The sequence below is a fragment of the Bacteroidales bacterium genome, from assembly GCA_016707785.1.
Lineage (GTDB): Bacteria > Bacteroidota > Bacteroidia > Bacteroidales > UBA4417 > UBA4417.
Genome location: JADJGZ010000005.1, coordinates 115,344 through 173,014, shown reverse-complemented (window position 1 = coordinate 173,014; position 57,671 = coordinate 115,344). Strand labels below are relative to the sequence as shown.

Here is a 57,671-nt window from a genome sequence, read left to right as displayed (position 1 = left end):
ATTGTGGTTATTATCCTGTGAAATCCGGAGCCATTATGAGCTATCAATCCCTGGATGAAAAAGGAAAGATTACCGGAACATCCCGGATAACCATGCTGGATGTAATTCAAACGGGTGTGTCAGCTGTCTATAATGTAAAATCGGAATACTGGGATGACAAAAACAAACCTCAGCCTTCGAGGGAATATTCCATGAAATGCGATAATGGAGTGTTTTCCATTGATATGAAGAGCATGATAGATCCTAAATCCATGGAAAGTTTTAAAGACATGGAAGTTTCTTTTTCAGGATCAGATATGACTTTCCCATCAAGTTTATCGGTCGGACAAGTGCTGGAGGATGCCAGTATTACAATGGCAGCAAGTTCAGGTGGAATGACCCTGATGAAAATGACAATTAATATTACTAACCGAAAAGTTGTGAGCAGTGAATCAGTAACTGTTCCAGCCGGTACATTTGATTGTTATAAAATTACTTATGACTTAGAAACCAAGATGGGAATCAAGATTACATCAACAGCTGTTCAATGGATGAATAAAGGGGCTGGAAGTGTAAAATCAGAAACCTATGATAAAAAGGGTAAGTTATTGGGAAGTACAGTGTTAAGCGAATATAAACCTTAGGCAATCTCTTAGCATTAATATGATTTCCCTAAGCTGGCAAAGGTCGGAGTGAAAAAATTCCGACCTTTGCTATTATTATAATACTTCATAAACCGTGGCTTTCTCTTTAGTAACAGCTTACCCTTTCTGGTTTATCATATTCTGCATTGCTACAGGAGCATTGTATGCCTGGATTCTGTATAAATGGAAACCAAATGATGAATATAAGCGACAGGTTAACTGGCTGCTGTTTATTTTGAGGATGTCAGCAGTAACACTGATCGCCTTCCTTCTCCTTTCTCCTTTGATCAAAACAACCAGGAATCGAACTGAAAAACCAATGGTCATTCTTGCGATGGATAATACAGGTTCCATGGTTGTTGGCAAAGATTCTGCGCTAATCAGGAAGGATTTTATGTCAGAATACCAAAAACTTGCTGATGACCTCTCTGCAAAATTTGATGTAGTTAAATACACCTTTGGTGATAAAGTAGTAGCAGGCTGGCAATCTGATTTCAATGGAAAGCAAACAGATATGGGGGGCTTATTCAGTGAAGTCGCTACCCGATACACCAACAGGAATCTTGCAGCCATGGTTATTGCCGGAGATGGGATCACTACCAGGGGAACAGATCCAATATTCGCTGCGGAAAAAGAGAAATATAGTATTTATACCGTTGCCCTTGGTGACACCAATCAACAAAAGGATCTGCTGATAGCCAGGATAAATTATAACCGTATAGCATACCTTGGAAATTCATTTCCTCTTGAGGTCATCATCATGGCGCATAAATGTAGTGGCCAGCAAAGCCGCTTAACAGTTTTTTCCGGTGAAGAACAGGTGTTTTCGAAGGAAGTATTCATTGGATCTGATATTCAAAGCCTTACCGTTCCTATCACCCTTAATGCTTCAAAGATTGGTGTTCAGCGATTCCGAATCCATTTAACTCCGGTCATAAACGAGGTGACTATAAGCAACAATACCCGCGAAGTATTTATCGAAGTGATGGATGGTCGCCAAAAGATTTTAATTCTCTCTTCCTCCCCACATCCGGATATTGCTGCCCTGACCTCAGCGATGGAAAAGAACCTGAATTATACTGTTGAGCAGCAATTTGTTAATGAATTCAATGGGAACATTGAGCAGTATAATCTGGTGGTCCTCCATCAACTCCCTTCAATATCAGATGCAGCAAGCCAACTTATCACAAAATTAAAAGGGAGCAGTGTTCCAGTACTCTATCTCCTGGGTAATCAATCTAATCTTCAGGCATTCAATGCAATACAGGCAGGACTGATGATTCCTCCTTCTAATACTACTCCAACTTCTGCCTTCCCTATACTTAATGATGAGTTTAGTTTATTTACCGCAAACCGTGAAATAGAGGATATTATTACCGAATTTCCACCTCTCACTTCACCGTTTGGTCAGTATAAAACAAGTCCTTCGGTTCATGTTTTGTTCTACCAGAAAATAGGATCAATAAGCACCACACTACCACTCATTGCTTTTAACCAAACCCTGGATCAGAAATCTGCATTTGTTGCAGGGGAGGGAATATGGAGGTGGCGGTTGTCAAATTACCTTAAAACGGGTAATCATGAGGCTTTTGATGGACTTATTTCAAAAATTGTGCAGTATTTGGCCTTGAAAAGTGACAAAAGCCAATTCAGGGTTATTTTGGATAACTATTTTACAGAAAATGAAAACGTAGAGATTGATGCTGAACTGTATAACGACTCTTATGAACTGATCAATGAACCGAATGTAGCGGTAACTATTGTGAACAAGGAGGGGAAGCAGTATCCTTTTACATTTTCCAGGAGTGGTAAATCCTATTTTCTTAATGCCGGAAGTTTTCCTCCCGGGGATTATTCACTTAAAGCCAGTACCCAGTTCAATGGTAAAACTTTTGAAAAATCAGCTTCGTTTGTGATCACATCCATAAATGAGGAATTACTCAATACTGTTGCTGATCATACCCTAATGTTCAATCTGGCAAAACAGCATCAGGGTGAAATGTACCGACCGGGGGATTTAAGTAAACTGGAGCAAGCCTTAAATAGCAGGGAAGATTTCGTTACAGTCTCCTATACACAAAAGAAGTACACTGACCTGGTGAATATGTTTTGGGTTTTCTTTCTGATTACTGCGCTCATTTCCTCCGAATGGTTCATTAGGAAGTACATGGGTGGGTATTAAGCCTAGCTTTAAAGTAAAAGCCGTTTTCATTCACCTCTCCCTCTTGTTTTAAAGTTAAGTTTGATAAACTTTTACTATGAGTTCACAAGTGCTGTTCCAGGCTATTCTGGCGATTGTTATTGTTGCTTACCTGATTGATCTTTGGCTGGGCTATTTGAATACAACCCGGTGGAATGATCAATTACCCCACAGGCTTGAGAGTATTTACGATAAAGAAAGATATAAACTTCAGCAACTATTTGAAAGGACCCAATATAAATTCAATTTGATCTCCGGGTTCTTCTCATTTAGCCTTTTGCTTGGAATGCTACTGATAGGAGGATTTGCCATATTGGACGGGTGGATCCTTTCTGTTACTGATTCTCCTGTTATTCAGGCAGTGTTATTTTTTGGAATTATCGGATTGGTTTCTGACATTCTTTCGATACCGTTTGAACTGTATGATACTTTCAGGATCGAGCAGAAATATGGGTTCAATACCACTACATTAAAAACATATTGGCTCGATAAATTAAAATCATGGTTGCTGGCTGCATTGATAGGAGGGGGACTACTTGCTTTGATTGTTACGATTTATGTTGCAACAGGATCATGGTTCTGGATTATAGGATGGGGTGTAGTTACCATCTTTACGATTTTTGTAAATTATTTTTATACCTCTTTAATCGTTCCTATCTTCAATAAACTTTCTCCTCTACCTGATGGAGAACTTAAGACCGCAATTGAAACTTATGCGAAAAAGGTTGACTTCAAAATTGTAAGTATTTACATTTTGGATGGTTCAAAAAGAACTAAAAGAGGTAACGCGTATTTTAGTGGATTTGGCAGAAAAAAGAAGGTTGTTCTGTATGATACATTACTTAAAGAACATTCAACTGAAGAGTTAGTGGCTATACTGGCGCATGAAATAGGACATTATAAGCATCATCATGTGCTCAAAGGTTTGATCCTGGGGATTATACAAACCGGATTGCTTTTTTGGGTATTATCCATTTTTATTGGCAATCCTATTTTGGCACAGGCCCTGGGTGCAACACCCGGATTCCATATCAGCTTAATTGCTTTTGGTTTTCTTTTTAGCCCGGTTTCAACGATTCTTGGAATCTTTTTTAACCATTTTTCCCGAAAACATGAATATCAAGCGGACAATTTTGCTGCTTCTACGCTGAATAATGAATTTCTTTCTGCTGCTCTAATAAGGCTTTCAGTTAGTAATCTGAGTAATCTGACTCCTCATCCCTGGTATGTATTTATTAAATATTCCCATCCAACACTAATGCAAAGGTTAACAGCCCTTGAAATATTATCACAAAAAGAGAAATGAAATTCAGCTTATTATTAGAAAGGTTAAAATCTCCGATTCATTACCTCCTTTGTTTTTCGTGGAAATGGTATATTTGCAGGAAACTGAGCCTAAAATTCGTGAATCCAACGCATGACTGATACGAAAAAAAGAAATATTGCAGGCCGATTTATGGAACTCATGCTAAGATGGTTCTATAAACTTAAGTATCTGATTAAAACCTGGATTAGGATTCCCAGGGAGGCTCCTTTCTGGATGAAAGGGTTGCTATTTTCTATTTATTCACTGGCTTTCTTATTAATAATTATTCTTGCTGTTGATGTAAATTTCCTTTGGCTTTTTGGGAATTCCCCTAGAATAAAGGAGATTAAGGATCCTGAGATCAATCTTACCTCCGAATTGTTGTCAGCAGATGGGAAACTCATTGGCTCATTGTTTATTGAGAACAGAACTCCTATAGAGTATAAGGATCTGCCCAAAAACCTTATCGATGCCCTTATTGCGACCGAAGATGTAAGGTTTTACCAGCATCATGGAGTAGATGTCAAGGCTACATTTGCTGCCATTTGGTCTACCCTTCAAGGAGATAAACGAGGAGGCAGTACCATTACCCAGCAGCTGGTTAAGAACCTGTTTAAAACCAGGGCAGATTATTCTACAGGTTTGTTGGGGAATGTACCAGGCGTTTCTACCATGATTAGTAAAACAAAGGAATGGATCAATGCACTGAAGATCGAACTCAATTATTCGAAAGAAGATATAATTACAATGTATTTGAATACAGTCGATTTCGGGAGTCATTCTTTCGGGATCAATTCAGCAGCATCTACTTTTTTTGGATGTGCACCTATTCAACTGCAGCCTCAGCAATCAGCAGTACTTATTGGGCTACTTAAGGCACCATCTTTTTATAGCCCTGTATCCCGGCCCGATAATTCCAGAAATCGACGAAATCAGGTACTCAGGCAAATGGTGAAGTATAATTACCTGTCAGAATCAAAAGGGGATTCATTAATGCAAACTCCCCTCGGTATTAAGTATAAGCGAAAGGGTAAGATTACTGGTGAAGCTTCATATCTAAGGGATGCAGTCGTCAGGTCACTTCAGAAATGGAGCAAGGAAACGGATCATGATATCTGGACTGAAGGACTCAAAATATATACAACCATTGACTCCAGGATGCAAAAACATGCCGAAGATGCTATGGCTGAACATATGAAACGTCTTCAGCAACTCTTCAATTCAAATAACGGCAATGTTGTAGTTCCATGGAAAGACAATGATGGGGCTATAATAGAAGGCTATTTTGAGAAGCTTGCCTCTGAACTGCCTGGATATAAAGGTTTTATCAGTAAGTATGGCATTGAAAGTGATACCGTTTTATCAGTGCTCAATAAAGAGCATAAAATGCGTGTCTTTACCTGGAATGGCGAGAGGGACACAGTATTGAATACATTGGATTCATTAAAACATTATAAAAAATTTTTCCAGAATGGTTTAGTGGCTATTGAACCAACAACGGGCTACATTAAAGCTTGGGTAGGTGGAATAAATTATAACTTTTTTAAGTATGACCATGTGAACCAATCGCGCCGGCAACCAGGTTCACTTTTCAAGGCGTTTGTTTATGCTGCCGCAATTGATGATGGCTTTGGCCCCTGTGACCAGATGACTGACCAACCTGTTTCTATTAAGTATATGGAAAAAGGGGAGGAGAAAGTGTGGCAACCGCATAATGTGGATTGGACCCATTCAGGCGCTATGACCTTGAAACATGCTTTTGCAAGGAGCGTAAACTCCGTGGCGGTCCAACTTACACAAAAGATCGGTTGGCAAAAGGTGATACAATATGCCAAATTAATGGGAATCAGATCGCCACTTGATTCTGTACCATCTATCTGTCTGGGTTCCAGTGATGTTACACTGCTGGAAATTGTGAATGCTTATTGCTCTTTTGTTAATGATGGATTTCTCAATGAACCAGTACTGGTTACCCGAATTGAGGATCGGAATGGAAAGATCATCTTTGACCTGGAATCCCAAAAGAAAAGAGTGCTTTCGGAAGAAACTGCTTTCCTTATGAGTGTAATGCTACGATCAGGATTGACAGAACCCGGCGGAACAACTCAAGGTCTTTATGAATATGATCTGTTCAGGTACAACACAGATTTTGGAGGAAAAACTGGTACTTCCTCAGATTATACCGATGGGTGGTTCATTGGTGTTACCCCTGGTTTGGTAGCTGGCTCATGGGTGGGAAATGACGACCGGTCCATACATTTTAAATCTTCTCATATCGGTGAAGGACTCAGAACAGCTTTGCCGGTTTATGGAAAATTTATGGAAAAAGTGTTGAAAGACCCTGCTTTAAAACAATACCAGAGGAAATTTGATAAGCCTACAATAAAAATCAATAAAAACTACTCATGCCAGACAGTACTGCCTAAAGCAGATTCACTTGAAATTCTAAATGATACGTTAATAATCGAGTAAAGACTTCATTAGTAAAAATCAGGTGAAATGACTGGCGCAAGGGGCAAGTGAACAACCCCAATTTTGAATTGTTCCTGTTACTAATAAATGCTAATAGAATGACGCAAATTAAAAATCAGACTGTAGTTTCGCTGAGTTATATCCTTAAACAGGACAATGCAGAAGGTGCAGTCATTGAAATCGCGAAAGAAACTGAACCTCTTGTATTTATCTACGGAATTGGACAAATGATTCCCAAATTTGAAGAATACCTGAATACACTTTCAGCGGGTGATTCTTTTGAATTTACACTTTTAAGTGCTGATGCATACGGTGAATTTGAAGCTGATGCAATCATTGACCTTGAAAAGTCAATTTTCATGATTGATGGTGAAATGGATCATGAAATGCTTACCGTTGGGAATTTAATCCCTATGCGCGATAACCATGGAAATATGCTTCAGGGCAAGGTAGTTAATGTGAGCGACGAAGTAGTAAAAATGGATTTTAATCACCCCATGGCTGGAAAAAATCTTCACTTTTCAGGTAAAATCCTCAATGTTCGTGAAGCTTCTGCCGATGAACTGAATCATGGCCACGTTCATGGTGAAGGTGGACATCAGCATTGATATAAAAAAATACTTGTAGCCTGAGCTCAGGCACTTATAATATATACTGTAGGACGCTTTTGAATATCAGGAGGATTGAGTTTCCATTCCCTGATTGTAAGTGTTCTGATGAATTCTCCTTCCTGGTTAATATCTGTTGCAATACACAGGTAAGTATCAGGAAGGCAGTTTTTTGTAAGGCTCTCAAACATTGAGTTATTTCTATAAGGTGTCTCAATAAAAACCTGGGCCCGGTGTCCGTTAAAACTTTCTTTTTCCAGCTTCCGTATTGCCGAAATACGATCATGTGGTTTTATCGGCAAATACCCATGGAAGGAAAATTGTTGTCCATTCAGTCCGGAAGCCATTAATGCCATGGTGATTGAGGAAGGGCCTATGAGAGGTATAACTTTTGTGCCAAGTTTATGGGCCTGCATAACTACAAGATTGCCGGGATCAGCAATACATGGTACCCCCGCTTCGCTCAAAAGGCCTATATCTGCTCCTTTCAACGTTTCATTCAGGTATCCATTAATCTCTGAAGCCTGGGTATGTTCATTTAACTCTTTAAATACAAGTTCGTCAATCGAGCCCTGGAATCCTGCTTTCTTCAGAAATCGCCTGGCTGTTCGGATTTCTTCAACGATATAGATACCTATACTATTAATAAGCGCAGTGAATTGAGCATCAATCCAACCATTATGACTGGTCTCACCCAAAGGTGTTGGGATGAGATATAGTTTGCCTCTTTCCATAGAAAAAATTGTTAAAATGGGAGTTTCGTAAGTTCAACATTTCCTCCCGAAAGAATAATGCCGACACTTTTACCCGCATAGAACTCCTTGTTTTTTAATATAATGGCTAATGGTACTGCTGAAGAAGGCTCTATGAGTATTTTCATTCTTTCCCAAATCAATCTCATTGCTTCAACTATCTCTTGATCTGAAGCCAATTGAATTTCACTGACATACTTCCTGATCAGTGGAAATGTATAAGAACCTAAAGATGTTCTGAGTCCGTCAGCAATCGTATCCGGATCGATGGAAGGAATTATTTTATTTTGTTGAAAGGAAAGAAAAGCATCTTTGGCTCCTTCTGGTTCTGCACCAATTACGATGGTTGCGGGTGAAAAATTGTGAGTTGCCAGTGCAGTTCCACTCAGTAAACCCCCACCTCCAACTGGAGCAATGATAATATCAAGATTTGGGTAATCTTCAATGAGCTCTTTTGCTGCTGTAGCTTGGCCGGCAATGATATTCAGGTTATTGTAGGGATGGATTTCGGTAGCCCCCAATTTTGCCAGTAAAAGCTTCAATGTTGATTCCCTTGCCTCAAGCGTTGGTTCACAAAAAGTGATATTACCGCCATAGGACTCAACAGCTGCTATTTTGACTCTTGAAGAATTGGAAGGCATTACAACATAGGCTTTTATGCCTAGGTTCTTTGCAGCAAGAGCTAAAGCTGCCGCGTGATTTCCGGAAGAATGTGTAGCTACTCCTTTTAATCGAATCTGCTCATTAAGTAACATTAATGCATTGGATGCACCACGCATTTTAAAGGCTCCTGCTTTCTGCAGATTCTCACATTTAAAGAAGATTTTTGCACCGGTTATCTCATTAATAGAAGCAGAACTCAATACAGGTGTACGATGAATGTAATTCCTGATACGCTTACCGGCCTCCAGAATGTCTTCCTTTTCTATGAGTTCTGTCATGAAACTTTTATTTAGTGTTCTTTATTTCAAGGGCAATTTGTTCTGTTGCCTGATCCAGTAAATCATATACTTTCTCAAAACCTGATACTCCACCGTAATAGGGGTCGGGAACAATCCTGTTTTTGCCGGGTTCCAGAACATTCAGAATGAGGTCTACCTTGTCGGAATCTTCTTTGCTTTTGGATACAGAAAGTACATCCTGAAAGTTATATTGATCCATTACATAAATGCGATCAAATTCTTGAAAATCATTTTCTTGAAATAGTCTCATCCGATGCCTGGAAATATCGATTCCATGCTGGCTCATCACCTTAATAGCTCTGTAATCAGGCGTATCATTCAGGTGAAAGGATTCAAATCCCGCTGAATCAACTTTGGCTTTCAAATTGTATTTAGTGATTTTCTCACGCATGATCCCTTCTGCCATCGGCGATCGACAAATGTTCCCCAGACAAACCATCAAAATTTTCATCGTAATACTGGTTTATTGATTCAAAAGATAATTATAACAGGCCTCTTACTTTTTGACATTCTGAAAAGCATTCAGAATTGTTTTTAATAATTCCTTTTCCCTGAATGGTTTAAGAATATAACCATCCATGCCGGATTGTACTATCTGTTTCAATTCTTCTTCCATTACATTGGCTGTAACTGCATAAACAGGCAAGGTTGATTTAGCTATATCCTTGATTTGCCTCACTTTCGTTACAAATTCAAAGCCATTCATTCCGGGCATATTGATATCAGTGAGCACCAGGTCAAAGTTTCCTTCATTGAAAAGTTTGAAAGCTATTATTCCATCACTTGCCGTTGTGAGAATAATATTCTGTTTCATGCATATCTTCTCAACAAGTAAGCGGCTAAACTCATCATCTTCCGCCATAAGAATATGTTTCCCTGCAAGTGTTTCCCAGTTTTCAACTGTTTCAACCTTCAATACCGCATCATCTGATTGTGATATTTGAGAATAGGGAATTTCAAAAGAGAAAATGGTTCCTTTCCCCACCTGACTTTTAACCTCAATCGTTCCATTCTGCTGTTCTATGATTCTCTTGCATATGGGCAATCCTAAGCCTGTGCCAGATTGCCATGGACGTAAACCTTTGTCATCAATGCGGGTGAACTCAATGAAGACATTCTCCAGTTGATCATTAGGTATCCCTATGCCTTGATCAGAAACCTCTAGTTTCAAAAGGCAGTTTTTTTCTTTTTTAGAATCAAGTGACCCCGAAATGGTTATTTCACCATGATCTGAATATTTGATGGCATTATCCACCAGGTTAGAAATGGTTTGTTTTAATCTGAATTCATCTCCAATAATTTCCAGGATGCCGGAATTGTTAAAATGTTTTTTAATCACAATTCTCTTTTTTCTGGCTCTCAGGGTATTAGCAGAAATAACCTCATCTATTACTTTAGATGGATTGAAATTCCGGGTTGTAAACCTCATTTTACCTGATTCAAGGGTCGAAAAGTCAAGGATCTGGTTTACTGTATCCAGAAGCATATCTGAAGATGTTGAAATTCCTTCCAACGATAATGCCTGTTCTTCTGAAAGTTTCTCAGAGCTCAGCTGTTCAGTAAAACCAATGATGTTATTCAATGGTGCCCTTATCTCATGGCTCATACTCGTAAGAAAAAAGCTCTTCTGCTCTGCAAGCCGCTCTGCTCTCATCCTGGATCGTTCCAATCCTTTTGAGAACTCTGTGATCCGATTAAGGTTATTCAGTATAATAAAGAATAAGATAATTGCCAGTAAAAAGATAACAGCTGCTACACCAACTAACCTGCTGAATGACTGATGTGCTTCTTCTGATGCTTGTTTCATGATTAATTCTGTATTCAGATTTTGTTCTTCCCTGGTAGCAATAAGCAATTGTTCAAGTGAAGATATCAATCCGGAATTAATTGCAACTAATTCAGCCTCTCGCTCATTAAGCCTTTTATTACCACTGCTGTAGAGCATCAGGTTTTTCAAATAAAAAGAATGAATGTCTTTTAATAATTTATACTCCCCGGCTGAAACAGTTTGCTCTGTGGTGTTATCAGACTGTGACTCACTTTTGCTGATCACAGTTTTTGAAGTGCCTTCTGTCGAGTCATCTTTGAAAAGGCTTTTCACCTTCTTGAAAAAGCCTTTTTTTTCATTTTTTGACTGCATTTCAAGAAGGGTGTCACTGGAAAAACTATTCCTAATATATGAATACCGTTTAATGCCATATTCAGGGAGTTGGAAAGTGGAAAAAGAGCCATCATCAAAGGTCAGGGTCAAAGCAAGCAGGGAATCTGTTACGGCTTTCAGTTCCAAATATTTGGAAGACAACTTCTGCTTATTTAGAATAGAGGAAGAAATAGTTGAAGAGTATTGTTTTTTCCCTTCTACCTGGAGACTATCGATTACTTTGTTGATATAGTTTAAGTCTTTTGTATATGCTTGTAAAAAGGACTTGTCTGATGTAACAATAAATAATCTGAAATTATTATCGGCTTTGTAGAGACTGGTTATACCCTGCTGCAGGTAGCTGAGATTGGGATCAGGCTGGGATAATAACTGTATAGACTGAAGTAATGAATGGGAGCTTCTATAACCAACAAAAAGAGTAAGTAATAATGTGGAAGAGATCAATAGCACTTTACTGAAAAAAAGTAGCCGGACTATTCTACCCGTATACTTCTGACTTGGATTCTCACTTTTCATATGCTTTCTGACCAATAAGATGATTATTTATCCTGAAGAATTCATGGAATGCAACAAATTTATGAATATTCCTCTGGAACTGTCTTTAAATATCATGTGATAGAGGCGAAGCATTAATAAAAAAGGCCGGAAAAACCGGCCATCAATTCAAAAGATCGTAAAGATCAGAACTTTATTCTTTTTTCAAGTTCTTCCACATACAAGCGGAATTGTTTATCGGTTTCAATAAGATTGGACACGGTTCTACAGGCATGAAGAACAGTAGCATGATCCTTATTACCACAATGCAATCCTATAGTAGCTAGTGAAGCTTTGGTATGTTTTTTTGAAAAATACATCGACAACTGCCTGGCCTGAACAATATCACGCTTCCGGGTTTTAGAATTCAAGGCATCTACCTGTATACTAAAGTAGTCACATACAATTTTCTGGATAAAGTCAATTGAGATTTCCCGGGTAGTATTCTTTACAAACTTGTCAATCATTTGACGGGCAAGTTCGAGAGTAATGGCTTTTTTATTCAGTGAGGACTGGGCCATTAGAGAAATCAGTGCACCTTCAAGTTCTCTGACATTGGTAGTAATGCAGTAGGCCAGGTATTCGATGACCTCATCCGGCATTTCAATCCCATCCTTATAAATTCTTTTTCTGAGAATTGCTATCCTGGTTTCGAGATCAGGTACCTGCAAATCAGCAGCCAATCCCCATTTAAATCTCGAAAGAAGTCTTGGCTCAACCCCTTTAAGCTCAACAGGGGATTTATCACTCGTAATAACCAGTTGTTTTCCTTTTTGATGAAGATGGTTGAAAATATGGAAAAACACATCCTGGGTCTTTTCTTTACCTGATATAAATTGGATATCGTCAATTATCAGGACATCCATCATCTGGTAGAAATGAACAAAGTCATTCTGGTTATTATTCCTGACTGAGTCAATGAACTGCTGAAGGAATTGCTCAGCCGCTACATATAAGACGGTTTTTTCCGGAAAATTATTCTTGACCTGCAAACCAATGGCATGTGCGAGGTGAGTCTTGCCTAAACCAACTGAACTATAAATGAATAATGGGTTGAATGCTGTTTTTCCGGGGTTACAGGCAACAGCATATCCTGCTGACCTGGCGAGACGATTGCAATCCCCTTCAACAAAATTGTCAAAGGAATAGGCTTCATTCAATTGAGAATGCACCTGGATCTTTTTAAGTCCTGGAATCACGAAAGGATTTGGAATCTCCTTGGATGAACCTGAATTCAGATCAATGGGCATTGCTACCGAGGGATTTGTTGTGGCTTTTCTATTACTTGTTGGTACTTTAATTGTGAATGGATCATTCGAATACGCTCCATCCATTACTATACTATATTCCAATCTGCCTGATGGCCCCAATTCATTTCTGATTGTTTTCTTTAGTAATGTAATATAGTGCTCTTCCAACCATTCATAAAAAAACTGACTTGGGACCTGAATTGTTAGCACATTATTCTCCAACTTAATGGGCTTAATGGGTGCGAACCAGGTCTTGAAACTTTGATAAGTCAGATTGTCACGGATTACCTTTAGGCAGTTTCCCCATACTTCTTCATACAATTCTTTCATTCCTTCAAGGTCATTATTTGTCATACAATTTGACAGAATTCAAATTAACAATTTGTTTTACAGTTAGATATACAAGGAAATATTTGCTCATGTGACCAAGGCATTTGGCCATTGTTTTCAGGTGTTCAAAAATCAACTGTTCAAAGTGAAAAAAAAAATTTTATGTCTATTGTATATCAACAAAGTTATTCGTATATGGGAAAATAACAAAAAATTAATATAAGATTTTGACAAAAAAAATCAGGTTGTCCTTAAGTAGTTTGTTTTTAAGCTACTTAGTCTGTGAAAACGAGTGCAAACCTTGTCAGCATGCTGTTTTCGGATGGCGATTTGCATAACACACTTCATGCCAAACTCTGTTTTTAATACCTCCACACCCTCTTCTTTTACAATTTTCATTACTTCATTCATTAGGATATAATCATAATCCAATTGATAAACCTCTTTGACAATACATGTGATGATAGTTGCATTACCGATTGCTTCCCTGGCAGCTGACTTATATGCATTAATCAATCCGGGTACCCCGAGTTTTGTTCCCCCATAATAACGGATTACAACCACCAGGATATTGGTAAGGTTTGCCGATAGAATCTGACCATGAATAGGTCTTCCGGCGGTTCCTGAAGGTTCCCCGTCATCATTTACCCTCCATGCTGATTTATCTGCCCCAAGTATGTATGCATAACAATGGTGTGTGGCATCAAAATATTGCTTTTTTAAAACCTCAAGTTCTCTTTTTACCTCCTGCTCTGTTAATACGGGAATGGCAATACCTATGAATCTGCTTCCCCGGTCTTTAAATGATCCCTGGACGGAAGACTCAATCATGAAGTACTGATCATCGAAAAGCAAAATGTGATTCTGTTAATGAAGATTAATAATTGCTTGACTCTATTGGTAAATGACAAAATTAAACTTCTTGACCAACTATTTAAAACTTTGCTGGCCTCTTATTTTGTATTTATTACTTTTGCTCCATTCATTCAATACTTCAGAAGGAGTACTATCCTTAAACTTATTTTTTTCAAGTGGAATTCGGGACACATACTGGTGAATTTGCTGCATTATTAACCACTGTCTTTTGGACTATTACAGCGCTTTCGTTTGAAACAGCCAGTAAGAAGATTGGTTCTCTTCATCTGAATCTCCTGAGGCTGGCGGTTGCTCTTGTACTTTTGGCTGTATTCTCATATATATATAGAAGTATGCCATTCCCTTTAGATGCAGGTTATCATCAATGGGTTTGGCTATCATTATCGGGTATTATTGGTTTTGTAATTGGAGATTATTGCCTTTTCAAATCATTCATACTCATTGGAGCCAGGGTTTCCATGCTGGTTATGACCCTTGCACCCATTTTAGCGGCACTTGTTGGCTGGATTTTTTTAAGCGACACTATATCTTATCTCGAAATGGCTGGTATGGCACTGACTATGGCGGGAATTGCAATGGTCATATTTGTTAGAGTCCCATCAGAAGGCACAGGAAAAGTAAAGCAAATGAAGCTGGCACTTCCTTTACAGGGAATCGTACTTGCAGTTATTGCTGCAGCAGGGCAGGGGATAGGCCTGGTGATCAGTAAGTATGGCATGAAGAATTATGATCCATTTTCTTCTGCACAGATCAGGGTTTTTGCTGGATTTATTGGTTTTGCCTTATTATTTACCATTTTGAGAAAGTGGAATGAAGTCCCTGCCTCAATCAGAAATCGGAAGGCAATGTTATGGCTGGTAATCGGATCCATTTTTGGCCCGTTTCTTGGCGTCTCCTTTTCAATGATAGCTGTTCAGCATACTAATGCCGGTATTGCACAAACCATTATGTCCCTGGTACCTATCATTATTATTCCACCGGCAATCATGATTACAGGTGTATGGCCCAAAATGAGGGAAATCATAGGAGCCTTGCTTGCCGTAGCCGGGGTATCATTATTCTTTATTTAGCCCTGACCCGGTTTATATTTCGCTTTTGATAAAATCAGTGTAGAATTGATATTCTTCATCAGAAAGCTTTTTCCTGGAGTTACTATCGAGAAGAATATCTTCATTTTCAACAATCTTTCCATACCAATCCTCATCTGCCTGTAGATCACCAGGTCTCCTGATGACAATATGCATATGAAAATGTGGAATGGATTGGCCTGCTACTTTACCTTCCTGAACAGACCAGTCAAAACCTTCCCCTCTAAATGTTTTTAGAAGAAGCCGTGTGACTTCTGCAGCGAAAACCAGAAATTCTGACTGCTCTTCTTTAGTAAAATCCAGCACACTCTCAATATGACGCCTGGAAATGACAAGTGAATGTCCCCTAATGATGGGGGCAATATTATAAATTGCCCTGAAATAATCCGATTCGAGGAAGGAAACATTACTTATCCCTTCCCTGCAAAAGGGACATGACAGTGTCAATGGCTCTTCCATTTCTTTCTTATTCATACCAACTTCTAATACATTGACTATCGGATCTTATTCGAAAACAATAGTCATTTCTACCCTTCTGTTTCGCTGTTTCCCTTCAGCTGTTGAATTATCAGCAACTGGTTTTGTTTGTCCGTACCATTCAGTCCGGATTTTTTCAGCAGTCACTCCATGATCTGTCAGGTATTTTTTGACTGCTAATGTGCGGTTTTTAGAAAGGGTCATATTGGCCTCTGGTTTACCAACATTATCGGTATGGCCAGCAAGTAAAAGCTTAAATTCAGCCTTTTTTATCAGTAAATCAGCAAGTTCATTGAGTGAAACCTTAGATGCTTCTTTAATAATAGATTTACCTGTTTCAAATTCAAGATTTGCAAAGGCTTTATTAATCACTTCCTGTTCTTCCTTCTTAATTTCAGGGCAGCCATTATTGACGGCTACTCCTGCCACAGATGGACATAAGTCATATTTGTCAGAAATACCATCTCCATCTGTATCCGGGCATCCACGGAATACCACGGTACCTGCAATGCTTGGACATTCATCATCTTTGTCAGCAATGCCATCTGAATCAGTATCATTGTAAGGACAACCGAAGTTTTCCACAGGACCCTTAACACTTGGACAATGATCTTCAACATCTTTAATTCCATCTTCATCACTATCAATAAATGGACAACCTTTATTTTCAAGTGTTCCAGGAATAGTTGGACAATTGTCATCCTTGTCTGCAATCCCATCATTATCCTGATCAGGACAACCCTGAAGAGAAATCAATCCAGCATTGTATGGACAATCATCTTTACTGTCGATAATACTGTCACCATCACTGTCAGGGCAACCAAAGAATTGTTCAAGTCCTTTGATATCAGGGCATTGGTCATTATTGTCAATGATTCCATCCCCATCCTTATCAGGACAGCCGGCAAATTCTTTCAATCCCGGATCTTGAGGACATTTATCTTCCGGATCGGTTATACCATCAAGGTCGGCATCAGGACATCCCTTCATTTCCAGTATTCCAGGGGTATCGGGACAATTATCTTTTCGGTTTGATACTTTATCTCCATCGCGATCACGAGGACTCCTATACATTATTGGAATTTTTAAAGCCATGTAAAAATTTCCTCCGTAACGATAATTCCCTGCTGCAAGAAGACTTAATATATCATTTGAACCCAGCCAGAATCCACCTAAACGAACTCCTAACCCAACATTGGTTTTTTTCATACTTGTATATTGCATTGGGATAGCCACTCCAAAATACTTCGCATCAAACCTGGGAATGAGACTCCAGGAGGACAGATAATGAACCTTGTTTACATCATTACTACCCCGATTCAGAGCAATATAAGGTGAGAAATTGACATAGAAACCTTTCCAGATATTTACATCAGCCTGAAGACTGATAGCTGTTGGAAGGTTCATATTGTACTTCGTTGGAATATCATAAAATGTCAGGTATTTATGAAGTGTGTCATTGAAGCTCTGAATAGATTCAAATCCCATATCTCCAATATACCAGTCATCAATATTGGCATCAAAGTCCCTGCTCAGATTGGTCCTGCGGTATCGGATTTGTCCAATATCCAGTATGCTAAGCCCTAACTTGAAAAGATATTTATTCTGGTCTTTTCGCCATAAATTGGTTTTTCCATCCATGTCATATTTAAACTTTTCCCATTTAGGACGATATTCATAGACAACCCCGAAATCGAAAGTGAGGGATGGGTTTGCCAAAAACCTGTATCGGTAAGAGTTATCTTCAAGCTGATAAATATTATCTGATGCTCCATAGCTTACATATGATTTGAATAAAGTCAGGTAATCATCAGTATTGAACTGGTAATTCAGATCTTTTGCGAAAAAATACATTGAGCCAAGACCTTGAGAAATTTTTATAGTAGCTCCCGCTTTCAGAAAATGCTTCCCTTCATCCTGAATAACCCTGGCATAAGTAAAACCATAATCAATCCAGCTATTTGCCTGGATGCTTAGGTTTGCATTGGTAAGCTGAGTATACCAAAGGTCCTCCACCTTGAGCTCATTGTCCATCAACCTGGCCAATTCTTCGCTGAGATTGTCCATATTGAACATAAACCTGACTCTTGGAGTAAAAGCAATAGCATCCTTTTCTGATAGGTTGAACATAAATCCGAACAAATCCTGCTGGATTGACATATAAAATGATTTGTCATTTTTAGCAGTGTTTCTTTGAACATAGTCCAGGTCTTCCCAGGTATCCATCTCGCTGAATAATTCCGGATGCCATAATACATAGGGGTCAAGGCTGAAGTAATTATTATAGAAGCTTGCTCCTGTTGCTGACAGGTTGAGGTCAAATTTGTACCTGCTATCAGCAATAGAAGCAGGTTGAAGCTGCACTCCATTAACACCGGCATAATTTGAGGTAGCAAAAGGCAGGTATTCCTGGCTGAAGACACAGGATAACCCACTAATATATAGTACTATTATCAATAGTATCTTTTTCATCATAAATTGTTTGTTGTTTCTCATTAATCTCAAAGATAATGATTTGGTCATACAGATAGTTGATATTTTATTGTAGTTAAACTGAAGAATCTTTGAGAAGAAATGAAAATATGATTTTGGGCATTGAGGATATATATTATTTTTGCATGATTCAAAGATAAATTCACGTTGTTAAATATAAAGTAAAATCCTGTTAATTGACTATCGGACAAGTATATACGCATTTACTGACAGAACTCAAAGCAAAATTTGCGTATGAAGAAGCAAGAGTAATGGTGATCAGTCTACTTGAGCATCATCTCCAAATGTCAAGGGCAAGGATCATGATGCAATTCAGTATTGAGGTTCCTGATAATAATCTTCCTCCACTTGCAAAAGCATTGGATGATTTAATTAACAACAGACCCCTGCAGTATGTTTTAGGTAAGACCTGGTTTTTTGATTCAGAGTTTATCGTTAATCCGCATGTTCTGATCCCCAGGCCTGAAACAGAATTATTGGTTGAAAATATTATAAATGAACTAAAAACTATTACTGCAGATATTAATTTCCCTCTAAGAGTACTTGATATTGGCACAGGGAGTGGATGCATAGCGATAACACTCAAAAATCATTTCCCCGATTTCCTTGTTTATGCTATGGATGTTTCAGAAGAAGCACTTCAGGTTGCCAGGAATAATGCTCAGATGAACAAAGCAGATGTGGCTTTTTACCTGGCTGATATACTGGTTGAAGAAACCCTTGATGGACTTCCATTGTTTGATATCATTGTCAGTAATCCTCCCTATGTACTCGAAAGTGAGAAAAAGTGGATGAAGAAAAATGTCCTGGATCATGAACCTAAGGAAGCATTATTTGTCCCCGATGCTCATCCTTTACTTTATTATGAAGCCATAGCAAAGTTTGCATCTTCCTTTTTGAGACCACAAGGGTACATCTTTCTTGAAATCAATGAAAATTATGGAGATGCGGTTAAATCACTATATTTGGATCATAAATTCCTCGATGTGCAGGTATTGAAAGATCTTTCGGATAAGGACCGTTATGTACATTGCAAAAATAATTAACCTTTTATTCACTCAATAAATCAAAAAAAATGACTGAAACCATTAGAAGAACCCTACGTGATTCTAAGGCAGCAAGATGGATTGCCCTTCTGCTGATTTCTTTGACCATGTTTTTTGCCTATTTCTTTGTTGATGTAGCTTCTCCTATCAAAAATCAGTTTGAAATTAATTACCACTGGTCATCCGAAGTTTTTGGCATGTATGGTGGAATGGAGTTCTTTTTCAATGTGTTTCTTGGATTTTTAATTATCTCAGGAATTATCCTGGATAAGATGGGTATCCGCTTTACCTTGATTACATCAGGAATTACTATGGTTGCCGGAGCATTTCTTAAATTCTTTGCTCTGAAATTCATTGATCCTTCTTCCATGTCTTCTGTTCTAGGTTATGAATTACCTACAACAGCTGTGTGGGCTTGTGTTGGTTTTGCTGTTTTTGGAGTTGGTGTCGAAATGGCTGGTATTACTGTTTCCAAAACAATTGTAAAATGGTTCAGAGGGAAAGAACTAGCATTGGCTATGGGTCTCGAAATGGCAATTGCCCGTCTCGGAGTTTTTGCAGTTATGTGGTTATCCCCGATTTTTGCAAATAACGGCGACAATGTTCCACCTTCAGAATGGACAACTGCTAATGCTTACCTATGGGGAATGATATTTCTGATTATTGGTCTGCTCACTTTCCTTATCTATACGGTGATGGATGTCAAACTCGAAAAACAGCTTGGAGTTTCTAAAGATGCAGGTGGAGAAGAAGAATTCAAAGTTAGCGATCTTAAAAAGATTTTTACAAATCCCGGATTTCTTGCTATTGCAGGTCTATGTGTGTTGTTTTATTCAGCTATTTTCCCTTTCCAGCGTTTTGCTACCGAAATGTTGGCAAGCAAACTAGCCGTTGATCCCAAAGAAGCTGCCCGTTACGTTTCCATGTTCCCTATTGGTGCTATGATATTAACTCCATTTATCGGATTCTTCCTCGACAGAAAAGGATGGGGTGCTACCATGATGTTATATGGTGCAATTTTATTGACAGTTTCACACCTTATTTTTGCTCTGGTTCCATCTGATGTGTTTAATCTTCCCATCGCAATCGGAACTATTGTAATTCTTGGTATTTCCTTCTCTCTTGTCCCTGCTTCTATGTGGCCATCAATGCCTAAAATTGTAGAAGACAGATATTTAGGCTCTGCTTACGGAGCAATTTTCTGGATTCAGAATATGGGTCTTTTTGGAGTTCCAATTCTGATTGGTTATGCCCTTTCAGCTTCAAATCCCGAAGTAGTTGCTTTCATTGAACAGAATGGTGAGGCTATAAAAGCGGGAACAATCCAGGCCCCAACTTATAATTATACAGTACCCGAACTCATTTTTGCGGGATTCGGTGTTCTTGCAATTATCCTTTCTGTTGTCCTTAAAGTTGTTGATAAGAAAAATGGCTACGGTCTGGATATTCCCAATATTAAAAAATAAATAAAACTATACATTTATAACTCCCTTGATCCAAACTTATTGGACAAGGGAGTTGTTATTAATAATGAAGTCAAAGCTGTTTTTCATCTTGGCATCCCTGCCTTCCCTGTCATCGAAACTACATCAATACTAAAATAATAATGAAACTCACAATCGTATTTCTATTACTGGCTTTTACTGCAATAATTCCTTTAAAAGCTAATTCTATAGGTGATCCTCCTTCGCAAAAGAAAAAGAACAAATCACCAAAAAATATCATTTTGATGATTGGTGATGGAATGGGTACTGCTCAGGTTTATATGGGTCTAACAGCTAAAAAGGGCCAATTGAATTTGGCAAAGTTTCCCATTTCCGGTTTTGTAAAAACCAATTCATCAGATAATTATATCACAGACTCAGGAGCCGGAGCAACAGCCTATGCCACTGGAAGTAAAACAAATAATGGCTATATATCTGTTGCACCCGATGGAACGGTCCTGGAAACCATACTTGAAGCAGCTGAAAAAAAAGGACTCTCTACAGGACTTGTGGCAACGTCTTCCATTACTCATGCAACTCCCGCAGGTTTTATTGCTCATACCAGCAATCGGGGAAATATGGAAGATATTGCGATGGATTTTCTGAAAACCGATATTGATATTTTTATTGGTGGAGGGTACAATAATTTTGCCCTTAGAAAAGATAGTCTGAACCTCATTGATAGCTTGATTTCAAAGGGGTATTTTGTTGCAAAGGATATAAATGATATTGATTTACCAACAGTTAGTAAAGTTGCAGGATTACTGGCTCCAGGACATCTGCCCAAGCTATCAGCAGGAAGAAAAGATATGCTTTCAAAAGCCTCTGAAATGGCCATGAAACTACTCAGCAGGAATAAAAAAGGATTTTTTCTTATGATTGAAGGATCCCAAATTGACTGGGGAGGACACGACAACAGCCTTGAATATGTTAGAGATGAAATGGTTGATTTTGATGATGCTGTGGGTAAAGTATTGGAATTTGCCAGAAAGAATGGTGAAACACTTGTAATTGTGACTGCTGATCATGAAACAGGTGGTTTAGCTCTAACGGGTGGCGATATTCCAACTGGAAAAGTGGAAGGTGGTTTCATCCATAAGGATCATACAGCTGTTATGGTTCCTGTCTTTGCTTTTGGCCCCGGAGCAGAAAATTTTTCTGGGATCATGGATAATACAGATGTGAACAGAAAATGCATGGATCTTTTGAAATTAAAATATAAGAAGTGAGTTGATATCACATGAATGTAATTTACACTTCCTGGTATGAAGATACTAATTGTTTCTGCAACCTCACTTGAAATTGAACCGACACTGAACTATCTTGGCAAAGGTCAAAATATTTCGAATAATCTTACTCGCTATAAATCAAGGGGGTGGCAGATTGATGTTCTGCTTACAGGTGTCGGAATGGTCTCAACTACCTACTGGATGACACAGGTAAGCAAAAACAGGAAATATGATGCCTTCATCAATGTGGGTATATGCGGCAGTTTCAATCACAATTTAAAGTTAGGAGATGTTATTAATGTGTTGGAAGATTCATTTCCCGAAAAAGGAGCTGAATCTGGAGAGTACTTTCTTTCATTGATTGATCTAAAGCTATTGGAACAAGATGAATACCCTTTTACAAATGGTAAACTCATCAATAATACGAGGCTCGATAGTAAATTAATTGATTCATTGCCTTCAGCTAAAGCTGTAACAGTAAATACAGTTCATGGAAACCTTGAAAGTATCCGGAAATTCCTCATGAGGAATGATGCAGATATTGAAAGCATGGAAGGGGCTGCATTTTTTTATGTCGCTTTCCTGGCAGGAACTCCATGTCTGCAACTCCGGGCTGTTTCCAATTATGTGGAGCCAAGAGATACATCAAGATGGCAGATCCCTCTTGCTATTCAGAATTTGAATAATGCATTGATCGAACTGTTGCAGGAATAAGTTTAGCAGTTTTTAAATGGGTGAAGGATAATATGGTTTAAATAAAAGATTGAAAGATGAAATTGAGCCTTGGCTTTTCACCATGCCCTAATGATACATTTATCTTCGATGCATTAGTTCATCAGAAAATTGACACAGAAGGACTCGAATTTGAATATGTCCTGGCTGATGTTGAAGAACTGAATCTATGGGCTATGAACCAGCGATTGGATATAACAAAAACTAGTTTTCATGCCTTTCTATACCTGACCAATAATTATATACTTCTTAATTCCGGAGCCGCGCTTGGATTTGGGACGGGTCCATTGCTTATTGCTAAAAATCAGCCAGATTTACGCGAATTACCTGGGATGAAGATTGCTATCCCAGGTCGCTATACTACAGCGAATCTTTTGATTTCATTTGCCTACCCTGAGGCCTCTAACAAGATAGAGTTTCTTTTCTCTGAAATTGAAAATGCAGTTCTGGATGGAAAAGTAGATGCGGGTGTTATCATTCATGAAAATCGGTTTACATACCAGGATAAAGGATTAGTAAAAGTCACTGACCTTGGCTTATTTTGGGAGAATCATACAGGAAATCCAATTCCATTGGGTGGGATCGTTGCCAGGAAGTCCTTGCCGGCAGAAGTTTTATATGCTGTGGATAGAGTACTTAGAAGAAGTGTTGAATACGCTTTGGAAAACAATGTGATCAGTTCATTTGTTAGCTGTAATGCTCAGGAAATGAAGGAAGAAGTGATGCGAAAACATATTGAACTCTATGTGAATAAATTCAGCATAAATCTAGGAGAGGAAGGCATTGGTGCTGTTCATAAGCTCTTCGAGATGGCTCATGAATCCTCCATTTTGGACAAGATTCCTGAGAATTACCGATTGAATTACCCGGAATAAATGAATATTACAATACCCTCTGATTACTATTCGGTTATTCTTTATATGAAAATATATATCCTTTCCAGATAACGAATCCCTGAATCTGAAATAAACTATTTTTGTAACATAATAATATCTGCTGGTGCGCACTTATCGTAGAATCCTTTTTTCTCTGCTTGTTTTAGCAATCAATATTTGTTGTACCAACGCGTATGCGCAACCTGAAATGGGGGGCATACCCAGGTCAGTGAGTTCAGGCTTATCATTTGGAAAGAGGTCAGTCTATTCCATTCCAGGACCGGATCTCAAGCTGATTCAGACAGAAGATAATAAGGATGCAGGACTCGAGAAACCCTATAGGGTTGGAATATCTATCCCTGTTGATATTGATATTCAACAGATTGGAGAATGGTATGTCCTTCCAGATGGCGGTAAATTATGGATTTTTGAAATTGCTGTGGAAGGGGCTATCGCCTTAGGTTTGGACTTTGATCGTTTTCTTATTCCTGAGACTGCGGACTTTTTTGTTAGTAACATAGAATACAGTCATATAGCAGGAGCTTTCACAAATGAGAATCAAAATGAAGATGGTACTTTTACGGTAAGGCCTGTTCGTGGCAATCAGCTTCGGCTCGAATATTATCAACCTGAGAATTGTAACGAAATTCCGGAAATTCATATTGGAAGTCTGAACTTCATCTACAGGGGTTTTGAACTTGAAAGTGAATACTCATCTAAGGGGTTTGGCGGTTCTGATGATTGTGAAGTAAATGTTCTGTGTGATGAAGGCTCCCAATGGTTAGATCAGGCCAACGGTGTAGTTAGAATTTTAACAAGAGTAAGCGGACAATCCTTTTGGTGCACAGGATCCATACTAAACAATACGGCTTTTGACTTTTCTCCGCTTTTATTGACAGCTAATCACTGTGCCCGCAATATGGGAGCTTTTGCTTCAGCTTCAGATATGAATAAATGGGTGTTTTATTTCAAGTATCAATCTGCCACTTGCGCAAATCCTGTTTCTGAACCTGCTGAGAAAAGTATGACAGGTGCCGAAAGGCTGGCTTCTTCTCAGAATCCGCTTGAAATTGGGTCTGATTTTTACCTTGTACGTTTGAAGCAACCGATTCCCTCGGCATACAATGCTTATTATAATGGTTGGAACAGGGATGTTTTAGCTGCGACTTCTGGTGTTGGCATCCATCATCCACAGGGAGATATTAAGAAAATCAGCACTTATAATAAGGAGCTTTCTTCCGGAACCTGGCAATCCATTCCAAATACACATTGGATAGTTGAATGGGTTTCAACTTCAAATGGATATGGGGTTACTGAAGCAGGCTCTTCTGGTTCACCATTATTTGATGAGAATGGACTTCTGATTGGTACATTAACAGGGGGAGAATCTGCCTGTTCATATACTTCAGGGAAAGACTATTATGGCAAAGTTGCATTCTCATGGAATTCTAATGGAAGCGTTGATTCCCTTAGAATGGAACCTTGGCTGGATCCATTGCAAGAGGGGAGATTGACTGTTGAAGGAGCCTATAATAACCTGATGGTGGTTGCAGACTTCAAAGCTGATACTACTGCTGTTGTAGTTGGTGGAACCCTGGATTTCTTTGATTTGTCACTTAGAAATCCAACATCCTGGAAATGGGACTTTGAAGGAGGAAACCCTTCTCAAAGCTTTGAAGCCAATCCAATGGGAATTAAGTATGATACTTGTGGAAAATTTAAAGTTAAACTTACTGTTAGTAATCAGTATGGACAAGATACACTTGTAAAACTCGGATATATTGATGTTAAATCGATCCTTTATCCAAATCCGACAAGTGGAAAGGTTACCATATTTACCAATTCAAGAACAACCGAACAGGCCTTGATCAGAATTTATGATGCTTTAGGTAGGTTTCAAAGTGAAATAGTATGGGAGTCAAATGCAGGTCCAGCGATCAGTTTTGATCTGCCAAGATCGGGAAAACTGTTTTTTATCCAAATGATCCAGGGTGATATGAATCAAATTCATAAAGTAATTGTTTTACAACCTGGAACTGATTGATTCCTCATTTAGTATTGTTCTTATAGCAAAACTGGTTCACTTTTGAACCCAATTAATAGTTTGTCGATGAAAGAGTTATTGGAGAGCGCATTATTACCTGATCATCTTAAACTGATTGCAATAAAAGTGTTGGATGGAGAAAGGATTTCAACGTCTGAAGGCTTGATTTTATATAAGGAAGCGGAGCTGTCTCTTCTTGCCTTATTAGCTGATAATGTGCGTATAAGAATCAATAATAATTATACTTTCTATAACCGGAATGTACATATAGAACCTACTAATATTTGTGTCTATAATTGTAAGTTTTGTTCCTATTCTCATCATCAAAGTCCGGAGTCCTGGGAATTATCCATTGAAGAAATGGTGGAAAAAGTGAAGTCTCTTGGTGATGAAATAACGGAAGTACATATTGTAGGTGCAGTACATCCTGCCAGGGATATCAATTACTATGCTGATCTGATCAGAAAAGTGAAGACATGCCGCCCCGGTTTACATATTAAAGCCTATACAGCTATTGAAATAGAATATATGGCGAAGAAAGCTGGTATTGGTCTTGAACAGGGATTACAGATATTAAAAGAGGCAGGTTTGGATTCTATCCCTGGTGGTGGAGCTGAAATCTTTGATGAACAAATAAGGGAAGTGATTTGTGGAAAGAAATCTACCTCTGAAGCCTGGTTGGATGTCCATGAAACTGCGCATAAACTGGGTATTCCAAGTAATTGTACTATTTTGTATGGACATGTTGAGCATTATGAGCATCGGATTGAACACCTCCAGCGACTAAGATCTCTACAGGATAAAACAGGTGGTTTTAATGCTTTCATCCCTTTGAAATTCAGAAGTATGAACAATGAGCTTTCCTGGGTAGGGGAGGTTTCTCTCCTGGAAGATATGCGCAATTTCGCTGTTTCGAGGATCTTTCTTGATAATATTCCCCATATTAAAGCCTATTGGCCTATGATGGGTAAGCAAATGGCTGCTCTTTCACTATCATTTGGCGTGGACGACCTGGATGGCACTATTAATGATTCAACCAAAATATACTCAATGGCTGGAGCAGAAGATACCAATCCTTCTCTCAATTCAGAGGAGTTAAAATCACTGATTCGTAATGCAGGCCGGATACCTGTAGAGAGAGATTCATTATATAATGTGATTCAAATCGATTAAATCGTATCTTTAAATTGTTCTTCAAAATTATTTGAAAATCACTGATGATTTTTAGAAAAGAGTTGTATGTTGTGCCTGGAATATTTGAATTGTATTATAAACTAAGATTTCAATATCACTCTTTTAGGGGATTTCCCTGTTTTTTATAAAAGTTTGGATGTTGAAATCTTTTTAATGATTATTCTGTATTGAGTTGCGAAGTATGCATTGTGATCGTATTTTTGTTAAAACTAAATGTCTAACCAAAAATTTATTAACATGAAAATAAGATCTTTGTTTTTGCTCATCCTATTTCTTGGTGTTTATCTCCTGGGTACAAGCCAGGAGTTTGAAAAAGGATCTAAAGTTCTTAACCTCGGTGTAGGTTTTGGCGGATATGGAACATGGGGATATAATGTTGCCGTGCCTCCTGTGTCTGCTTCTGTAGAAATTGGAATACTTGATGGTATTATTGATAAAGGATCTATCGGTGTTGGTGGATACATTGGATATGCCAGTTACAAGCAAGATGGAAGCTGGGCCGGAGATGAGTACTGGACCTATAACAGACTTTTCCTTGGTGCACGTGGGGTATTTCATTATCCTCTGATTGAAAAACTGGACACTTATGGTGGTTTGATGCTGGGTTTCAATAGTTATATGTGGAAATGGCATGGTACTACTTATGATCCCATTGAACCAGGAAATTCCGGAGTTGGATCTTCAATCTTTTTAGGCGGACGTTATTATTTTAATGATAAGTTTGCCGGGATGGCAGAACTAGGTTATGGGATTTCCTACCTTAATCTTGGAATTGCCTTGAAGTTTTAATTCAAGGTTGTGTTTAGATGCTTTTTATAAAGCTAGCTAACTATTTTTGCCATCTTTTTACCTGAGAACCTATTCTGGCTAATAATCAGGCTTAGGAAATAAAAATAGTAAAACTTAAGTAAATTACTTGTTTAACCAATAATTACGATATATATTTGTTACATCTGATACGGAAATCCAATCCTTCAATCTAAATCCATAATCATGAAAAAATTATTACTTTTCGCATCCATGGTAATCTTCTTGGGTTGCCAGAACCTCTGGGCCAATCAGGCCGCTGATTTTCAAATCGATAAACAGCAAGTTTTAAATGAGTTCTCAGAACTGAATCAGTTGGAACAGACTGTTATTCAAAATGATTTCATGAGTCTGTCAGAAATGCAAAGCAAAAACATGATCTCATCCAGGTATGGTAACCTGAATCTAACCAATGGTATGATGATGGAACCAGCTTTGGGAATTCCCGGATTCTGGTGGGGATGCGTTTTTGGTCCGGTTGGTATCCTTATTGTTTATTTGGTTACTGACAATGACAGGGATGAAGTTAAGAAATCACTTTATGGATGTATTGTTAGTGGTGCATTCTGGATTGCCTGGGAAGTATTCTGGCTTATTGTTTATGGTAATTCATTCTTAATCTAACGATTAAAAGCTTTGTAAACAAAAAGCGATTCAATTACAAAAATAAGTATGAAATCCTGAAAGGTTTCATACTTATTTTTTTTAACCATCTTAAATACTTCATTTTTAAAAATGATAACTCTTATTTACTAAGTTTGCCTAACCCTATTAAGCAAACACAATACTTTTAAGGATGCGTATTTTTCTGACTCTTACTTGTTTTATCATCCTTTTTTCCATCGAATTAAATGGGCAAAAGGATATTTATTATAGGATCAGAGCCGATTTTTCAATAAAGGAAAAGTCAACAGAAGGCAAATCAAGCCTGACAATGGGTCAGGTTTATTATGATAAACTGAAACACAAACTGCTTTACAATATTCTCTTCCCTGAAAAAGAGGTATGGTTATTCAAGGACACAATCATGTACAAGTTAAAAGCCGGTAGTGTCGATAAAAAGCCTCTGCTTCCTGGTTTTGTTGACTTTTCCATCTTTAACCTGGCTCTGAATAATAACCTAAAGGATTATGGACTGAAGAAAACTATGTTTTCCCTGAGTGGGGTAGTAAAAGAAGATAATATGGTGATCTCTACCTGGGTCCCCAAAAAGGAATATGCCAAGATATTAGGTGAGGTCAAGATTTCAATCATGAATAATAGATTGAATGGAGTTATTTTTTATGGTCCTACAAAGAATATTATTGGTAAGCAATTATTCTCTAATTATGTTACCATTAAAGGCTTTGAGTTCCCAACAGAAATTCTCCACCTGGCATATCTGACAAATGGTCAGGAGATCCACCAATTGACAACTTTTAAGAATATCAAAATCAATGACTGGGATGAAGCTTCTTTTTATGATTATCCTATTCCTCGCTAATCTTGTACTTTTCGCACAGGATGTAAAAGTTGAGAAGTTGGATTTTATCGCTATCACTGAGAGCCAGAAGAAAGTGCCTCATGAGCATACATATGGAGTAAAGGATGACCATTCCTCTAATGAAATGGAATTTATTTTGTACATTTTATTCAGAGGTTATAAGCACTATTTTTCTTCCCAGGATCAAAGAAGCTGCACTTTTACTCCTAGTTGTTCTGTTTATGCAGTTGAAACGATAAAGAAAAAGGGTGTGCTTGTCGGTTTTCTGGATACTATGGACAGGTTAAGCAGATGCAATGGGTTATCACCTGAAATCTATGAATACGATGTGGAACAGAAACTCTTTATCGATTATCCATGAAGTATTTTAATAGAAATCATCGGATTCATTGGGCAAGAAGGTGTGATTTTATCAATTTACGAATATGCTCTGGTTTTTCTTCCATATTCACTTCATTGATACTATTCCTTCTGACATTGACTACAACTGAAAGTTTAATTGCACAAAATCTGTTAGATATTGAACATTCAAGGAAATATGGTCAATACTTATTTGAAACCAGGCAATACAAACTGGCCATCGAAGAATGGGAAAGAGTTTTGTTTTTTTCACCCGGGGATGATACTGCTCGTTATCAGTTAATCCGGGCTCTTAATTTAGGAAATGATTATAATGAAGCCAGGCTTCAGATAAAAAGGATTTTTCCTGATCCTGTGTCTATGCCCGGCAAGTATGCAATAGAGTATTCAAAGGCCTTGCTTATAATGGATTCTGTAAAGAGCGCCACAGAAATTATAAGAGATAACAGGTTTCTAAGCACTTCTGATAGGTTATTTCTACAATTCCACCTGGATTTAAACACAGATTGGGACAAAGCCAGAAAGGCATACGGATTAGAAAAGGAAACGTACCTTAAATTAGACAATAGATACGGAGATATTATTCATCAAATTGATTCCAGGAAAATCAAGAGCCCTGCTTTGGCAGCCGCTCTTTCAACTATAGTACCAGGCAGTGGAAAAATATATGCCGGGAATTGGAAAGATGGACTAATCTCACTCTTTTTTGTGGGAGCAACTTCATTCCAGGCTATCAGAGGTTATAATCTATATGGGCCAAAGAGTGGTTTCTTTATTTCATATAGTGCTATAGCTTCAGCATTTTATCTTGGTAATATATATGGTTCATTCAAAGCAGCTAAAAGGCACAATGATAAAAGTAAGAAAAAGATACAAGAGAGTATCGGTGTTGTTTTTCTTGATCATCTTTAATTTTTGGGGATTACCACTCTTTGCTCAGACTGCTGAACATCTTTATGCTTTAGCTACTGATCAATGCAGTCAGGGGAACTATGAACAGTCAATTAAGAATCTGAAGAGAGTTCAATTCTTTGATGAAGAGACAAGGTTTCCCGATGTCTTTCAAAAGTTAGGGGATTGTTATTTTCATTTATCTGACTTTGGCTCAGCTTTTTATTATTATGATCTCGCTATCATTCAAAATGAAAATGATAGTGTGTCAAACTATTGTCTTTCAAGAAAGGTTGCCTGTAAATTATACAATAAAGAATATAATGAAGCTTTGGTTGAATTGATGTCTCTGGATTCAGAGCCTATTCCATCATTTAGAAAGGATTTTGATATGCTTTTTGGTATTACCTATTATTATTTAGGTGATTTCATGATGGCCCAACGCTATTTCACTTCTGTTTGTCTGAGTTCATTACACTGTTCGGCAGATTCTATAAACTATTTCCTTGATCATACCAATCAATTAAAGAAACGATTCAAGCCAGGAACCGCTAAAATTATGAGTATGTTTATTCCTGGTTCAGGCCAAATCTACGCCGGGGATTGGAAAAATGGGCTGAATTCTTTTTTCCTGACAACCGGATTTCTAGCTGTTGGTACTGCTCTTGGAGGGTCTCTTTCCTTTATCGATGCAGCTGTAATCGTTTTACCCTGGTTTCAGAGGTACTATACCGGAGGATTTCAAAAGGCATATAGTATTACCAGTGATCGATTGGCTAATGAAATGAACGAGAACTTGCTCGATTTGATCAGGTACATGGAGAAAAATAACAATCCAGGGTAATTATGCATGGCGTTAAGAACTTGATGCGCACTTTGTCTTTTACCATATTAATATTGGTATTTGGTTCTCCGTTTCATCTATTCGCTGAATCCAGGGTCAAAATTGCTGAAATTATCTATAAAGAAACTTCAGGTTTTAATTTCCAAAAGGTTGATTCAATTCTGAAAATTTATGAACCAAATACTGAGTTCAATCTTGACTATGAATTAGCCGTAGTGAACTATTATTGGTGGAAGATCATTTCTGGGAATAACAATGAGAGATATTCTGCATTGCTTGAAAAACGTGTTGAAGATGTGATGGCAAAGTATAGCGCCTCTAAAAAGAAATATGACGACAGGTCCCTATTTCTGCTTATTTCAATATGTGCTTACAATGCAAGGGTCAGCCTTCTGGATAATTCCTACCTTTCCGCATTAGGAGATTTATCAAAATATTACTCTTTTCTCAAAATTTCAATTGGACTGGAAAACAGGTACGCTCCTTTCCTGCTAACAACGGGTTTGTACAATTATTTTTATGGATTAGCAAGGGAGAGGTATCCTTTACTATCTCCGGTACTTAATCAATTTCAATATGGAAACAAGGAATTAGGGATCGTATTTTTAAAAAAAGCAGCGTTATCAAAAGATTGGAAGATAAGCCAGGAAGCAACATATTTCCTGATGAAAATAGCTTTTGATATCAATTCAAATTATATAGAGGCAGAGAAGTATTGCCGCATATTATTATCAAATACTCCGGGGAATATCCTGTATCAGCAGTATATGTTCAGAGTTTTTGTAGCAACAAACAGGATTTCTTCTGCTGAGGAGAAATTAAAATTAATGGAAAAGTTAGCGGTTAATAATCCTAATCTATCTGATGATGAACGTTCATTCTTTGTAAATCAATCAAAGTCAGAACTTGTAAACTATTATAAAGAACATTAATGTCTTTTACAAGACTTCCCAATTAAAATTCTTAGATAGTTTTAAGTATAATAAATGATTATCAGTTATTTATATCAATACTGCTTTGGAAATATTTTTCCCATTTCTCAACCAGTTCAGAGAAATCTTTAGGTAAATCAGATTCGAATAGAATATCTTTTCCGGAGGAAGGATGTTTGAAAGAAAGAGTTTTAGCATGTAATGCTTGTCGGGGACAGATATCAAAGCAATTCTGAATGAATTGTTTATACTTTGTAAAAGTGGTTCCTTTAATGATTTGATCCCCACCATACTTTGCATCATTGAAAAGAGGGTGTCCAATATGCTTCATATGTGCCCGGATCTGATGTGTTCGACCGGTTTCGAGTATACACTCAACCAGTGTAACATAATGGAACCTCCTAATAATCCTGTAATGCGTGATAGCTTCCTTGCCATGATTCCCGTCAGGAAATACATCCATTTTCTGGCGATCCTTCAGGCAACGGCCAATATGTCCATTGATTGTACCTTCGTTATCGATAAAATCTCCCCATACTAAAGCCCAGTATTTCCTGTCAACTTTATGATCAAAGAAGCTACGGGCTAAGAAGGATTGGGCCAATTCATTCTTGGCTACTAATAACAAGCCTGACGTATCTTTATCAATCCTATGAACAAGATAGGGGCCTGATTCAAGTTTTATTCCTTCTTCCTGAAATCTGTAGGCTAAAGCATTTAACAATGTGCCATTGTAATTTCCATGTGCTGGATGAACGACCATGCCAGCTGGTTTATCCACCACTAACAAATCCTGATCTTCAAACAGGATTTGCAATGGTATATTCTCAGCGATAATTTCTGTTTCCCTGGGAGGATAAGCTAAGACGATAGAAATTGTATCCAGAGGGTGAACTTTATGATTTGGTTTGACAGGTACCTGGTTTACCAGGATGTTACCGGCATGCGCGGCATTCTGGATCTTGTTCCTGGAAATATTTGGAATCTTACTTAATAGAAATTTGTCTATACGCAATAAAGCTTGTCCACGATCGACTTCAAACCTGTAGTGCTCAAACAGATCATTTTCTTCTCCTTGCTGATCATTAACCTCTAATTCTTCTGTCTCTTCTATCATGAACTTGTTTGCTACTCTACTTTTTTATCACTTTCCCAAAATAAATTTTTCCATCCACCTCACTGTGTAAACGAATCACATAAAGCCCTGGAAGCCAGTTGTCAATATTTATAGTTTCCTGATATGGAAACGAAGAAATTCTTATTCCGGAAGAATTAAACACCGAAACTGATAATTCATTTGAAGAATGATGCATCAAATTGATTGGCAACCTGATATTAAGATTCCCATTGGCAACAGGATTTGGATATATTGCCAATTGTCCTGTCTGAAGATTCTCTTGCATTGAAACAGGATTTGCTTTGCCAACTACAGGGCGCAATAATAAAGAGCCTGCATGCTGCTCGTCGCTTGACTGCCAGGTTCCATCCACATTATAGAATCTGTATTGATGGGTATCATTATATCTGTCGAGTCCTACATTAAGGTTATCAATAGCTGTTTGCTGCCAACCGGCATAGAAGATCAGTCCCGGGAAATTTACAGGTTCAATAACAAGAGGTTCATCAAACCAATAGGTCTGGAAATTGTTGAGGCTATCAGAATAAAGTGGGTTGACCTGAGCTAACTGTTTAATAATTGTGCCAGGTTTTCCAAATGAATCATTCCAAATCGTGATATCAATGTATTTATCACTTGCTCCTGACCTGATTTGGTTAAAGAATATCTTTAAAGCCCTCAGTGTATCCATTGTATTCAATTCGAAACGCACGGCATATGAACCTGCTGCTCCGTTAAGACCAATACCGGCTTCTGCAGTTCCATCATCATATGCATAATAATTGCTGAAAACCTGGGTATACCTTATTGTATCATTGCTTTGAATGATCATGGCCGGGTCAGTGGTGAGATAGTGAGTGGTATGGAAAACGATCTCTTCCTGGTTTTCAAATGGTGAATACAAGAAATTAACGATGGGGCGGGCAAAGGGCTGATAGGTAGAATAACTGTTTGTCAGGAAAGGGAAAATGGAATAACTTCCCCCATCATAAGTTTTGAATGGAAGTTGTGAATCCTTCTGGACATGATACCGATACGATATATTTTGCGGTGAATTATCCAGGTTGGCAATAAAGATGCTGAGCGTATCCTTCATTTCATTCACAAAATTTTCACCATACTGGGTGTAGGGCATTGCTTCATATTTTGCCAACATAGAAGGAGCTCTATCTGCAAATGCAACATCTTTAATTATCGTATCATTAATGGATCTTCCAGAATTAAGGTAAACCAGGTCGAGGTTCCATTGGTCGCCATTGCTCTGCCAATCAGGCACATAATTGTTGGCAAGGCTTGCATAATTCCTGAATCTAAAGCGAAACCCCTTTTTGAAGTATCGTATACTATCGTTGATAGGGATTAAAACCTGGTTGAAATATTGACCATGGACAATTGCAAATGTGTCAACTTGCGTGCCTCCTGCACTTGACCACTTGTATTGCCAGTGGGGAGAAATGACAGTATCCTCAGCGGTAACAATTGTATCAAATTCAAGAGGGGAGTGGAATTCAAGTACCAGGGAGTCTTTTTTTGCAGGCATTGATCCTTTTCCCTGAGGTTGATAAAAAAAACTTAGGTAAAGGGAATCACTTTTAAGTATCGCACGTTGTATCGGGGAGAACAAAGAATCAAGCCTGATGGGTTGTGAAGTAAGGAAGTCTGCCTCAAATTGATATGGACCGGCAGATGAATACAAGGCGCCATCTTCATCAATAGCATCAAAAGTCGCAACTCCAACTGTTGGAGAATGCTTAGCATAATCCGTATTGATATAAACATAATTATCAGCCCATTTAGAAGGGGAGGGCCAAATGGAAACTACTGAGAAGTCATCAAGAAAAGGAAGTGAAACAAAAACAGTGTCAGCATAACTGACTTGTGAATCTTTGTAGCTGTTAATGCTTTTATTCTTCACAGATTTGTTGTGTTCCAATGCAAACATCTTCTCCTGGGCTTTCAATGAGCCAAAAAGGCTAATCAGGACAAGGATTGCTAATAGTTTTCGCATAATTAATAAATGAGTTTATTGTGAAGTGCTATCAACCTTAATAGTATCAATTTCCAAACTTCGGATATAACTCTCAAAATCAAACGATTCATCTGATCGATAAGTTAAATTAATCGTACTGCTCAGAGGTATTTTCAAACCATAAACGTAAAATGGCTCTTGTAAGTATACTCTGGCATTGGTGGAATCAGAATTTCCATTATATATTTCTTCACCGGTAACCATTCCAAGACGAATGATTTCAGAAATGGCTTCTCTTCTTGATTTCCCAATAAGAAATGGGATTTGAGCTTCAGTTCCACCTGAGCCGGAACCAATAAATAAATCAATAACGGAACCTTTTCGAATCATAGCACCAGGCTGTATGCTTCTTCCCTTATAAGTAACTTGAAGAACTGCATTCTTGGCGGGATCGGGTATGGATTTTACACTTCCTAATTTAAGACCATATGTCTGAAGCAAAGCTTTCGCTTGTCTTAAGGATAAATCATTTAAAGCCGGCATTTTAACTTGCTCCGGAACAAAGGCAACCATCGAGAGATAAATAGTTCTGCCTGATTTTACTTTCGATTTTGGTTGTGGATCCTGGGTAACAATCATTCCCCCTGGTTTCTCATAGTCATAGACTGAATCAACGACAAGAAGTTCAAAATCTTCAAGATCCTCCATCTGACTTATTTCCTGGCTTGATAACCCAACCAGATTTGGTACTTCGATCGATGATCCATGTTTAGTGTATTGTTTAAGCAAAGAAAGTGTTATCCAACCCAAAATCAGACTGATTAGCAAAGAGATGCCAAAATGTTTCAGGAATCTTCGGGTCGTAATAAACTGAATGAAATTCATGATTAGGAAGTGATAGAGGCTATGAATCTTGAACCTTGTCAGGTATAACTATTTGTTAAATTAATTTATTGTTTACTATGCAAAGATATAAATTTCCATGGGGCATACTCCTTTGAAGTCCCTACCTTTGCAATCAAAACGTTGAAAATATGAATCGGAAGTTGTCAATTGCTTTACTCATGGGAGGAGATTCAGGCGAATTTGATGTCTCCATTGGCAGTGCTAAGGTTGTAGCCAAGTTTCTTGATGAGAATTTTTTTGATATTTATCCTATTTTAATAAGGAAAAATGATTGGCATTATACATTGAATGAGGATGAAAGTATTCAAATCGATAAGAATGATTTCTCACTTCACCTAAAAGATCGAAAAATCCATTTTGATTGTGCATTCATTGCAATTCATGGCACACCGGGAGAGGATGGAAAATTACAAGGATATTTGGATTTGATGAGTATTCCCTATACATCCTGTGATCTCACAACTTCAGCACTGACTTTTAATAAGTTTTTCTGTAATGATATAGCAATCAGAGCAGGTATGAATGTAGCCAGGACCGTGCTATTAAGGGACGGGCATAAATGGACTTATGAACAACTTGCTAAAGAAGTAGGACTGCCTTGTTTTATAAAACCAAATAAGTCAGGATCAAGTGTTGGGGTTACGAAAGTATACAATCTCGAAGGTTTTGAACCTGCTTTAAAGCTGGCATTTGCAGAAGACAATGAAGTACAGGTGCAAGAATATATTAAAGGTAGGGAAATGGCTTGCGGAGTCTTTAGGACAGAAGGAAGACTTGTCGTGCTGCCTGTGACTGAGGTGATTCCCAAGAATGATTTCTTTGATTATGAAGCAAAGTATACCTCCGGAATGGCTGAAGAGGTAACACCAGCAGTCATTACTCCACACGAAGAAGATGAGTGTAGGAAAATGACAGCTATGTTGTATGAGAAGTTCAATTGTAAAGGAGTAGTCCGGTTTGATTATTTTCTTAGTGAAGGGAAATGGTGGTTTTTGGAGGTAAATACTGTACCTGGATTTTCGGAAGGGAGCATCATTCCAAAACAAGCAAAATCTGCAGGAATTAATCTGTCAGATTTCTTTTCTTCACTGGTCTATGAGGCAATTAAGCAACATAAGTAATCTATAATACTTTCAGATCTTTTGATTTAAGAGGAAGTCTATGAGTTTTGAGGTTGCAATTGCCCTGTGACTCATGCTGTTTTTTTGCTCAATTGGCATTTCAGCGAAAGTAAGGCTATATCCAGATGGAACAAAGATCGGGTCATAGCCAAATCCCAGACTTCCTTTTTTTTCTCTGGTAAGACTTCCATTTACAATTCCCTCAAAGAAATACTTTTCATGGTTCATAATCAGGCAGATAACTGTTCTAAACCTGGCAGTACGATTGTCAATTCCGTTAAGTTCAGCTAAAACTTTAACAGTATTGGCTTCGAAGTCATTTTCATATCCGGCATATCTGGCTGAATAAACACCAGGCCTTCCATCTAATGATTCAACTTCCAGACCAGTATCATCTGCAAAACAGTCTATTCCGTATTTGCTTGTAATAAACTCAGCTTTAAGTCTGGCATTGCCTTCAAGGGTGTTCTCTGTTTCAGGTATTTCTTCTAAGATATTAAGATCTTGCAAGCTTTGAATATTGAATTTACCTTTGAGAAGGAGTTTGATCTCATGGAGTTTGTGTTGGTTATTAGTCGCAAATACCAGGTTTTTCATATGGTTGTTTTCCTGAAGGTTCTACTTTTAAAAATAGGGTTAATAAGTTTTTTTATATTATTCGTTATGATAAGGCTCATTTTTTAAAATGGTCATTGCTCTGTAGAGTTGTTCTGCAAGAATTACCCGAATGAATTGATGGGTAAATGTCATTTTTGATAAAGAAATACAGATATCTGACTGTTTTTTAATAAGTTCTGAAACACCAAATGCACCACCTATGATAAAGATGAGTTCTTTAATACCGGTATTCATCTGTTTTTGAATAAGGGATGCAAACTCAATAGAAGATTTTGAAACTCCGTGTTCATCAAGTAAGATTATGGTGGCTGATTTAGGAATATTGGAAAGGATTGTAAGAGCCTCCTTCTCTTTGATTTGTAAAGGAGACATATTTCGTTTCTCCTTAAGTTCCGGGATCTCGATATATTTGACGCCCAAATAGTGTTTAAGGCGCTCAAAATATAAAGTGAAGCCTTGTCGGATAAAATCCTCAGTTGTTTTACCAACAACCAGAATTGTGATAACCATATATTGTGTTTTTCTAATTTAATACTCTGGCAAATATAGGTATAGAAATTTCTTAAGGTAGAACCTCAATTCCTTTTTTTAATCCGATTGGTTCGATTATTGTATATTTGTACTGATTCAAAAAACGATCATGAAACAATATATTTTGCAAATCCTGGTATTTCTTGTTATCGTTGGCATGGTGTCAGGGTCTACCGTTTCTTTAATTGTTCCTGGTGTTCATGAGAATATTGCAAGTGCTATTCGTACAGGAAACTCAAAATCATTAGCAATTTACTTTAGTAGCACTGTTGAGATCACCATTCCCGGGAAGGAAGGGACTTTCAGTAAAGTTCAAGCTGAGATGGTTATGAAGGATTTTTTCTCAAAGATTCCACCTTCGTCTTTTGTATTAGATCAGAAAGGAAATTCAGCTGGTGGTTCTCAGTTTATTATAGGTACATACAAAAGTAATAATCAAGTATTTAAAGCTTATATTCTCCTGAAACCAATTGAGGGCTCCATGCTGATTCAGCAGATACAATTTGAAGCAGATTGATTTTTCCCCCCACTTAAAGTATAGATTGTGAATATAGATCAAATTATCAGAGAAGCTCTGATTGAGGATATTGGTGAAGGAGATCACACTTCTTTATCAACAATTCCATCGCATGCAAGGGGGAAAGCTAAACTCCTGGTAAAAGAGGATGGAGTAATTGCTGGTGTTAAAATAGCCAGAAGGATATTCAGTATTCTTGATCCTTCTTGTGTCATGACAGTAGAATTGGAAGATGGAGCATTGGTAAAAAAGGGAGACATTGTATTTTATGTAGAGTCTGATTCCATAAAACTCCTGACAGCCGAAAGAACTGTCTTGAATTTCATGCAAAGGATGAGTGGTATTGCAACTCAAACTCGTCAAATTGTTGATGCTATTGGTGATCTTCCAACAAAAGTTTTGGATACAAGAAAAACTACCCCATTATTAAGGGAAATCGAAAAGATGGCTGTGAAAATTGGAGGAGGCGAGAATCACAGGTTTGGGCTCTTTGACATGATTTTGATTAAGGATAATCATGTAGATTTTGCCGGAGGTATCAGGAATGCTATTGCTTCTGCAACTAACTACTTAAAAAACAATGATTTAAGATTAAAGATTGAAATTGAGACAAGGACTTTGGCGGAAGTGCAAGAGGTATTAGATGAAGGTGGTGTCGATAGAATTATGTTAGATAATTTTAACTTTGATGAACTTCGGACAGCTGTTAAGATGATTAACAAGCGATTTGAAACTGAAGCTTCAGGTGGGATTACACTTTCGACTGTAAGGCAATATGCTGAATGTGGTGTGGATTTTGTCTCCATCGGATCAATTACTCATCATATTAATAGTTTGGATTTAAGTCTGAAGGCTGTCAAATAAGTCCATCTAACGAAAATGATAACTCCTTTAGCGTTGAGCATCAATCAATATTTTCGAAAGAAGCTTGAGCAATTAATTCAAAGCAAGACGATAAGGGCAACTGTTAGGATTTCCCGAAGTCTTATTTTGCCAGGTTTTGATGGAATGCCATTATACGATGTTGCAGAGTTTTTTATCAAAGGGCTAAAGAAGGGAGCTATAAGTATGAGGGCAGCCGCCTTCTCTTATAATTTCTTCCTGGCATTATTTCCGGCGATTATTTTCTTTTTTACGATAATCCCATATATACCAATAAGTGGTTTTCAGGATTCATTGATGGATTTAATGCAGAGTTTTATTCCGAAGAAAGCGTTTGAGGCTGTTGAAGAAACTTTGCTGGATATAGTAAAAAGACCAAGGGGTGGGTTACTATCGATAGGTTTTGTGATGGCTTTATATTTTTCAACTAATGGTATTCACAGTTTAATAGAGTCCTTTAATCAGACACATCATTCAATAGAGACACGGAACTGGTTGTTAATAAGATTAGTATCTATCTTATTGGTAATAATTCTGTCGATACTAGTAGTTATGGCAATTATTTTAATTACCCTAGGACCAATTGCTATTGATTTTCTTTCAGATGAAAATATAATAAGGGATGCATTTGGTTATTATTTGATTTCTGTCGGGAAATGGATGATAACATTAGTTATGTTATTTCTTGCGTTTTCCTTTTTATATTATCTGGCGCCAGCAAGGAAGAGTCGATTTCGTTTTATTTCGGCTGGTTCAACATTGGCGACATTATTAACAGCAGCTACCTCTATTGGATTTAACTATTATGTAAATAACCTATCGCAGTACAATACATTATATGGTTCGATCGGGACACTAATAATAGTCATGATCTGGATTTATTTCAATGCGATGATTGTTTTGATTGGTTTTGAGTTGAATGTAAGCATTCAGAATGCGAAGAAGAGGAGGCGGTGAAGTTGGGTTTTTAATTTTAAAGAACCTTGAAGATAATACAGTTTATTAGAAAAACTGCAAAAAAAGAGAGTGAATCATCAAGTTGCAAACTCATATTTGGAAACTTTTTTATTTAGTATTAGGAATAATTAAAACTAACTACTTTTGCCTCTAACTAAACAAAGTTGCTAGTACGGTCTTACTGTTTTTGGCTCAATATCATTACATCACAATATATGAAGAAATTAGTTAGGATTTTGAGAGTTTTACTTCCTACGAAACTACTTGATTTTTATGCAGCTATATTTGAGTCGAGTGATTCAAAATCTAGAAGGAATTTGTTAATTAAACACTTGCAAACTCAAAAGTCAAGAGTATTGCCTCCTGAGATAAAGGAGAGTATAAAATACTTGAAATGGCACAAATACTCAGCTTTACCTTATAAATGGGCAAATAAATATGATCATCTAAATATAGATGTTAGGATTGATCTAGAAAATGGGTTTTATTATGTGATATATCAAGGGAAGAAAATGTATTACCCCAAAAGATTTAGCAAAGATCAGGTCATTTGGTCACATCGAAATGTTCTCAAAGAACAGGATATCAATTCTCCACACAGATATTTAACAGATAGTTTTGTATTTCCTAATAATTCAATTGTCATCGATGCAGGTGTTGCTGAAGGAAATTTCGCATTATCTATTGTGGAGCAAGCTAATAAAGTATTTTTTAATAGAACCTAATAAAGAGTGGATTGAAGCTTTAAAGTTAACATTCAAGCCTTGGGATGAAAAAATTTTCTTTATAGAAAAATTTTTGTCAAACCAATCTGATATGAATTGTATTTCTTTACCGGATATTTTATCAGAAGTTATTGCTGATTCTGTTTTTATTAAAATGGATATAGAAGGCTTTGAAATTAAGGCTCTAAGCGGAGTTAATCTATTAATAAATAGATTTAAAGAAATTAGAATAACAGTATGCACTTACCATCATGAAGATGATCTTGGAGAAATATCTAATTTTTTTCATGTAAATGACATTCCATTTGAAATATCAGATGGATATATCTTTTTTTATGTTGAAGATGGTCTTCCATCTTTTAGAAAAGCAGTTATAAGAGCCCAATATAAATTATTCTAGATATTATGTGAGTACAATGAAATGCTATAACATTGAAAGGCTATCGAAAAAGTCTAATATTTAACTTCAATAAATATAAAATCTCTTTTATAAGATTATAGATGATTCTTATAATTAGAAATGGTATTATAGAAAGTGTGATGACAGGATTTCTTCTAGCTTTGTGGACATTTGAACAGCACAAAATAAACAGGTTTAACTTTCTGATTATTAAAAAGAGGATCTGTTGAATAATTGTCCTGGAGGGGCCAAGTGAGTAATTTTCTTTCTTTTGCCTTTTATAGAATAGTGGATTCCCATTTAAATACCCATATTCACCTAACGACAGAAGATAAAATAGTACAGGGTAATTAGTATTTGCAGGCGTAATTTTGTTTTTCCCCCACCAGACAGGGACTTCAGTATTTATAAGAGCTTTTCTTCGGTGTATACCGTAGAAATGAGCATCATTAAAAATAAAAGTAAACCGAATCAATCTCCTCAGAGCTGATGTATCAGAGAAATCAAGGCTAAATATCTTAATGGGTTTATCATTTATTGTTGAAAATACTGCTGTATTACAAAATGCACTTACCATTTTTGGGTTTTCTTCTAGAATAAATAGAAGTTCTTTGATAAATTCCTTGTGATAATAGTCATCATGAGCTGCCCACATGAAATATTTGCCTTTAGCCTTACTTAAGACAAAATTTTGATTTCGAACCATGCCTATATTTATATCTTGTTTGTAAATAATAATCCTTTGATCAACATCTGAAAATCTCTGACATATGTTAATCGTATTGTCTTTAGATTTATCATCTGAAATTATTAATTCAAAATCAGTGAAAGATTGAACAATCAAAGACTGAATTACTTCCTCAAGATACTCTTGACTATTATATACAGGCAGACCGATACTTAATAAAGGCATGTAAATTAACTTATTAAGAGATAATACAATAGATTTTAAGTGCAAAGTTATTCATTAAATCTAAATCTTAATAATCATAAATATGACTATCTAAAAAGAAAATTTTTATTTCCTTTAATATTTTTTACATTTTTTTTAATTTTATAGTTTAATATAGGTTATTATATATTTCAAATCATGAAAACACTTAGATTGATTAATCTGATTATACTTTTTACTCTTTATCAGTATAGTTATTCATATGCTAGTAGTAATAAGTATTTAACTTCACAATTTATACCCAATCAAGGACAACTTGATTCAAATACGTTTGCTATAAGACCAACTGATCAAAGTTGCAGTTTTTTTCAAAGAAACAAAGTTGTTCACCAAATTTTCTCTTTCCACGATCAAGAAATAAAAGTAGTGAATCTTGAATTTGAATTTCAGGAGGTTTGCAATGATGTCGTAATTTCAAAGGAGCAATATTCAAACACTGTAACTAATTTTCTTTATGGTGATAATCCAGATCAATGGTATTCAGGTTTAAAAAATTTTAAAAGCCTTGTTTATAGCAATATGTACGAAAAGATAGATTTGATCTATTATTCTGATGCATATAGGTTGAAGAGCGATATAATTGTCCACCCTAATGGCGATCTTAGCAAATTTAAATTTAAGATCAACGGAAATATAGGGGTATCTGTTAAAGACAATGGAGATTTAGAAATTAGTACAATAATAGGTTTGATGATTGAAAGAATTCCTGAAGCTTATCAGTTGATTGGGAATAAAAAAATATTAGTAAATCTGAATTATCATATCGATAATAGAGGAATAGTTTCCTTAATAGTTGGAAAATATGATAAAAATTTTGACTTAATAATCGATCCAGAATTAACCTTTCTAAGTTATTGTGGAGGAAGTGGAGATGATTTTTTCCTGTCTGGTAATTCTGTAACTGATACTGAAGGTAATATTTACTTTACTGGACGAACAACTAGCCTAAATTTTCCTACTACACCTGGCGTTGTGAGTCCAAGTTATAATGGTGGATTTGATGCTTTTGTTGTGAAAATGGACCCAACTGGTGAGAATATTATTTTTTCAACCTATTTAGGAGGACCCGGGAATGATTATGGCTATAGTATCAAACTGATTGGAAGTAATAATGATATTGTAATTGCCGGAGATGCAAGTATTGGTTTCCCGGTTACTAGTGGTAGCTATCAAACGAATTTTCAAGGTGGACCATATGATGTTTTTATAGCACGAATTAATAATTCAGGTGATAATATTGTGTTTTCAACTTTTCTAGGTGGGCCTGCTGAGGATCAGCCTTTTCAAATTCATATTGATAACCAGGAGAATATTTGTATTGTTGGACAAACCTCGGGAAATTTTCCAATTACACCTAATGCATTTCAAACATCAAACGGAGGTTGGTATGATATTTTTGTCTCAAAGTTGAATTCAAGCGGAAATCAATTGCTTGCGTCGACATATATTGACAGTACGAATGCTGATAGAGGGGTAGGGATCACTAGTGATAATGAATCAAATATCTATATCACGGGTATTGTACAAGGTACTTTTCCTACTACATCTGGAGCATATGATAATACATTTAATGGCGGTACATATGATATTATTGCTTGCAAATTCGATTCTAATTTAACGACGTTGCTTTATTCAACATATTTAGGTACATCAGGTGATGATATACCGAGAGGTGAACCAAACATTGATGAGAATAAAAACTTGTTAATTACAGGAAAAGCTGGCCCCGGTTTTTTACATCAGTCTTTTGCCTTTCAGATATTATTCGGAGGTGGAAATAGTGATGGGATAGTTATTAAACTTAGTTCTGATGGAAGTATGGTTATTCGTTCCACATATCTAGGTGGTACCGGCGATGATTTTATTCAGAACATTGAGATATCTGCAGATTATCAGTTGTTCTTGACAGGGTCATGTGGACTTGAATTTCCTACTACGCAATGTTGTTATGATAATACATTTAATGGAGGTCTAAGTGATGGTTTTTTAACTGTTTTAGATACGACATTAGTTCAGTTAATTTATTCTACATTCTTGGGAGGAAATAACATCGATCAAGGAATGTCAATACATTTAATTGCAGATACAGTATACTTACTAGGTGAAACTAAGTCCCCAAATCTCCCAACCACACCCAATGCTCTCGATCCAACCTATAATGGTGGCTATGATATTTTTCTCATGAAACTTTTACTCTCTGATGGTCCCTCTTCAACTGCTTTTGCAGGAAATGACTTGACTGTATGCACAGATGATTTACCCGTACTTCTTTCTGAAGCTACTGCAACTAATGCATTATCAGTGGAATGGACAACATCTGGAACCGGTTCATTTAATAGTGCCAGTATTCTGAATCCTGTTTATACACCTAGTCTAAATGATATCAGTGCCGGGCAGGTCCTTTTAATACTTACTCCAAGTAATGGGTCATCCTGTGAAGGGATCGCAGATACACTTATTTTATTTATTCAAAAAGCAGCCTTACTAAATGCTGGCCCTGATGTTACAATCTGCCAATCAGGTTCTTACACTATTTCTGGAGCTTCAGCTCAAAATGTGACATCCGTGAACTGGACTCATAATGGGAATGGAACGTTGCTTTCTCCAAATACTATAACACCTACTTATCTCAGTGCTCCTAATGAAACAACAGATGTAACTTTAACCCTTACTGGTATTGGCCTTTCACCATGTTCAAATGAACAAGATCAATTAATAATCCATATTCAACCCTCTCCTCAGACTTTTGCAGGTTTTGATGACACTTTATGCGGCGAACTTCTCCCATACTTATTGCAGGATTCTTATATTATTAATTCTAGTAACCCCTATTGGACATCTTCTGGTACTGGCTCCTTTAGTAATCCAAATACTTTACATCCAACCTATACTCCTAGTTTAAATGATCTCACAGTTGGTTCCGTTTCTTTAACACTTATTAGTTCTGGAATATCACCTTGCCTTGCAAGCAGCGATTTCCTGGTTCTTAAATTCCTTTCCACAGCTACTGCGAATGCCGGTCTTGATGCCACCACATGCCAGAATTCACCTTATACCATTACCACGGCATCAGCCAGTGGATATACTTCTGTGATATGGAGCCACAATGGACAGGGAAGTTTGAGTAATGCCAGTACCTTAACTCCAACCTATACCCCTGGTGTGACTGAAAACGGAATAGTTGTTTTAACATTGACAGCTAATGGTAATCCCCCATGCGGCCAGATCACTAATTCAATGAACCTGACCATCAATCCGTCAGCTACTTCCTTTGCGGGTTCCAATGCAAGCATTTGCGAAGGTAGTTCCTATACGCTTTCGGCATCGAATGCTGCTAATTATTCTTCCCTTACCTGGTCAACCTCCGGAAATGGTAGTTTCAATAATACAGGCATTCTTCATCCGGTATACACCCCCAGTCTTACTGATATACAATCAGGTAGTGTTGTCTTAACACTGACGGCAAATTCTCTGGCAGCCTGCCAGAGTGCGGTTTCCGGGATGACACTGCAAATATCTGTTGAATCCAACTAATCTTCATCCAACGTATTTACCCGATGTCAACGAAACAGGGACCATAACCCTGACGCTGACCGGAACTTCACAATCACCCTGCATTTCAGATGCTGACCAGATGCAGCTGACAATACAGCCTGCAGCCAGTTCTGATGCTGGAGGAAATGCTACAATATGCGAGGGGAGTAGTTATACCTTGTCAAACTCATCAGCATCGGGTTATACGGGGTTGCAATGGAGCAGTAATGGAAGCGGGAGTTTTAGTAGTAATTCGGTATTGCATCCCATTTATACGCCTGGTGCAGCAGATATTATGTTCGGATCAGTGGTACTAACCCTATCAGCCTCAGCGGTATCCCCCTGCCCGGTTGAGTCATCTTCAATGACCCTGTATATAACACGACAACCCACCGCCAATGCAGGATCGGATGCTTCAGTTTGTCAGAATAGTAGCTATACCCTTACGGGTTCAGTGGCGCAGAATTGTGTATCCTTACTATGGAGTCATTCGGGAACTGGGAGCTTTAATAATCCAACATTTTTGCACCCTGTTTATACTCCAGGTCTGGGTGAGAGTGGAAATATTACCTTGAGTTTGCAGGGAATTGCAGCCTCACCTTGCACAGATGTTAATGATCAGATGATTCTGACCATTGATCCTACGCCTGTGGCCAATGCAGGACCAGATGTATCGGTATGCCAGGGCACAGTATTCAATATTACAGGAGCCACAGCCCAGAACACTATAACAGGGGGGATCAGCTGGACAGAAACAGGTACTGGTAGCCTGGCAGGTTCCAATACAATAAATCCTGTTTATACACCCTTGCCTAATGAAACGGGTGATATTTACCTGACACTTGAGGTTGAAGGAGCCCTTAGCTGTGCCGGACAAACAGCCTGGGATGGGATGATATTGACAATCTCCCCCTATCCTGATGTGTCGGCAGGGAGCAATGCCACGATCTGTTCAGCTAACAATTACAGCCTGTCTGGATTGGCTCAAAACTGTGGATTATACCAATGGAGCAGCAGTGGCGATGGAACCTTCAATAATGTAAACCTGTTAAATGCAGTCTATATCCTGGGCCTGAATGATATTGCCACAGGTCAGGTAATACTTACATTGTCGGGGACGGGTGCCGGAGCCTGTGCCACCGAATTGGTAACCGACCAGATGATTCTGAACATCGATCCAATGCCAATGGTAAATGCTGGAAATGATGAGTTCCATTGCTTACAGATGAATAATCCTGTCCAAATACTGGATGCACAAGCCAATAATTTCTCAACAATAATGTGGGTTGGGGGAGATGGTTTGTTTAATGATGAGAATATTCTTCTCCCCGCATATATCCCGGGTAATAATGATTTCTCAACTGGATATGTGAATCTTTTGTTACATGTAAAAGGTATTGGGGCTTGCCAATTTCATTCAGCAGTCGATGATAAGATTCTGTTCATTTCTCCATATCCTTCTGTTGATGCAGGTCCTGACGATTTCATTTGTAACACTCAGCGTTTATATCAACTTTCTGGAATTGCATTACATGCAAATGCGGATTCAATAAACTGGACATTTTATGGAGGAGATGGAAATTTAAGCGCAGAAAATGTCTTAGATCCAATATATTATCCTGGCCCCGTTGATCGAATTACTATTGACAGAGAGATACATTTTGTTCTAAGTAGTTATGGAGTTGGCAATTGTCATTCCAATTTGGTTACTGATGAGTTTGTATTAAGAATTGATCCAACGCCAATTGGTTATGCAGGCATTGATGATTTCATATGTGATGAACGTCCTTTTTCTCTGAATGCCAATGCCCAGTATCATTTTTCATCTTTATGGTCTTCATCAGGCGATGGCTATTTTAGTAACCCTACATCACTTTTCTCAAATTATACCCCTGGGCCAAATGATGTCGGTTCTCAAATTATACTACATCTGGACCTGACCGGATGCAATAATCTTGCTGGTGATGATGAGTTGATGCTTACCGTTCATCCTGATCCGACTACATCCATTTCAGGATCTACAGATATTTGCGAACAAACCAGTACACCATTAATGTTTACATTTACCGGGACACCTCCCTGGGACTTAACTTATACAAATGGTATTCAGGCAGTTACGGTGGGAGGAATAAGTACTTCTCCTTATGTTGTGAATGTGAGTCCGAATATCACCAGCAGTTACTGGATCAGTGCTGCCAGTGATGCCAATTGTACTGTTCCTTCGGACTCGATTACTGGCCTGGCTTCCATAACTGTGAATCCACTTCCATCCCCATTTCATATGAGTGTAACCCATGATGGGGTATTTTGTGAATCGGATTCAGGAGTAGTGATTGGTTTGAGTGGGTCACAGGTTGGAATGGTATATCAGCTGAACTACAATGGTTCCGCAGTAAGCTTACCCTTTTCCGGGAGCGGCCATCCATTGATATTTGGATTGTTTAATACTCCCGGGCAGTATTCGGTGATGGGGACCAATCCGTCAGGCAATTGCAGCCGATCGATGTCAGATACAGTGATTGTTATCATGAGTCCAACGCCGGTAACTGATTTCACAGCTAACCTGCCTTGTTTTGGCGATACGACCTTTTTTAGTGTAAGTGGGAACTATATCAATAAGATCAGTCAATGGTTATGGGATTTTGGTGATGGGACTTATGCCAGTTTCAATACTCCGAATGAACCCTCCCATGTTTATCCCAGTCATGGCACCTACCAGGTCACTTTAAGTGTTATCGATACCAACGGATGTAGCTATTCCATCACCCACCCGGTAGAAGTGAGGCCGGGTCCGAACGCTTTTTTCAGCTACCTAACCCCAAATTGTGAAGGAGGAAAAACCTGGTTTACAGATCTTAGTACAATTGCACCAGGAGTAGGGCAGGGGTTTGTTAACCGATGGATATGGGATTTTGGAGATGGAAGTCCGGCTGATACTATCTACTTCCCATCAGCAGCGAATACGGAACATAATTATTCAGGCCCCGGAACTTATTCTGTGAGCCTGAGCATAGAAACCAACTTTGGTTGCCGGGATATCTTTACCACGCTGGTTATTGTTTCCCGTCCACCAGATGCAAGCTTTGAATACTGGAATAGCTGCCAGGATGAACTGGCCATTTTCAACGATGCGAGCAACACCAATGGAGGGGGAGCCGTAACCAGCTGGAGCTGGGATTTTGGTGATCCTGCTTCAGGATCTTTGAACACCAGCACACTGGAAGATCCAACACATCTATATACTACGGCAGGCTTGTATGATGTAACCCTGATTGTACAGAACTTTAATGGCTGCAGCGACACTATCATTCGGCAGGTGAATGTAAAAGGCGCTCCCCTGGCTGATTTTACTAGTACCACCGGCTGCCTGGGCACCCCCACCTTGTTCTGGGCCGACAGTACCTTGATCAACCTGAATGCTACGGCTACCTACCACTGGGATTTTGGCGATGGCTCTACTTCCAATACCCGCAACACCCAATACACCTATATTGCAGCAGGCACCTATACGGTAATCCTTACCATCACCGATACCGCAGGCTGCGAAGGATCCCGTTCCCATACCCTGATTGTTACCCCACCGCCAACGGCCTTGTTCAGCTCTGCCACCGATAACTGCCAGGGACAAACCATCAGCTTCAATAACCAGAGTACCACAGAATCGGGCTACCTGACCAGCTGGAGCTGGAACTTTGGCGATGGGAGCCCTGTTCAGACCATCCTGTTCCCTGCGATCCCCGATGTAAGCCATATCTATGCCGTAACAGGTACTTTCAATGTGACCCTTACCGTTACCAACTCCGAGGGCTGTACCCATAGCTTCTCCAGAGTGGTGAATGTGTTTGGTTCCCCTACGGCCGACTTTATGAGCTCAGGCCATTGCAAGGACAGCCCTGTACACTTCACCGACCTTACCACCACTTCCGGAAGTCAGAGCCTGACCTCCTGGCAGTGGAACTTTGGCGATCCTGGTTCAGGAGTATTCAATACCAGTACTGATCAGAACCCCATACACAGCTATGCCGCTACGGGCAACTATACAGTGAACTTGATCACCCTCACCTTAAACGGCTGCTCCGATACGATCAGCTACCCTGTAACCATCAAGCCTTTGCCTGTTACCGACTTCAGCTTCCAGAGCGCCTGCCAGGATAATCCTGCACAGTTCAGCCCTGCAGGCATGGCTGTCCCCACCATTGCCAGCTGGTACTGGAGCTTTGGGGATGGAGGCAGCAGTACCCTTCAGTCTCCCAGCCATGTATATACCTTTGCCGGGACCTATACCGTCACGCTCACCGTTACCGATACGGCAGGATGTGAGAACCAGCGCAGCCACCCGATCATCATCGTTCCGCTGCCCCTTGTGAACTTCGACTTCTCTTCTCCTGCCTGTGATGATCAGCTGGTACAGTTTACTGATCTTACTACTTCTGCTGCGGGATATGTAACGCGCTGGTTCTGGGATTTTGGTGATGGCAACACCCAGGTAATCAACTTCCCTGCTACAGCCTCTGTATCACATACCTATGCCCAGGCGGGGACTTTCAATGTAACCCTGACAGTAAAAAGCTCCGATTCCTGTACCAACCTGCAGACCAAAACCCTTACCATCCTTCCCAAACCTACGGCGCTGTTCAGTCATGGCGCCGCCTGCCAGGGAGCAGCGGTATCGTTCACGGATCTTTCTCTAAGCAATACCACCTCCGGCATCTCCAACTGGCAATGGGACTTTGGTGACCCGGGCTCAGGCTCTTCCAACCAGAGCAGCCAGCAGAACCCTATCCATAACTTCAATACCGCAGGGACCTATACAGTAAGGCTGATAGCCATTATCTCAGGCGGATGCAGTGATACAACCACTTCAACAGTGAATGTAACCCCACCACCTCTGGTAGACTTCAGTTCTTTGGCAGGATGCAGTGGTGATACCACCCAGTTCACTTCCAGCACAGCGGTGAATGTAAATGCCACCCAGAGCTGGTACTGGCAGTTCGGGGATGGGCTGAGTTCTACCCTTGTGGATCCGATGCATATCTATGCCCAGTCCGGCACTTTCAATGTGATGCTCACCATCACCGATACGGCAGGCTGCGTAAATACCAAGACCAATGCAGTGGTCGTAACCCCCGGTCCGCTGTCGAACTTCAGCTTCAATACCCCCGCCTGCTCCGGCACAGAGATCACCTTCACCGATTTGGGCAATGGCAATGGCGGAATAATCAACAACTGGTACTGGCAGTTCGGTGATGATAATGATACCACTTTTACTACTTACCACCCCACGGTAACACATACCTACAGCCAGCCGGGCACTTTCCTTGTAAGCCTGACCCTTGGCACACAACAGGGCTGCAGCCATACACGTGTTATCCCTGTGACCATCTCTGCCTCCCCGCTCACGGCTTTCAGCTATCAGAATACCTGCCAGGGACAAGCCACACAGTTCACCGACCAGACCAGTCTGAATGGAGGTCCCACACTGGTATCCCATAGCTGGAACTTTGGCGATCCACATCGGGAAGCAGTAACTCAAGTACCCAAACCAACCCGGTACATAACTATGCCAACCCGGGCACTTATTTGGTAAGGCTTATTACTGCCAATGCTTCAGGCTGCCAGGATACCCTGGAACAGAATGTATCCATTGTTCCAAAACCAGGAGTAGATTTTTACAATGACAGCCTGCTTTGCCTTGGATCAGCCACCACCTTCTTTACCGATACCACCGCCACACAGGTGGGAGCGGTACAGACTTACAACTGGAACTTTGGTGATGGCAGTCCCACTGCAAACACACAAAACCCGCAGCATAGCTATGGAGTGGCCGGTACCTTTACCGTGGTGCTCACGATCAGTGATACCTCGGGTTGCCAGAATGCCATCAGCCATCCTGTGACCATCCACAGTGCCCCGCAATCGTACTTTGGCCCAGCAGGCCTGTGCCGAGTCCCCCACACAGTTCACCGACCTGAGCTCTGCCCCACAGGGAGATACCCTTGTTGCATGGAACTGGGACTTTGGACTCTCAGGCACCGCTGATACCAGCACGATGCAGAACCCGCAATACACCTTCACTACCGCAGGCACTTATACCATCACCCTTACCACCACTACCGAGCATGGCTGCACCCATGTGAAGACCATGCCACTGCAGGTATGGAACAAGCCTACGGCCTACTTTAAATACTCAGCCAGTCCCTGTGCCAATGGAGCGGTACAGTTCCAGGACTCCTCATGGAGCTACCAGGCACTGGTCACAGGATGGAACTGGGAGTTTGAGCCTTACCAGTATGGCAATGGACAGAACCCCAACCATGTGTATTATGCCATTGACTCCTGCTATGAGGTAAAGCTGATGATCACCGATATCCGTGGATGTGTGGATACAGCCTTCCAGCAGGTATGTGTCCCCTCAGAGCTCACTGCTACCTTCAGTTATACACAGTCCTGCTTCGGTGAGCCTATGCAGTTCACCCCGCAGTTGCTCACCCCTGCTGCTCCTGCCGATTCCCTGATCAGTTTCCAGTGGAACTTTGGGGATCCTCAGTCGGGAGCACAGAACCTGAGCACCCTCAAAACCCCGGGACATATTTTTACCGCCCCGGGCTTCTATACCATTAACTTCTCCACCACTGACAAGTTCGGATGCCAGGCGGATGCTTACCAAAGCGTTCAGGTGCATGCTTTGCCTGTAGCACAGTTCGATTACACCCCGGGCAGCTGCGACTCAACCATCACCTTTACCAGCCAAAGCATCGATACCGCAAGTGCTATTACTACCATGTACTGGAACTTTGGCGACGGGACACTGGATACCATCAATGCCCCAAATACCAGCACCACGCATAAATACACCACAGCCGGAACCTATGTAACCACATTGACCGTAGTGGATGGGAATGGATGCACGGCAACAGTCACTGACAGCATTCAGCGTTCCCCTTGTATTGTGGCAGCCTATACGCCATCAGACACCTTGTTATGCCAGAACTATGCCCTTGAGTTTGCGGACTTTTCTACCTGTGATGCACAGATCAGTCAGTGGGTATGGACCTGGGGAGATACCGCACAACCGACCACTTATAACAGCTATCAATCCCTCACCACCCATACTTTCACCCAGCCGGGTACTTTCCTTGTAAAACTAAAGGTCAGCACCATCGTTGGGGGCAGCGTGATCAGTGACTCCACACAAAGGGTGATCACGGTAATCGCCACCCCGATGGCAGGTTTTTCAACACAGGATGTATGTTACAAGCAGGAGTCGATGTTCACCGATACCACCAAAGCCAATGGAGCCACATTGCTCACTTACCGCTGGGAGTTTGGTGACCCTCAGAGTGTGTATGACACCGCTGTAAACCGCAACCCCTCCTGGGTTTATCCTGCCCCGGGCAGTTATGACCCCAGGCTGATTGTCACCAACCAGTCGGGATGCCGTGATACCGCCACCACCAGCCTGATAATCCATGGACTGCCTTCTGCTACCTTTAACAGCTCTATTGCCTGTGTAGGGCATCCGACCTACTTCTTCGACCATTCAGATCCTTACCTTGCCCCGCTGAACCTATGGGGATGGAGGGTGAGTGACAGTTTGGGAAGATTTTTAGGCTCAATGCAGGGATCTACTCCGCAGTTCGTGTTCGACAGTATCGGCAGGTATAGGGTACTGCTGACCGCCAGCGATACCAACCAATGTGCTGATACCTTAAGAGCAATGGTAGATGTGGAACCCTCACCACTGAGTGCTTTCAGCTATACAGAAGATGTAGAACAGGTGCAGGGACAGGTGCAGTTCAACGATGGATCCATCGGAGCCGATGAATACCACTGGGACTTTGGCAATGGAGAGATATCACCACTGGCCTCCCCACTGATCACTTACACCGAAGACGGCACCTATACTGTGACCCTGGTTACCCTGAATGAGCAGGGCTGCTCGGATACCACCAGCATGTTATATACCTTGCTCTTCAAAGGCTTGTATGTCCCCAATGCTTTTGCCCCGGGAGGTACGCTGCAGCAGACAAGGATATGGAAACCTGTAGGGCAGAACCTTGCCACTTACCACTGCCAGGTGTATAACTCACACGGAGCCATGATCTGGGAATCCAAGCAGCTGGATGAGAGAGGATCACCGGTGGAGTCCTGGGATGGAACCTACAAAGGACACCCTGTGCAGCAGGATGTGTATGTCTGGAAGATCCAGGCCATCTTCCGCGATGGAACTATCTGGAATAATAAGGATGTAGGGAACCATGATAAGCTGACGGATAAGGAGTATGGCACAATTGTGCTAATAAGATAGTTTTTTGTTGAAACTATTTAGTAAGAGAATCGTATAGCGATATCAAAGGCTGTACGGTAGTTTCCCAATTATATTTCTTAACAACAGCAACTTTACCATTAGAGCCCATATTTGATGCTACTTCCGGTTGACTATATAGTTGAAATATCTTTTCAGCAAGATCATTTACATCTCTATCTATGAAGACAAGTCCGCACCTTTCTTCAGTAATAATTTTCTCGAGAGAAGTGCAATTAGAGCTAATGACAGGTCGTTCGAAAAACATATACTGAAATAGTTTATTTGGACTAGAGTTATCTGTCTGTTCTGACTTGAGGTGCGGTATGATACATACGGAACTGGCATCAATATAGGATTTAACATGAGTGGCAGGTTTCCATCCTTCAAAATGAACAAGATCTTTAATACCGGAAGTTTCTGCTAGTTGAATTAATTCAGCCTTTATACTTCCGTCACCAACAAGTACTAATGAAAAGTTGGCAATCCTGGTTTTTAGAAGGTTTATGGCAGATATGAGAATATCCAGACCACGGCCATAATCAAAACCACCTACATATAGGATCATAAAATCAGAGTTGATTCTCTTTTTGATGCCAGATATTTCGATTTGATTAGCGCCGAATGAATCAAAGCTGAAGGTATTAGGAACGACTCGAATATTATTTCCATTTCCTAGTGTCGCTTCCAATCTTTTCTTCATCTCAGGGGCAACACAAATAATATCATTTGCCTGTGACAGCCAATTCCTTTCTTTCCTGAACCAATTCCTGTAACGGAAAATAAATCTTCCAAGCTTTGACCTCATATAATACTGCTCTGCCACAAGAAATGGATAATTCTCGTGCATATCAGCAATAATATGAAGACCTTGTTTTTTGAGGTAGGGGATCAGAATGCATAGAGGAAGGTCGTGTATATGAATTGCCTTAAATTTTTCTTTTCTGAGCTGAGAAATAACCTGTTTCTTCCATATCCATTTGAAGATGGGTAAATTGAGGATCAAGCCAAGTGATTTTTTGGCAACTTGTTTTCTAATCTTAAAACGATGAATAAAAATTCCCCTGATTTGCTCATCCTGTTCCTTGTTTTGATGATCATAACAAAGAATATGCACCTCATGTCCTGCTTGAATTAATGAATGAGCTTCATTTTCAACCCGGATATCAGGAGGGAACTCACGGTCCAGAAGCATCAGGATTTTCATAATTGTAGGTTAGCTTATTTTGAATGCGAAGATAATTATTCCAATTGCATGATGAACTTTGAATTAATCATCATTGAATTATGCCAGGTGATGGAAAAAGATGGGAATATCTTTAGCTTTTTGATAGTTGAGTTCTTATACTTATAATTGTACCTTTAATTATTGATAAATATTTAAAAGTGTCATGATGATATTAAGGTTGATTGCTGATCTTTGTATCCTTATTATCCAGGGATGCTAGCAGATCTGAAAAAGGTTTTCAGTCAGTCAATTATTTATGCATTAGGTACCATGGCCCCCAAACTGGCAGGCCTGGTATTGATTCCATTGTATACTAAGCATTTTCCTATTCAGGAATTTGGTGTGATCGGACTGTTGGAAAGCACTTCACAAATTCTGATCAGTATTTTTGGTCTTTCTCTGTATTATGGTTTTTTCAGGTGGTATTTTGATCCCGGAGTTGAGGAGAAAAGGAAAAATCTATTCTATACACTTTTAATTACCCACATTGTTCTCGGAATTATTGGACTTGCCCTGGTTTTACCTTTTTCATCAAATATATCAATCCTGCTCTTTGATCATGCTGAGAACAGTTATTTAATCCGGCTGATGGCAATTACTTCAATGATTCAAATGGTATTGATTATGCCATCAACACTTATGAGGGTGCAGGAGAAGGCTTCGCTTTATACCCTGGCAAACCTGGTACAGATGGCAATTATGCTTGTTATCACGGTTTACCTTGTGGTTGTAAAAGACCAGGGTGTTGAGGCTATTTATCATGCTCAACTATTTGGTATGCTTGGCTATATTATAATTCTTAGCAAATATATCTGGCGAAATATATCACTGAAAATAGAGATCAGCCTATTAAAAGAGATTTTCAGATTCTGTTTACCACTGGTTCTTTCATCGATTGCCGTTGTGCTGTTAAATCAGGCTGACAGGTATATAATCAATGAATTTGGTCAACTGGGTGATGTGGGTCTTTATACAGTTGGTTTTCGATTAAGTAATACATTGAATATCATTCTTGTGGCTTCCATAAGTTTTGCCATACAACCATTGGTATTTAAGAAAATGGATGATCCAAACAACAAAAGGTTTTATAGTAAGTTGATGACCTATTTTGTTTTTGTTATAATGTTTTTTGTACTAGGTATGATAATGTTCGGAAAGGAGATTGTTAAACTGTTTGTGCTTCGCGAAGAGTACTATGATGCTTATAAAGTGATACCAGTGCTCACTTTTGCCATTCTTCTGAATATGATTAAGGACATGGCATTGATCGGATTGCAAATCACAAAGAAAACTTCAATTATTGCTACAATTGTAATCATTGTATCAATTACCGGTATTTTGCTAAATCTTGCTTTGATTCCAGTATTTAATAATCAGGGTGCTGCATGGTCGAGATTGCTTGCAAGTGCAATTTTCCTGGGTTTGGTCTATTATTTTTCACAAAAAGCCTACGAAATCCCATATGAAAAATGGAAGATCATTTTAATGATATTGCTTGGTGCTGTCTTATATGTACCAATAATATTCATCAATGATCAATCTCTAGTTATACGTTTGATTATTAAATCATTATTAATAGTATCCTATCCGTTTTTATTATACTATCTTGGATTCTTTGAGGCTGTTGAATTATCAACACTCAAAGGAGCATGGAGAAAATGGAAAAATCCCTCTGATCTCATCAATAATATTAAGAATTTGATAAATAACTGATTATTCGTTTAAAGCCTTGGTAAATCCAGTTTCTTTTAAGTTCTTCTACTTTGTTACCTTTGCATTTCTTCAAAAACTATATTGTATGCAGTTATACAACAACATTGTTATTTTGGGTGCCGGTTCAATTGGTACTGCTATCG

Annotated in this window: 47 protein-coding genes (2 of these 47 cut by a window edge); 32 read left to right on the top strand and 15 right to left on the bottom strand. The window is 38.9% G+C overall.

What is annotated here, in order from left to right:
* The 5 genes from IPH84_04855 to IPH84_04835 form a co-directional block, all read left to right on the top strand.
* Window positions 1-623: the 3' portion of a hypothetical protein gene (locus IPH84_04855; GenBank protein MBK7172561.1), read on the top strand. 70 nt of this gene lie to the left of the window's left edge; only the last 623 of its 693 coding nucleotides appear in the window; its start codon lies beyond the left edge, outside the window; it ends in the stop codon at window positions 621-623.
* 94 nt (window positions 624-717) lie between these two features.
* Complete coding sequence (locus tag IPH84_04850; GenBank protein ID MBK7172560.1) at window positions 718-2,805, top strand: hypothetical protein; 2,088 nt, start codon at window positions 718-720, stop codon at window positions 2,803-2,805.
* A 76-nt stretch (window positions 2,806-2,881) separates the two neighbouring features.
* Window positions 2,882-4,129, top strand: coding sequence for a M48 family metallopeptidase (locus IPH84_04845; GenBank protein ID MBK7172559.1), 1,248 nt, complete (start codon window positions 2,882-2,884; stop codon window positions 4,127-4,129).
* A gap of 111 nt (window positions 4,130-4,240) precedes the next feature.
* The gene (locus IPH84_04840) at window positions 4,241-6,601 is read left to right on the top strand and encodes a transglycosylase domain-containing protein (GenBank protein MBK7172558.1); all 2,361 of its coding nucleotides are present in this window, start codon (window positions 4,241-4,243) and stop codon (window positions 6,599-6,601) included.
* Window positions 6,602-6,699: 98 nt separating this feature from the next.
* Window positions 6,700-7,209 (top strand): FKBP-type peptidyl-prolyl cis-trans isomerase, encoded by a 510-nt coding sequence (locus tag IPH84_04835; protein MBK7172557.1) that lies wholly within the window; start codon window positions 6,700-6,702, stop codon window positions 7,207-7,209.
* Window positions 7,210-7,235: 26 nt separating this feature from the next.
* On the opposite strand, the gene IPH84_04830 is transcribed toward IPH84_04835, so the two are convergent.
* The 6 genes from IPH84_04830 to IPH84_04805 all read right to left on the bottom strand — a co-directional run bounded on the left by IPH84_04830 (window position 7,236) and on the right by IPH84_04805 (window position 14,053).
* A complete protein-coding gene (locus IPH84_04830) occupies window positions 7,236-7,943 on the bottom strand; it encodes an SAM-dependent methyltransferase (protein MBK7172556.1) in 708 nt (235 codons plus the stop codon).
* Window positions 7,944-7,954: 11 nt separating this feature from the next.
* Window positions 7,955-8,902, bottom strand: a complete 948-nt coding sequence (locus IPH84_04825; GenBank protein MBK7172555.1) for a pyridoxal-phosphate dependent enzyme — start codon at window positions 8,900-8,902, stop codon at window positions 7,955-7,957.
* Between the two features lie 7 nt (window positions 8,903-8,909).
* Entirely contained in the window at window positions 8,910-9,374 is a 465-nt protein-coding gene (locus tag IPH84_04820) for a low molecular weight phosphotyrosine protein phosphatase (GenBank protein MBK7172554.1), read from the bottom strand.
* A gap of 45 nt (window positions 9,375-9,419) precedes the next feature.
* Window positions 9,420-11,600 carry a response regulator gene (locus tag IPH84_04815; protein MBK7172553.1) on the bottom strand — a complete coding sequence of 727 codons (2,181 nt, stop codon included), beginning with the start codon at window positions 11,598-11,600 and terminating at the stop codon, window positions 9,420-9,422.
* Window positions 11,601-11,764: 164 nt separating this feature from the next.
* The gene (gene dnaA, locus IPH84_04810; GenBank protein ID MBK7172552.1) at window positions 11,765-13,198 is read right to left on the bottom strand and encodes a chromosomal replication initiator protein DnaA; all 1,434 of its coding nucleotides are present in this window, start codon (window positions 13,196-13,198) and stop codon (window positions 11,765-11,767) included.
* 240 nt (window positions 13,199-13,438) lie between these two features.
* Window positions 13,439-14,053 carry a YigZ family protein gene (locus IPH84_04805; protein ID MBK7172551.1) on the bottom strand — a complete coding sequence of 205 codons (615 nt, stop codon included), beginning with the start codon at window positions 14,051-14,053 and terminating at the stop codon, window positions 13,439-13,441.
* A 176-nt stretch (window positions 14,054-14,229) separates the two neighbouring features.
* Between IPH84_04805 and IPH84_04800 the strand changes: the two genes are divergently transcribed.
* Window positions 14,230-15,144, top strand: coding sequence for a DMT family transporter (locus IPH84_04800; protein MBK7172550.1), 915 nt, complete (start codon window positions 14,230-14,232; stop codon window positions 15,142-15,144).
* 12 nt (window positions 15,145-15,156) lie between these two features.
* On the opposite strand, the gene IPH84_04795 is transcribed toward IPH84_04800, so the two are convergent.
* Window positions 15,157-15,636: an HIT family protein gene (locus IPH84_04795; protein ID MBK7172549.1), complete on the bottom strand. Its 480-nt coding sequence runs from the start codon at window positions 15,634-15,636 to the stop codon at window positions 15,157-15,159.
* Between the two features lie 30 nt (window positions 15,637-15,666).
* Complete coding sequence (locus IPH84_04790; protein MBK7172548.1) at window positions 15,667-18,111, bottom strand: OmpA family protein; 2,445 nt, start codon at window positions 18,109-18,111, stop codon at window positions 15,667-15,669.
* 197 nt (window positions 18,112-18,308) lie between these two features.
* Here IPH84_04790 and prmC point away from each other — a divergent pair, with 197 nt between their 5' ends.
* The 14 genes from prmC (at window position 18,309) to IPH84_04720 (ending at window position 32,053) form a co-directional block, all read left to right on the top strand.
* On the top strand, window positions 18,309-19,178 hold the full coding sequence (prmC, locus tag IPH84_04785; GenBank protein MBK7172547.1) for a peptide chain release factor N(5)-glutamine methyltransferase: 870 nt from the start codon (window positions 18,309-18,311) through the stop codon (window positions 19,176-19,178).
* Between the two features lie 29 nt (window positions 19,179-19,207).
* Entirely contained in the window at window positions 19,208-20,644 is a 1,437-nt protein-coding gene (locus tag IPH84_04780; GenBank protein ID MBK7172546.1) for an MFS transporter, read from the top strand.
* A 140-nt stretch (window positions 20,645-20,784) separates the two neighbouring features.
* Window positions 20,785-21,891 (top strand): alkaline phosphatase, encoded by a 1,107-nt coding sequence (locus tag IPH84_04775; GenBank protein MBK7172545.1) that lies wholly within the window; start codon window positions 20,785-20,787, stop codon window positions 21,889-21,891.
* A gap of 36 nt (window positions 21,892-21,927) precedes the next feature.
* A complete protein-coding gene (gene mqnB, locus IPH84_04770) occupies window positions 21,928-22,605 on the top strand; it encodes a futalosine hydrolase (GenBank protein MBK7172544.1) in 678 nt (225 codons plus the stop codon).
* 56 nt (window positions 22,606-22,661) lie between these two features.
* Window positions 22,662-23,498 carry a 1,4-dihydroxy-6-naphthoate synthase gene (locus tag IPH84_04765; GenBank protein ID MBK7172543.1) on the top strand — a complete coding sequence of 279 codons (837 nt, stop codon included), beginning with the start codon at window positions 22,662-22,664 and terminating at the stop codon, window positions 23,496-23,498.
* Window positions 23,499-23,706: 208 nt separating this feature from the next.
* Window positions 23,707-25,542, top strand: a complete 1,836-nt coding sequence (locus tag IPH84_04760; GenBank protein MBK7172542.1) for a trypsin-like serine protease — start codon at window positions 23,707-23,709, stop codon at window positions 25,540-25,542.
* Window positions 25,543-25,608: 66 nt separating this feature from the next.
* Complete coding sequence (gene mqnE / locus IPH84_04755) at window positions 25,609-26,715, top strand: aminofutalosine synthase MqnE (GenBank protein ID MBK7172541.1); 1,107 nt, start codon at window positions 25,609-25,611, stop codon at window positions 26,713-26,715.
* A 258-nt stretch (window positions 26,716-26,973) separates the two neighbouring features.
* Window positions 26,974-27,525 (top strand): hypothetical protein, encoded by a 552-nt coding sequence (locus IPH84_04750; protein MBK7172540.1) that lies wholly within the window; start codon window positions 26,974-26,976, stop codon window positions 27,523-27,525.
* A gap of 204 nt (window positions 27,526-27,729) precedes the next feature.
* The gene (locus tag IPH84_04745; protein MBK7172539.1) at window positions 27,730-28,167 is read left to right on the top strand and encodes a hypothetical protein; all 438 of its coding nucleotides are present in this window, start codon (window positions 27,730-27,732) and stop codon (window positions 28,165-28,167) included.
* 172 nt (window positions 28,168-28,339) lie between these two features.
* On the top strand, window positions 28,340-29,026 hold the full coding sequence (locus IPH84_04740; protein MBK7172538.1) for a hypothetical protein: 687 nt from the start codon (window positions 28,340-28,342) through the stop codon (window positions 29,024-29,026).
* Window positions 29,004-29,387, top strand: a complete 384-nt coding sequence (locus tag IPH84_04735) for a membrane protein insertion efficiency factor YidD (GenBank protein ID MBK7172537.1) — start codon at window positions 29,004-29,006, stop codon at window positions 29,385-29,387. The genes IPH84_04740 and IPH84_04735 overlap by 23 nt, the downstream gene beginning before the upstream one ends.
* A 116-nt stretch (window positions 29,388-29,503) precedes the next feature.
* Window positions 29,504-30,298, top strand: a complete 795-nt coding sequence (locus tag IPH84_04730; protein MBK7172536.1) for a hypothetical protein — start codon at window positions 29,504-29,506, stop codon at window positions 30,296-30,298.
* On the top strand, window positions 30,285-31,121 hold the full coding sequence (locus IPH84_04725) for a hypothetical protein (GenBank protein MBK7172535.1): 837 nt from the start codon (window positions 30,285-30,287) through the stop codon (window positions 31,119-31,121). Before IPH84_04730 ends, IPH84_04725 begins: the two co-directional genes overlap by 14 nt.
* 2 nt (window positions 31,122-31,123) lie before the next feature.
* Window positions 31,124-32,053 (top strand): hypothetical protein, encoded by a 930-nt coding sequence (locus IPH84_04720; GenBank protein ID MBK7172534.1) that lies wholly within the window; start codon window positions 31,124-31,126, stop codon window positions 32,051-32,053.
* Window positions 32,054-32,114: 61 nt separating this feature from the next.
* Here IPH84_04720 and IPH84_04715 read toward each other — a convergent pair whose 3' ends face one another.
* Genes IPH84_04715 through IPH84_04705 form a run of 3 tightly spaced genes read right to left on the bottom strand, consistent with a single transcriptional unit; the run spans window position 32,115 to window position 36,024 of the window.
* Window positions 32,115-33,170: an RluA family pseudouridine synthase gene (locus IPH84_04715; protein MBK7172533.1), complete on the bottom strand. Its 1,056-nt coding sequence runs from the start codon at window positions 33,168-33,170 to the stop codon at window positions 32,115-32,117.
* Window positions 33,171-33,186: 16 nt separating this feature from the next.
* Window positions 33,187-35,178 (bottom strand): T9SS type A sorting domain-containing protein, encoded by a 1,992-nt coding sequence (locus IPH84_04710; GenBank protein MBK7172532.1) that lies wholly within the window; start codon window positions 35,176-35,178, stop codon window positions 33,187-33,189.
* Between the two features lie 15 nt (window positions 35,179-35,193).
* Window positions 35,194-36,024: a PASTA domain-containing protein gene (locus IPH84_04705; protein ID MBK7172531.1), complete on the bottom strand. Its 831-nt coding sequence runs from the start codon at window positions 36,022-36,024 to the stop codon at window positions 35,194-35,196.
* Window positions 36,025-36,173: 149 nt separating this feature from the next.
* Here IPH84_04705 and IPH84_04700 point away from each other — a divergent pair, with 149 nt between their 5' ends.
* Complete coding sequence (locus IPH84_04700) at window positions 36,174-37,166, top strand: D-alanine--D-alanine ligase (GenBank protein MBK7172530.1); 993 nt, start codon at window positions 36,174-36,176, stop codon at window positions 37,164-37,166.
* A gap of 12 nt (window positions 37,167-37,178) precedes the next feature.
* Here IPH84_04700 and IPH84_04695 read toward each other — a convergent pair whose 3' ends face one another.
* Both IPH84_04695 and IPH84_04690 read right to left on the bottom strand, forming a co-directional pair.
* Complete coding sequence (locus tag IPH84_04695) at window positions 37,179-37,763, bottom strand: non-canonical purine NTP diphosphatase (GenBank protein ID MBK7172529.1); 585 nt, start codon at window positions 37,761-37,763, stop codon at window positions 37,179-37,181.
* 57 nt (window positions 37,764-37,820) lie between these two features.
* A complete protein-coding gene (locus IPH84_04690; GenBank protein ID MBK7172528.1) occupies window positions 37,821-38,294 on the bottom strand; it encodes a 23S rRNA (pseudouridine(1915)-N(3))-methyltransferase RlmH in 474 nt (157 codons plus the stop codon).
* 130 nt (window positions 38,295-38,424) lie between these two features.
* Between IPH84_04690 and IPH84_04685 the strand changes: the two genes are divergently transcribed.
* The 5 genes from IPH84_04685 to IPH84_04665 all read left to right on the top strand — a co-directional run bounded on the left by IPH84_04685 (window position 38,425) and on the right by IPH84_04665 (window position 41,796).
* Entirely contained in the window at window positions 38,425-38,832 is a 408-nt protein-coding gene (locus IPH84_04685) for a DUF4783 domain-containing protein (GenBank protein ID MBK7172527.1), read from the top strand.
* A gap of 27 nt (window positions 38,833-38,859) precedes the next feature.
* Window positions 38,860-39,696, top strand: a complete 837-nt coding sequence (gene nadC / locus IPH84_04680; GenBank protein MBK7172526.1) for a carboxylating nicotinate-nucleotide diphosphorylase — start codon at window positions 38,860-38,862, stop codon at window positions 39,694-39,696.
* 15 nt (window positions 39,697-39,711) lie between these two features.
* Window positions 39,712-40,671 carry a YihY/virulence factor BrkB family protein gene (locus IPH84_04675; protein MBK7172525.1) on the top strand — a complete coding sequence of 320 codons (960 nt, stop codon included), beginning with the start codon at window positions 39,712-39,714 and terminating at the stop codon, window positions 40,669-40,671.
* Between the two features lie 215 nt (window positions 40,672-40,886).
* Window positions 40,887-41,396 carry a hypothetical protein gene (locus IPH84_04670; protein ID MBK7172524.1) on the top strand — a complete coding sequence of 170 codons (510 nt, stop codon included), beginning with the start codon at window positions 40,887-40,889 and terminating at the stop codon, window positions 41,394-41,396.
* A complete protein-coding gene (locus tag IPH84_04665) occupies window positions 41,356-41,796 on the top strand; it encodes an FkbM family methyltransferase (protein ID MBK7172523.1) in 441 nt (146 codons plus the stop codon). Before IPH84_04670 ends, IPH84_04665 begins: the two co-directional genes overlap by 41 nt.
* A 40-nt stretch (window positions 41,797-41,836) precedes the next feature.
* On the opposite strand, the gene IPH84_04660 is transcribed toward IPH84_04665, so the two are convergent.
* Window positions 41,837-42,709, bottom strand: coding sequence for a glycosyltransferase family 2 protein (locus tag IPH84_04660; protein MBK7172522.1), 873 nt, complete (start codon window positions 42,707-42,709; stop codon window positions 41,837-41,839).
* 558 nt (window positions 42,710-43,267) lie between these two features.
* On the opposite strand from IPH84_04660, the gene IPH84_04655 reads away from it, so the two are divergent.
* Genes IPH84_04655 through IPH84_04640 form a run of 4 tightly spaced genes read left to right on the top strand, consistent with a single transcriptional unit; the run spans window position 43,268 to window position 54,590 of the window.
* Window positions 43,268-46,282 (top strand): hypothetical protein, encoded by a 3,015-nt coding sequence (locus IPH84_04655; protein MBK7172521.1) that lies wholly within the window; start codon window positions 43,268-43,270, stop codon window positions 46,280-46,282.
* The gene (locus IPH84_04650) at window positions 46,269-51,869 is read left to right on the top strand and encodes a PKD domain-containing protein (protein MBK7172520.1); all 5,601 of its coding nucleotides are present in this window, start codon (window positions 46,269-46,271) and stop codon (window positions 51,867-51,869) included. Before IPH84_04655 ends, IPH84_04650 begins: the two co-directional genes overlap by 14 nt.
* The gene (locus IPH84_04645; protein ID MBK7172519.1) at window positions 51,863-52,321 is read left to right on the top strand and encodes a PKD domain-containing protein; all 459 of its coding nucleotides are present in this window, start codon (window positions 51,863-51,865) and stop codon (window positions 52,319-52,321) included. The genes IPH84_04650 and IPH84_04645 overlap by 7 nt, the downstream gene beginning before the upstream one ends.
* Entirely contained in the window at window positions 52,206-54,590 is a 2,385-nt protein-coding gene (locus tag IPH84_04640; protein ID MBK7172518.1) for a PKD domain-containing protein, read from the top strand. Before IPH84_04645 ends, IPH84_04640 begins: the two co-directional genes overlap by 116 nt.
* A 13-nt stretch (window positions 54,591-54,603) precedes the next feature.
* Here IPH84_04640 and IPH84_04635 read toward each other — a convergent pair whose 3' ends face one another.
* Window positions 54,604-55,794, bottom strand: a complete 1,191-nt coding sequence (locus tag IPH84_04635; GenBank protein MBK7172517.1) for a glycosyltransferase family 4 protein — start codon at window positions 55,792-55,794, stop codon at window positions 54,604-54,606.
* A 234-nt stretch (window positions 55,795-56,028) separates the two neighbouring features.
* On the opposite strand from IPH84_04635, the gene IPH84_04630 reads away from it, so the two are divergent.
* Window positions 56,029-57,528: an oligosaccharide flippase family protein gene (locus tag IPH84_04630; GenBank protein MBK7172516.1), complete on the top strand. Its 1,500-nt coding sequence runs from the start codon at window positions 56,029-56,031 to the stop codon at window positions 57,526-57,528.
* Between the two features lie 85 nt (window positions 57,529-57,613).
* Window positions 57,614-57,671, top strand: partial view of an NAD(P)-binding domain-containing protein gene (locus tag IPH84_04625; GenBank protein ID MBK7172515.1) — the beginning only. Its footprint extends 923 nt past the window's final position; only the first 58 of its 981 coding nucleotides appear in the window; its start codon is at window positions 57,614-57,616; its stop codon lies off the right edge, out of view.

Coding starts and splice junctions, on each gene's coding strand:
- IPH84_04685 (MBK7172527.1), top strand. CDS start 38,425: ATGAAACAATATATTTTGCAAATCCTGGTATTTCTTGTTATCGTTGGC.
- IPH84_04710 (MBK7172532.1), bottom strand. CDS start 35,178: ATGCGAAAACTATTAGCAATCCTTGTCCTGATTAGCCTTTTTGGCTCA.
- IPH84_04815 (MBK7172553.1), bottom strand. CDS start 11,600: ATGAAAAGTGAGAATCCAAGTCAGAAGTATACGGGTAGAATAGTCCGG.
- dnaA (MBK7172552.1), bottom strand. CDS start 13,198: ATGAAAGAATTGTATGAAGAAGTATGGGGAAACTGCCTAAAGGTAATC.
- IPH84_04675 (MBK7172525.1), top strand. CDS start 39,712: ATGATAACTCCTTTAGCGTTGAGCATCAATCAATATTTTCGAAAGAAG.
- IPH84_04840 (MBK7172558.1), top strand. CDS start 4,241: ATGACTGATACGAAAAAAAGAAATATTGCAGGCCGATTTATGGAACTC.
- IPH84_04715 (MBK7172533.1), bottom strand. CDS start 33,170: ATGATAGAAGAGACAGAAGAATTAGAGGTTAATGATCAGCAAGGAGAA.
- IPH84_04700 (MBK7172530.1), top strand. CDS start 36,174: ATGAATCGGAAGTTGTCAATTGCTTTACTCATGGGAGGAGATTCAGGC.
- IPH84_04635 (MBK7172517.1), bottom strand. CDS start 55,794: ATGAAAATCCTGATGCTTCTGGACCGTGAGTTCCCTCCTGATATCCGG.
- mqnB (MBK7172544.1), top strand. CDS start 21,928: ATGAAGATACTAATTGTTTCTGCAACCTCACTTGAAATTGAACCGACA.
- IPH84_04830 (MBK7172556.1), bottom strand. CDS start 7,943: ATGGAAAGAGGCAAACTATATCTCATCCCAACACCTTTGGGTGAGACC.
- IPH84_04775 (MBK7172545.1), top strand. CDS start 20,785: ATGAAACTCACAATCGTATTTCTATTACTGGCTTTTACTGCAATAATT.
- IPH84_04630 (MBK7172516.1), top strand. CDS start 56,029: ATGCTAGCAGATCTGAAAAAGGTTTTCAGTCAGTCAATTATTTATGCA.
- IPH84_04690 (MBK7172528.1), bottom strand. CDS start 38,294: ATGGTTATCACAATTCTGGTTGTTGGTAAAACAACTGAGGATTTTATC.
- IPH84_04720 (MBK7172534.1), top strand. CDS start 31,124: ATGCATGGCGTTAAGAACTTGATGCGCACTTTGTCTTTTACCATATTA.
- IPH84_04660 (MBK7172522.1), bottom strand. CDS start 42,709: ATGCCTTTATTAAGTATCGGTCTGCCTGTATATAATAGTCAAGAGTAT.
- IPH84_04845 (MBK7172559.1), top strand. CDS start 2,882: ATGAGTTCACAAGTGCTGTTCCAGGCTATTCTGGCGATTGTTATTGTT.
- IPH84_04670 (MBK7172524.1), top strand. CDS start 40,887: ATGAAGAAATTAGTTAGGATTTTGAGAGTTTTACTTCCTACGAAACTA.
- IPH84_04655 (MBK7172521.1), top strand. CDS start 43,268: ATGTACGAAAAGATAGATTTGATCTATTATTCTGATGCATATAGGTTG.
- IPH84_04735 (MBK7172537.1), top strand. CDS start 29,004: ATGATTATCCTATTCCTCGCTAATCTTGTACTTTTCGCACAGGATGTA.
- IPH84_04745 (MBK7172539.1), top strand. CDS start 27,730: ATGAAAAAATTATTACTTTTCGCATCCATGGTAATCTTCTTGGGTTGC.
- IPH84_04790 (MBK7172548.1), bottom strand. CDS start 18,111: ATGAAAAAGATACTATTGATAATAGTACTATATATTAGTGGGTTATCC.
- IPH84_04740 (MBK7172538.1), top strand. CDS start 28,340: ATGCGTATTTTTCTGACTCTTACTTGTTTTATCATCCTTTTTTCCATC.
- IPH84_04825 (MBK7172555.1), bottom strand. CDS start 8,902: ATGACAGAACTCATAGAAAAGGAAGACATTCTGGAGGCCGGTAAGCGT.
- IPH84_04750 (MBK7172540.1), top strand. CDS start 26,974: ATGAAAATAAGATCTTTGTTTTTGCTCATCCTATTTCTTGGTGTTTAT.
- IPH84_04705 (MBK7172531.1), bottom strand. CDS start 36,024: ATGAATTTCATTCAGTTTATTACGACCCGAAGATTCCTGAAACATTTT.
- IPH84_04820 (MBK7172554.1), bottom strand. CDS start 9,374: ATGAAAATTTTGATGGTTTGTCTGGGGAACATTTGTCGATCGCCGATG.
- IPH84_04835 (MBK7172557.1), top strand. CDS start 6,700: ATGACGCAAATTAAAAATCAGACTGTAGTTTCGCTGAGTTATATCCTT.
- IPH84_04795 (MBK7172549.1), bottom strand. CDS start 15,636: ATGAATAAGAAAGAAATGGAAGAGCCATTGACACTGTCATGTCCCTTT.
- mqnE (MBK7172541.1), top strand. CDS start 25,609: ATGAAAGAGTTATTGGAGAGCGCATTATTACCTGATCATCTTAAACTG.
- IPH84_04760 (MBK7172542.1), top strand. CDS start 23,707: ATGGGGGGCATACCCAGGTCAGTGAGTTCAGGCTTATCATTTGGAAAG.
- IPH84_04695 (MBK7172529.1), bottom strand. CDS start 37,763: ATGAAAAACCTGGTATTTGCGACTAATAACCAACACAAACTCCATGAG.
- IPH84_04780 (MBK7172546.1), top strand. CDS start 19,208: ATGACTGAAACCATTAGAAGAACCCTACGTGATTCTAAGGCAGCAAGA.
- IPH84_04765 (MBK7172543.1), top strand. CDS start 22,662: ATGAAATTGAGCCTTGGCTTTTCACCATGCCCTAATGATACATTTATC.